The organism is Dactylosporangium salmoneum, from assembly GCF_039532525.1.
Lineage (GTDB): Bacteria > Actinomycetota > Actinomycetes > Mycobacteriales > Micromonosporaceae > Dactylosporangium > Dactylosporangium salmoneum.
On the sequence record NZ_BAAARV010000096.1, the window covers coordinates 50,401 to 106,407 of the forward strand.

Annotated in this window: 56 protein-coding genes and 1 pseudogene (1 of these 57 only partly in view); 32 read left to right on the plus strand and 25 right to left on the minus strand. The window is 73.0% G+C overall.

Going from position 1 to position 56,007, the window contains the following annotated elements; translation table 11 throughout:
* Positions 1–365, plus strand: a pseudogene (locus ABD352_RS47310) (hypothetical protein); the annotation flags it as partial.
* 160 nt (positions 366–525) lie between these two features.
* Here ABD352_RS47310 and ABD352_RS47315 read toward each other — a convergent pair.
* Both ABD352_RS47315 and ABD352_RS47320 read right to left on the minus strand, forming a co-directional pair.
* Positions 526–882 (minus strand): hypothetical protein, encoded by a 357-nt coding sequence (locus ABD352_RS47315; RefSeq protein ID WP_344619195.1) that lies wholly within the window; start codon positions 880–882, stop codon positions 526–528.
* Between the two features lie 21 nt (positions 883–903).
* A complete protein-coding gene (locus ABD352_RS47320; RefSeq protein WP_344619196.1) occupies positions 904–1,767 on the minus strand; it encodes an NAD-dependent epimerase/dehydratase family protein in 864 nt (287 codons plus the stop codon).
* Positions 1,768–1,833: 66 nt separating this feature from the next.
* Here ABD352_RS47320 and ABD352_RS47325 point away from each other — a divergent pair, with 66 nt between their 5' ends.
* A complete protein-coding gene (locus ABD352_RS47325; protein ID WP_344619197.1) occupies positions 1,834–2,259 on the plus strand; it encodes a MarR family winged helix-turn-helix transcriptional regulator in 426 nt (141 codons plus the stop codon).
* 5 nt (positions 2,260–2,264) lie between these two features.
* Here ABD352_RS47325 and ABD352_RS47330 read toward each other — a convergent pair whose 3' ends face one another.
* On the minus strand, positions 2,265–2,795 hold the full coding sequence (locus ABD352_RS47330; RefSeq protein WP_344619198.1) for a YflT domain-containing protein: 531 nt from the start codon (positions 2,793–2,795) through the stop codon (positions 2,265–2,267).
* A 118-nt stretch (positions 2,796–2,913) separates the two neighbouring features.
* Here ABD352_RS47330 and ABD352_RS47335 point away from each other — a divergent pair, with 118 nt between their 5' ends.
* The 4 genes from ABD352_RS47335 (at position 2,914) to ABD352_RS47350 (ending at position 5,280) form a co-directional block, all read left to right on the plus strand.
* Entirely contained in the window at positions 2,914–3,156 is a 243-nt protein-coding gene (locus ABD352_RS47335; RefSeq protein WP_344619199.1) for a PspC domain-containing protein, read from the plus strand.
* Positions 3,157–3,750, plus strand: coding sequence for an alpha/beta hydrolase (locus ABD352_RS47340; protein ID WP_344619200.1), 594 nt, complete (start codon positions 3,157–3,159; stop codon positions 3,748–3,750).
* The gene (locus ABD352_RS47345; RefSeq protein ID WP_344619201.1) at positions 3,743–4,975 is read left to right on the plus strand and encodes an ATP-grasp domain-containing protein; all 1,233 of its coding nucleotides are present in this window, start codon (positions 3,743–3,745) and stop codon (positions 4,973–4,975) included. Before ABD352_RS47340 ends, ABD352_RS47345 begins: the two co-directional genes overlap by 8 nt.
* Positions 4,976–5,076: 101 nt before the next feature.
* Positions 5,077–5,280, plus strand: a complete 204-nt coding sequence (locus tag ABD352_RS47350) for a hypothetical protein (RefSeq protein ID WP_344619202.1) — start codon at positions 5,077–5,079, stop codon at positions 5,278–5,280.
* A gap of 403 nt (positions 5,281–5,683) precedes the next feature.
* Here the strand turns inward: ABD352_RS47350 and ABD352_RS47355 are convergent, their stop codons facing one another.
* The 3 genes from ABD352_RS47355 to ABD352_RS47365 form a co-directional block, all read right to left on the minus strand.
* Complete coding sequence (locus tag ABD352_RS47355; RefSeq protein ID WP_344619203.1) at positions 5,684–6,322, minus strand: nucleotidyl transferase AbiEii/AbiGii toxin family protein; 639 nt, start codon at positions 6,320–6,322, stop codon at positions 5,684–5,686.
* Positions 6,319–6,657, minus strand: a complete 339-nt coding sequence (locus ABD352_RS47360) for a hypothetical protein (protein WP_344619204.1) — start codon at positions 6,655–6,657, stop codon at positions 6,319–6,321. Before ABD352_RS47360 ends, ABD352_RS47355 begins: the two co-directional genes overlap by 4 nt.
* 129 nt (positions 6,658–6,786) lie before the next feature.
* On the minus strand, positions 6,787–7,866 hold the full coding sequence (locus ABD352_RS47365) for an AI-2E family transporter (protein WP_344619335.1): 1,080 nt from the start codon (positions 7,864–7,866) through the stop codon (positions 6,787–6,789).
* 164 nt (positions 7,867–8,030) lie between these two features.
* Between ABD352_RS47365 and ABD352_RS47370 the strand changes: the two genes are divergently transcribed.
* From ABD352_RS47370 to ABD352_RS47380, 3 genes are all read left to right on the plus strand, one after another.
* A complete protein-coding gene (locus ABD352_RS47370; RefSeq protein WP_344619205.1) occupies positions 8,031–8,750 on the plus strand; it encodes a lysophospholipid acyltransferase family protein in 720 nt (239 codons plus the stop codon).
* A complete protein-coding gene (locus ABD352_RS47375; protein ID WP_344619206.1) occupies positions 8,747–9,676 on the plus strand; it encodes an acyl-ACP desaturase in 930 nt (309 codons plus the stop codon). The genes ABD352_RS47370 and ABD352_RS47375 overlap by 4 nt, the downstream gene beginning before the upstream one ends.
* A 196-nt stretch (positions 9,677–9,872) precedes the next feature.
* The gene (locus ABD352_RS47380) at positions 9,873–10,232 is read left to right on the plus strand and encodes a histone-like nucleoid-structuring protein Lsr2 (protein ID WP_344619207.1); all 360 of its coding nucleotides are present in this window, start codon (positions 9,873–9,875) and stop codon (positions 10,230–10,232) included.
* A gap of 455 nt (positions 10,233–10,687) precedes the next feature.
* Here ABD352_RS47380 and ABD352_RS47385 read toward each other — a convergent pair whose 3' ends face one another.
* From ABD352_RS47385 to ABD352_RS47420, 8 genes are all read right to left on the minus strand, one after another.
* Positions 10,688–11,974: a hypothetical protein gene (locus ABD352_RS47385; RefSeq protein WP_344619208.1), complete on the minus strand. Its 1,287-nt coding sequence runs from the start codon at positions 11,972–11,974 to the stop codon at positions 10,688–10,690.
* On the minus strand, positions 11,974–13,308 hold the full coding sequence (locus tag ABD352_RS47390) for a type III PLP-dependent enzyme (protein ID WP_344619209.1): 1,335 nt from the start codon (positions 13,306–13,308) through the stop codon (positions 11,974–11,976). The genes ABD352_RS47385 and ABD352_RS47390 overlap by 1 nt, the downstream gene beginning before the upstream one ends.
* 108 nt (positions 13,309–13,416) lie before the next feature.
* Positions 13,417–16,134, minus strand: coding sequence for a putative bifunctional diguanylate cyclase/phosphodiesterase (locus tag ABD352_RS47395; protein ID WP_344619210.1), 2,718 nt, complete (start codon positions 16,132–16,134; stop codon positions 13,417–13,419).
* Between the two features lie 275 nt (positions 16,135–16,409).
* A complete protein-coding gene (locus ABD352_RS47400) occupies positions 16,410–17,597 on the minus strand; it encodes an ROK family protein (RefSeq protein ID WP_344619211.1) in 1,188 nt (395 codons plus the stop codon).
* Positions 17,598–17,643: 46 nt separating this feature from the next.
* Positions 17,644–18,903 carry a sugar ABC transporter permease gene (locus ABD352_RS47405; protein WP_425553935.1) on the minus strand — a complete coding sequence of 420 codons (1,260 nt, stop codon included), beginning with the start codon at positions 18,901–18,903 and terminating at the stop codon, positions 17,644–17,646.
* A gap of 46 nt (positions 18,904–18,949) precedes the next feature.
* Complete coding sequence (locus ABD352_RS47410; RefSeq protein WP_344619212.1) at positions 18,950–19,723, minus strand: ATP-binding cassette domain-containing protein; 774 nt, start codon at positions 19,721–19,723, stop codon at positions 18,950–18,952.
* 53 nt (positions 19,724–19,776) lie between these two features.
* Positions 19,777–20,862, minus strand: a complete 1,086-nt coding sequence (locus tag ABD352_RS47415) for a sugar ABC transporter substrate-binding protein (protein ID WP_344619213.1) — start codon at positions 20,860–20,862, stop codon at positions 19,777–19,779.
* A 135-nt stretch (positions 20,863–20,997) separates the two neighbouring features.
* Positions 20,998–21,684 (minus strand): L,D-transpeptidase family protein, encoded by a 687-nt coding sequence (locus ABD352_RS47420; RefSeq protein WP_344619214.1) that lies wholly within the window; start codon positions 21,682–21,684, stop codon positions 20,998–21,000.
* A 67-nt stretch (positions 21,685–21,751) separates the two neighbouring features.
* On the opposite strand from ABD352_RS47420, the gene ABD352_RS47425 reads away from it, so the two are divergent.
* The 3 genes from ABD352_RS47425 (at position 21,752) to ABD352_RS47435 (ending at position 24,683) form a co-directional block, all read left to right on the plus strand.
* Entirely contained in the window at positions 21,752–22,447 is a 696-nt protein-coding gene (locus ABD352_RS47425) for a M15 family metallopeptidase (protein WP_344619215.1), read from the plus strand.
* A 32-nt stretch (positions 22,448–22,479) separates the two neighbouring features.
* Positions 22,480–24,006: an outer membrane protein assembly factor BamB family protein gene (locus ABD352_RS47430; RefSeq protein WP_344619216.1), complete on the plus strand. Its 1,527-nt coding sequence runs from the start codon at positions 22,480–22,482 to the stop codon at positions 24,004–24,006.
* 350 nt (positions 24,007–24,356) lie between these two features.
* Positions 24,357–24,683, plus strand: a complete 327-nt coding sequence (locus ABD352_RS47435) for a hypothetical protein (RefSeq protein ID WP_344619217.1) — start codon at positions 24,357–24,359, stop codon at positions 24,681–24,683.
* Between the two features lie 100 nt (positions 24,684–24,783).
* Here ABD352_RS47435 and ABD352_RS47440 read toward each other — a convergent pair whose 3' ends face one another.
* The 3 genes from ABD352_RS47440 to ABD352_RS47450 all read right to left on the minus strand — a co-directional run bounded on the left by ABD352_RS47440 (position 24,784) and on the right by ABD352_RS47450 (position 27,219).
* Positions 24,784–25,077 (minus strand): hypothetical protein, encoded by a 294-nt coding sequence (locus ABD352_RS47440; RefSeq protein WP_344619218.1) that lies wholly within the window; start codon positions 25,075–25,077, stop codon positions 24,784–24,786.
* Between the two features lie 405 nt (positions 25,078–25,482).
* Positions 25,483–25,884, minus strand: a complete 402-nt coding sequence (locus ABD352_RS47445) for a hypothetical protein (RefSeq protein WP_344619219.1) — start codon at positions 25,882–25,884, stop codon at positions 25,483–25,485.
* On the minus strand, positions 25,885–27,219 hold the full coding sequence (locus ABD352_RS47450) for a KamA family radical SAM protein (RefSeq protein ID WP_344619220.1): 1,335 nt from the start codon (positions 27,217–27,219) through the stop codon (positions 25,885–25,887). It lies immediately after the preceding gene.
* A 236-nt stretch (positions 27,220–27,455) separates the two neighbouring features.
* Here ABD352_RS47450 and ABD352_RS47455 point away from each other — a divergent pair, with 236 nt between their 5' ends.
* From ABD352_RS47455 to ABD352_RS47535, 17 genes are all read left to right on the plus strand, one after another.
* On the plus strand, positions 27,456–29,771 hold the full coding sequence (locus tag ABD352_RS47455; protein ID WP_344619221.1) for a nitrate- and nitrite sensing domain-containing protein: 2,316 nt from the start codon (positions 27,456–27,458) through the stop codon (positions 29,769–29,771).
* On the plus strand, positions 29,768–30,181 hold the full coding sequence (locus ABD352_RS47460; protein WP_344619222.1) for a roadblock/LC7 domain-containing protein: 414 nt from the start codon (positions 29,768–29,770) through the stop codon (positions 30,179–30,181). The genes ABD352_RS47455 and ABD352_RS47460 overlap by 4 nt, the downstream gene beginning before the upstream one ends.
* A 128-nt stretch (positions 30,182–30,309) precedes the next feature.
* Positions 30,310–30,696: a DUF742 domain-containing protein gene (locus tag ABD352_RS47465; protein WP_344619337.1), complete on the plus strand. Its 387-nt coding sequence runs from the start codon at positions 30,310–30,312 to the stop codon at positions 30,694–30,696.
* The gene (locus ABD352_RS47470) at positions 30,677–31,258 is read left to right on the plus strand and encodes a GTP-binding protein (RefSeq protein ID WP_344619223.1); all 582 of its coding nucleotides are present in this window, start codon (positions 30,677–30,679) and stop codon (positions 31,256–31,258) included. The genes ABD352_RS47465 and ABD352_RS47470 overlap by 20 nt, the downstream gene beginning before the upstream one ends.
* 75 nt (positions 31,259–31,333) lie before the next feature.
* The gene (kdd, locus tag ABD352_RS47475; RefSeq protein WP_344619224.1) at positions 31,334–32,371 is read left to right on the plus strand and encodes an L-erythro-3,5-diaminohexanoate dehydrogenase; all 1,038 of its coding nucleotides are present in this window, start codon (positions 31,334–31,336) and stop codon (positions 32,369–32,371) included.
* The gene (locus tag ABD352_RS47480) at positions 32,368–33,873 is read left to right on the plus strand and encodes an amidohydrolase (RefSeq protein ID WP_344619225.1); all 1,506 of its coding nucleotides are present in this window, start codon (positions 32,368–32,370) and stop codon (positions 33,871–33,873) included. The genes kdd and ABD352_RS47480 overlap by 4 nt, the downstream gene beginning before the upstream one ends.
* 136 nt (positions 33,874–34,009) lie before the next feature.
* Positions 34,010–35,566: a lysine 5,6-aminomutase subunit alpha gene (gene kamD, locus ABD352_RS47485; RefSeq protein ID WP_344619226.1), complete on the plus strand. Its 1,557-nt coding sequence runs from the start codon at positions 34,010–34,012 to the stop codon at positions 35,564–35,566.
* Positions 35,563–36,303 (plus strand): lysine 5,6-aminomutase subunit beta, encoded by a 741-nt coding sequence (gene kamE, locus ABD352_RS47490; RefSeq protein ID WP_344619227.1) that lies wholly within the window; start codon positions 35,563–35,565, stop codon positions 36,301–36,303. Before kamD ends, kamE begins: the two co-directional genes overlap by 4 nt.
* Positions 36,300–36,677, plus strand: a complete 378-nt coding sequence (gene kal / locus ABD352_RS47495; RefSeq protein WP_486303856.1) for a 3-aminobutyryl-CoA ammonia lyase — start codon at positions 36,300–36,302, stop codon at positions 36,675–36,677. The genes kamE and kal overlap by 4 nt, the downstream gene beginning before the upstream one ends.
* Before the next feature lie 124 nt (positions 36,678–36,801).
* On the plus strand, positions 36,802–38,061 hold the full coding sequence (locus tag ABD352_RS47500; RefSeq protein ID WP_344619228.1) for a glutamate mutase L: 1,260 nt from the start codon (positions 36,802–36,804) through the stop codon (positions 38,059–38,061).
* 517 nt (positions 38,062–38,578) lie between these two features.
* Positions 38,579–40,216: an apolipoprotein N-acyltransferase gene (gene lnt / locus ABD352_RS47505; RefSeq protein ID WP_425553937.1), complete on the plus strand. Its 1,638-nt coding sequence runs from the start codon at positions 38,579–38,581 to the stop codon at positions 40,214–40,216.
* Positions 40,171–40,980 carry a polyprenol monophosphomannose synthase gene (locus ABD352_RS47510; RefSeq protein ID WP_425553941.1) on the plus strand — a complete coding sequence of 270 codons (810 nt, stop codon included), beginning with the start codon at positions 40,171–40,173 and terminating at the stop codon, positions 40,978–40,980. The genes lnt and ABD352_RS47510 overlap by 46 nt, the downstream gene beginning before the upstream one ends.
* Before the next feature lie 13 nt (positions 40,981–40,993).
* Entirely contained in the window at positions 40,994–41,500 is a 507-nt protein-coding gene (locus ABD352_RS47515) for an FxsA family protein (protein WP_344619230.1), read from the plus strand.
* Entirely contained in the window at positions 41,497–42,129 is a 633-nt protein-coding gene (locus tag ABD352_RS47520) for a nucleoside/nucleotide kinase family protein (protein ID WP_344619231.1), read from the plus strand. Before ABD352_RS47515 ends, ABD352_RS47520 begins: the two co-directional genes overlap by 4 nt.
* Before the next feature lie 123 nt (positions 42,130–42,252).
* Positions 42,253–42,810 (plus strand): hypothetical protein, encoded by a 558-nt coding sequence (locus ABD352_RS47525; protein ID WP_344619232.1) that lies wholly within the window; start codon positions 42,253–42,255, stop codon positions 42,808–42,810.
* A gap of 100 nt (positions 42,811–42,910) precedes the next feature.
* Entirely contained in the window at positions 42,911–43,375 is a 465-nt protein-coding gene (locus tag ABD352_RS47530; protein ID WP_344619233.1) for a GNAT family N-acetyltransferase, read from the plus strand.
* A 164-nt stretch (positions 43,376–43,539) separates the two neighbouring features.
* A complete protein-coding gene (locus tag ABD352_RS47535; RefSeq protein ID WP_344619234.1) occupies positions 43,540–43,935 on the plus strand; it encodes a hypothetical protein in 396 nt (131 codons plus the stop codon).
* A gap of 268 nt (positions 43,936–44,203) precedes the next feature.
* Here the strand turns inward: ABD352_RS47535 and ABD352_RS47540 are convergent, their stop codons facing one another.
* Positions 44,204–45,898: an MFS transporter gene (locus tag ABD352_RS47540; RefSeq protein ID WP_344619235.1), complete on the minus strand. Its 1,695-nt coding sequence runs from the start codon at positions 45,896–45,898 to the stop codon at positions 44,204–44,206.
* A gap of 78 nt (positions 45,899–45,976) precedes the next feature.
* Here ABD352_RS47540 and ABD352_RS47545 point away from each other — a divergent pair, with 78 nt between their 5' ends.
* Complete coding sequence (locus ABD352_RS47545; RefSeq protein ID WP_344619236.1) at positions 45,977–46,312, plus strand: STAS domain-containing protein; 336 nt, start codon at positions 45,977–45,979, stop codon at positions 46,310–46,312.
* Between the two features lie 20 nt (positions 46,313–46,332).
* Here ABD352_RS47545 and ABD352_RS47550 read toward each other — a convergent pair whose 3' ends face one another.
* The 3 genes from ABD352_RS47550 to ABD352_RS47560 form a co-directional block, all read right to left on the minus strand.
* Entirely contained in the window at positions 46,333–47,385 is a 1,053-nt protein-coding gene (locus ABD352_RS47550; protein WP_344619237.1) for a pentapeptide repeat-containing protein, read from the minus strand.
* 247 nt (positions 47,386–47,632) lie between these two features.
* Entirely contained in the window at positions 47,633–47,977 is a 345-nt protein-coding gene (locus tag ABD352_RS47555) for an RNA polymerase-binding protein RbpA (protein WP_344619238.1), read from the minus strand.
* Between the two features lie 240 nt (positions 47,978–48,217).
* Positions 48,218–49,621 (minus strand): coiled-coil domain-containing protein, encoded by a 1,404-nt coding sequence (locus tag ABD352_RS47560; RefSeq protein WP_344619239.1) that lies wholly within the window; start codon positions 49,619–49,621, stop codon positions 48,218–48,220.
* Between the two features lie 195 nt (positions 49,622–49,816).
* Between ABD352_RS47560 and ABD352_RS47565 the strand changes: the two genes are divergently transcribed.
* Positions 49,817–50,299: an NUDIX hydrolase gene (locus tag ABD352_RS47565; protein ID WP_344619240.1), complete on the plus strand. Its 483-nt coding sequence runs from the start codon at positions 49,817–49,819 to the stop codon at positions 50,297–50,299.
* A gap of 367 nt (positions 50,300–50,666) precedes the next feature.
* Here ABD352_RS47565 and ABD352_RS47570 read toward each other — a convergent pair whose 3' ends face one another.
* From ABD352_RS47570 to ABD352_RS47580, 3 genes are all read right to left on the minus strand, one after another.
* Positions 50,667–51,227: a DUF1062 domain-containing protein gene (locus ABD352_RS47570; protein ID WP_344619241.1), complete on the minus strand. Its 561-nt coding sequence runs from the start codon at positions 51,225–51,227 to the stop codon at positions 50,667–50,669.
* A 309-nt stretch (positions 51,228–51,536) separates the two neighbouring features.
* The gene (locus ABD352_RS47575) at positions 51,537–52,277 is read right to left on the minus strand and encodes a VOC family protein (protein ID WP_344619242.1); all 741 of its coding nucleotides are present in this window, start codon (positions 52,275–52,277) and stop codon (positions 51,537–51,539) included.
* Positions 52,278–52,287: 10 nt separating this feature from the next.
* Complete coding sequence (locus ABD352_RS47580) at positions 52,288–53,724, minus strand: MFS transporter (RefSeq protein WP_344619243.1); 1,437 nt, start codon at positions 53,722–53,724, stop codon at positions 52,288–52,290.
* A gap of 94 nt (positions 53,725–53,818) precedes the next feature.
* Here ABD352_RS47580 and ABD352_RS47585 point away from each other — a divergent pair, with 94 nt between their 5' ends.
* A complete protein-coding gene (locus ABD352_RS47585; protein ID WP_344619244.1) occupies positions 53,819–54,700 on the plus strand; it encodes a LysR family transcriptional regulator in 882 nt (293 codons plus the stop codon).
* 12 nt (positions 54,701–54,712) lie between these two features.
* Here the strand turns inward: ABD352_RS47585 and ABD352_RS47590 are convergent, their stop codons facing one another.
* Positions 54,713–56,007 carry the 3' portion of an acyltransferase family protein gene (locus tag ABD352_RS47590; RefSeq protein WP_344619245.1) on the minus strand. The gene runs 67 nt beyond the window's last position, so the window shows 1,295 of its 1,362 coding nt (coding positions 68–1,362); the start codon falls outside the window, past its right edge; the stop codon is at positions 54,713–54,715.

Sequence of the window (56,007 nt, forward strand, 5' to 3'; positions counted from 1 at the left end):
CGGCCACCCCGGCAGCGGCGCCCGCCGCCACCGCACCCCACGCGGCGGCTTCCGCCGCGCCGACCTCAGCCGCGCCGTCGTCGGCCTCCGCCGCGCCGGCCTCGTCGGCTCCCGCCGGCGATTCCCCGGACGGTGGCCTGTCCCCGAACGGCGGCTCGTCCCCGGACGGCGGGCTGTCCCCGAGCGGCGGGAACACGTCGTCCGCGTTCATCGACCCCGCCCCGGCGGGCGGTGCCCACGAGGCCGACGACGTGGCCGGCCCGCGCGGCAACGGTCACAACCCGGCTCACGCCCTGCAGGGCGGCGCCCACGAGGCGGACGGCGAGGCCCCGGCCACGGACACCGAGCCCCGCCACGCCCGCTGACCCTCCGTACCGACGCCACGTTCCAACCCTCGGCCCAGGCCCGGCGCTCACCCGTCCGGACCTGGGCCGTGCCGTCTCCGCGCCGTGCCGTCTCCGCGCCGCGAGCCCATGCCACTCACGCGACCTCCCCACGGCGACACTCTGGCATCAGTGCGACCACCTAGTTTCCTAGGATGCTGTAGACGGTGTGGCGTGGCGGAGGGCGGCGGTTGAGCATCGACCGCATGGCGAAGGGGGCGGCGGTGGCGCACCACGGCGTCGTCGCGGGCCTCCGGGTGTTGATAGCGGAGCGTACGCGGGCCTGACGATGCTCGCGTTCGTCGTGGGCCGGCTCCTCGCAGGACCCGAGAATGCCGCCGTGCTCGACGGACAGGTGTTGCACGGAGGTGGCTCTCGTGTACACGGCGGCGTCGACGTACCCGTTCGACCAGCTCCTGTTGGGATTCCGCGATTCCCGGGCGACCGGTGGCGGTACGCCCGGGAGCGGCAGGGCGCCGTCGCGGCGCTGCTGGGTCATGACCTAGTGTCCTAGGATGCCCTAGCGGGTGTGGCCGGCGGCGAGCCAGGACATGTAATCGGCGGCGGCGGACTCTACGGTCCAGGCGGGCGCCCAGCCCGAGGCGCGCAGGCGGGCGGCGTCCATGTGCGGGATGGGGTCGGTCGGAGCGTCGGCGGCCGCACCCAGGGCGGCGGCGAGGGCAGCGTTGGGGGTCGGGCGGCCGCTCGCGATGTTGTAGACGGTGTGGTCCAGGGCCGGGGCGGTGGCCAGGTGGGCGAGGGCGGCGCCGCAGTCCGGGGCGTACAGCAGGTCGGCGCCGCCGGCCGGGGCCTCGACGGGCAGGCCGCGGGCGGCGGCGTGGACCATCGCGGGGGCGGCGATGAAGAGGCTGGTCGGGCGGCCGAGCGGGCCCCACGTGGCGCCGATGCGGGCGATGACGACGGGCAGCCCGCTGGCGAGGGCGAGCACCTCGCCGGCCTTCTTGGCGGCCGGGATCGGGTGCGGGGAGGCGACCGGGAGCGGGGCGTCCTCCCGCCACGGGACGGCGTCCACGCCGGCGTAGACGCCGATGGTGCTCGCGACGATCACGCGCTGTACGTGCCAGGTGGCGGCGGCGTGCAGTACCGCGGCAATCGCTTGAAGGTTTGTCGCCATCTCCGCCAGGGGGCTCGCGCCGCCGAGGGGGGCCGCGGCCAGGTGCACGATGGTGTCGATCCTCGTGGTGCGGCCGAGGGCGGACAGGGACTCGGGGTCGGTGCAGTCCAGGGCGGCGGCGGTCACGCCGGGCAGCAGCGGGGACGGGCGCGGGGTGCGGGAGGCGGGCAGGGTGTCATGGCCGCGGTCGAGCAGGGCGCGGGTGGTGTGGGTGCCGATGAAGCCGAGGCCGCCGGTTACCAGGATCATGGGATACTCCCCGTAGTCGATAGCGTGCTAGCGAAAACGTAGCGGAGAAATCGTTAGCATGCAAGCGTGACCGATGTGATCCGGCTGCTGACGCGCGTGCACAAATTGCTGCGGGCGGCGGCCGACGAGGCGATGAGCGAGCACGGGGTGCGCATCGGGCAGAACCTGGTGCTCGAGGTGTTGTGGGACGGCGACGGACTGTCACCGGGGGAGCTGGCGGCGCGGCTGCAGGTGGCGACGCCGACGGTCGTCAACACGGCGACCCGGATGGAGAAGGACGGGCTGGTCGAGCGGCGGCCCGACCCGGCCGACCGGCGGGTGGTGCGGCTGTACCTCACCGAGAAGGGCCGGGCGGCGCAGGAGCCGATCGCGCGGGCGCGGCGGCGGCTGGCCGAGCACGCCCTGGCGACGCTGGACGAGGGGGAGCGGGCGGCGCTGGCGGCGAGCCTGCAGAAGATCGTCGACCGGATGCAGGCGCCGCCAGTGCCGTGAGTGGCTCAGTGCGCGCTGCGCCAGGTCATGCGGGTGATGAGGACGCGGGCCTCCTCGGCGACCTCGGCCTCGGCGGTGACGGCGTACTCGCCGGCCTGCAGGGAGCTACGCGAGGTGAAGTCGCGGCGACCGCCGGTCATGGCGTGGGCGATGGCGCCGAAGACGGCGCCCCAGAGGGCGCCGATCAGGATGGTGGTGATCAGGATGCCGATCCAGCTGGCGCTGCTGAACAGCGTGAAGAGGATGCCGATGAACAGGCCGAACCAGGCGCCGCTGGCCAGGCCGGCGACGGCGGCGCGGCCGATGGTGAGGCGGCCCAGGACGTTCTCGACCAGGCGCAGGTCGGTGCCGATGATCGCGGTGCGCTCGACCGGGAAGCCGTTGTCGGAGAGGTAGTCGACGGCCTGCTGGGCGCCGGCGTAGTCGGCGAAGCGGGCCACGGTGACGGTGCTGCGGGGCAGGGCCGCTTCGGCCGCCGGGCCGGTGGCGGGTGCGGGCTTGGGCGCCGGGGGCTCGTCCGGCGTTGGGGTCGTCATGCCGGTCAGGGTAGGGGCGTACGGGGTGTCCCGCCCGCTGCGGCGGGGGAATATCTCAGGGGAGGTTCAGGGCGTCACCCGAGGTCGCCGGGGAGCTGCGGCGGGCAACCTTGCCGGCATGAGCGAAATCAAGCGGCTGCTCCGCTCGCGCGAGGACCGCAACGTGGCCGGTGTGCTCGGGGGCATCGGGGAGTACCTCGGCACCGACCCGACCATGGTCCGGGCCGTGTTCCTGCTGGCGATCCTGCTCACCGGCGGCGTGGCGGTCCTGGCGTATCCGGTGCTGTGGCTGGTCATGCCGGAGGCGCCGCCCGCGCCTGTGAGCCCTGCGCCGAACGATCACCTGACCTATGGTGCGTGAGTGATCGAGGCGCGGGTCGTGCCGCCGTCGGCGCGGCCCGCGGGGCGGGCGGTGCTCGTGGCCCACGACGGGCCGGAGTACGAGCGGGTCGCCGGGCTGACGCGGCTGTTTGCGCGCCATTATGTGGTGCTGCTCTCGCCCGGCAAGCGCGCCGAGTGGTACTCCGCTAACCCTGCGTACGCGGCGGCGCTCGTCGGTGCGGTGCTGCCGGGGCTGCCGCCCGGGCCGGTGGTGGGGCTCGGGGCGAGCCTCGGCGGGCTGGCGCTGCTGCACGCGGAGGTCAGCTATCCGGGCCGGTTCGCGGGGCTGTTCCTGCAGTCGGGGAGCTTCTTCACCGCCGAGCTGGACCCGCAGGAGTCGGGGTTCCCGTGGTTCTCCCGGATCGCCGGGTTCGTCGCCGGGGTGGGGCCGGTAGCGGCGCGGGTGGTCTTGACGTGCGGGCGGGACGAGGAGAACCTGGCCAACAACCGGGCGATGGCGGACCGGCTGGGAGCCCCGCTGCTGGAGGTGCCCGGCGGTCACGCGATGACCACCTGGCGTGACGCGCTCGACCCGCACCTGCACCGCCTATTGCAGGAGGTCACGGATGACTGAGCACCTGGTCGGGCTCCTGCTCGGGACCGAGGAGGACTGGCCCCGCGCCTTCGAGGCGCTCGTGTCGAGACTGGGGCCGATATCGTACGGCGGGCAGCAGCACACCCTCCGTACAGCGCGCGTCACGATCGAGCCGTTCGGATTGCGGGACTCGCCGGCGCACGAGCTGGTCATCGACCGGCTCGCGTACTGGTACTACCACCCGCGCGAGTGGCTGAAGAAGATCGCGCTGATGGACGACGTGTACCTGCTCAACAGCCCGTTCACGTTCCAGTCGATGGAGAAGCACGCGGCGTACTGCGCGATGATGCGCCTCGGCCTGCAGGTGCCCGAGACGGTGCTGGTGCCCTTCAAGAACCCGGTCGATCACGCCAAGTGGGCGTACACCGCGCAGCGCTACAACCGGCCGTTCGACCTCGACGCCGTGGCGGAGTGGCTCGGCTACCCGCTGTTCATGAAGCCGTTCGACGGCGGGGCGTGGGTCGGGGTGTCCCGGATCGCCGACAGCGAGCAGTTGCACGCCGCCTACGACCGGTCGGGGGAGCGGCTGATGCACCTGCAGCAGGCGGTGGAGGGCTACGACGTGTTCACCCGGTCGCTGTCGGTGGGGCCGGAGACGATGGTGATGAAGTTCCGGCCGGCGCTGCCGATGCACGAGCGGTACGAGGTCGCGCACGGCTTCCTCTCCGACACCGTCGGCGACGAGGTGGTGACGATCTCGCGGCTGGTGAACGCGTTCTTCCGGTGGGAGTTCAACTCCTGCGAGTGCCTGGTCCGCGACGGCGTGGTGTATCCGATCGACTACGCGAACGCGTGCCCGGACGTGGCGTTGACCAGCCTGCACTACTACTTCCCGTGGGCGATGACGGCGCTGCTGCGCTGGAGCGCGTTCTGTGTGGCGACGGGGCGCCGGCCGCGGCTGGACATGGACAGCGCGCGGTACTTCGCCGTCGGCGACGACCCCTCGCTGGACTACGCGGCGAAGCTGCGCGGCTACCGGGCGCTCGCCGACGAGTACTTCGACACCGACCGGTACCGCGAGTTCTGCGACACGACGCTGCGTCACGTGCCGGCGATGGTGGCCGAGTGGGTCGGGTCGGCGGATTTCGACGACCTGCTGGTGGCGACGGTGCGGGCGACGTACCCGGCGCACGAGCACGAGCGGTTCGTGGCGCACTTCCGCGGGCTGGTGGATCTGTGGCGGCGCGAGAATTCCGTCACCTGATCCGGTGACGCTGCGGTAGTGCGCGTCACAGTCCGCAGTTGCGGCTGGTAGCGCTGCGTACGGTCGAAGGCGTCAATCCCGTGAATAAAGGCGGTACTTGCATGCGTCCGTACGACCATCCCGAATGGTGCGCCAAGGGTCACCGGTGCAACCTCGGTGAGCACCGAGCCCACCCGGTCGTGATGGAGGTCGGCGGCGTCGGCAGGGTCCTCGTCACCCGGGTGCTGGGGCGCGACGGCCGGGAGCGGATGGAGGTGACCGGGTCGGCGTACCTGGCGTCGACCGGGTCGGCGGCGTCGCGGTAGGTGGATCGGACGCTGCGCGGCTTCGCGCACGTCATGGCCAAGGCCGCCGCCTAGCGCTGAGGCTGTGTGCCACCGAGGCTGCCGTCCAGCGCGGCGGTTTAGCGGCCAGTCGCGCAGGCGTTCGGGCAGCGCGGTGATCCGTTTGGCGTCCAGGCGGCTGCCTAGCGCCGAGGTTGCCGCCCAGCGCCGACGCCGCCCCGCCGTCCAGCGCGGTGGTTTAGCGGCCAGTCGCGCAGGCGTTCGGGCAGCGCGGTGATCCGTTTGGCGTCCAGGCGGCCGCCTAGCGCCGAGGGCCGGGGCTGCCGCCCAGCGCGGACAGCCGCGGAGGCGTTCGCGCAGCGCGGCGATCCGCTCGGCGTCGAGGCCGCCGCCTAGCGCTGAGGCCGCCGTCCAGCGCGGCGGTTTAGCGCGGCCAGTCGCGCAGGCGTTCGCGCAGCGCGGCGATCCGCTCGGCGTCGAGGCCGTAGAAGGCGAAGCGGCCGTCGTCGAGGCGGTCGAGGTACCGGCCGGCGGCCACGACGTCGTCGTGCTCCAGGGCCGGGTCCTGCCGGCGGGCCAGCTCCAGCAGCTCCTCGACGCGGTAGCGGTCCAGGGCGGCGGCGACGTCGATGTAGTCGCGGACCTCTCGCCGGTTGACCAGTGCCGCGACCTTCGTGGCGATGAGGTCCTCGAGGTGCATGACGGGGCCGACGTCCATCATGACGGGGCTGTGGCGCCGGTCGAGGCGGGAGAGGGTCAGGCGTACCGTGCGGACCCCGTCACCGACCGTGAACTCTCGCTGGTCGAAGCCGGCGAACAGCTCGAGCAGGTCGTCGGCCTCCTCCTCGTGGACCGTGTACCCGGCCTCGCGCAGGGCCGCGACCACCGCGTCGGCGGCGAGGCCCGCCGCGCCGTCGGTGTCGGTGAACAGGTCCACGTCCTCGGTGGGCCGCTCGACGAGGCCGTTCATCAGCCAGGCGAACCCGCCGCCGAGGACGAAGCCGTGCCGTTCGGCGACGGTGAGGGCCACCCGGGCGACGTCGGTGTAGAAGGACGAGATCACCGGGCGCGCAGGGCCGGGTGCCGGGCCTCCCAGGCGCGGCGCACCCCGTGCGGCAGGTTCAGCTCCGGCCACACCTGCAGCAGCAGCTTCTTGTTGAGGAAGCGGCGCAGCTCGTCGTGGCGGATCGCCTCGCGCAGCACGTTCTCGTACATCCACAGCAGCAGGTCGTGGTTGTCGAGGTCGAAGCGGCGCTGCGGGTTCCACATGAGCCGCTGTGGCAGCTCCACGACGCCGCGCACCGGTCCGCGCAGCTCCTCGAGGGTCCGCGCGACCAGGGCGGGCCGGTGCGGCCGGGCGAGATACGCCAACGGCCCGCGTGCCGACTCGTCCTGCATGGCCCGAAGTGTACCCGGGCGCCGCATTGCGCGGGCCATACGGCCCGCGGTGTCCACAGCGACAGTCCTGGCGGGGGAGGGCCAGCGGCTGTCCTGGCAGGGACGTCAGCAGCTGTCCTGGCAGGGACGTCAGCGGCTGTCCTGGCGGGGGATGACGACCTCGCGGACGAGCAGCTGGAGGGCCGCCACCACCGGGATGGCGACGAGCGCGCCGACCACGCCCATGAGAGCGACGCCGACGAGCACGGACAGGATCGCGGCCAGGTCGGAGACCTTCACCGCGCGGCGCATCACCGTCGGGTAGATGGCGTAGTTCTCCACCTGCTGGTAGATGACGAAGAACACCACGCAGGCGATGCCGGCCGGGATCGACGTGGCGAACCCGACGATGCTCACGACCACCGCGCCCAGCGTGGCGCCGATCTGCGGGATCAGGTCGGTGATGGCGACGAGGACCGCCAGGGCGTACGGGTAGGCGACGCCGATGATGAGCAGGAACACGAACGACGACAGGCCCGCGACCACGGCGATGGCGAGGGCGCCGCCGAGGTAGGCGCCGACCTTCGTCAGGATCTCGTCGCCGAGCAGCCGGACGCGCTCGCGGCGGCTGGCCGGGACGAGCCGGTAGCCGCCGTCCTTCAGCCGGTCGAACGCGGCCATGAAGTACACGGTCAGGATGATCACGGTCAGGATGTTGAACAGCGCCGAGAAGGCGACCTGCACGCCGCCCCACACGCCACCGAGGGCCTTCGTCACGTTGCCCGGGGTGGCGACGTTCTTGAGCTGGTCCAGCAGCTGGTACTGCTCGTTGAGGCCGTTGAGCTGGTCGTTGCGGCGCAGGTTGTCGATGTACGTCGGCAGGTTGTCGACGAGCTCGTTGCTCTGCTGCACCAGCGGCGGGATGAGGGCCACGACGCCGCCGCACAGCAGCAGCATGGCCCCGATGCCGACCACGGCGACGGACAGCCCGCGGGGCACGCCCCACTTGGTCAGCCGTACCACGGCGGGGTTCAGGCCGATCGCGAGGAACATCGCGATGAAGATGAGGATCAGGATCGAGTGGACATTCTGCACCGCCAGGTAGGCGCTGTACGCCAGCAGCAGCCCGAGGCCGGCGGTGAACCCGATGATCAGCGGCGAGCGGCGCATCGGCGGTCCGGGCCGGCCGAACCGCGGCGGCGTCTCCACGACCACCACGTCGACCTCGATCTCGACCGGGGGCGATTCGACAGGTGGTGGCTCGTCCCGTGGCGGCTCGACCTGGGGCGAGGGGGCCCGCTGCACCTCGTCCTGCACTGTGAACTCCCTGGGAAGCAGATGGTCTTGAGGCAGGGTACCGGGTGCGCTCCATGGCGGGCGGCTAGCGTATGGATATGGCAGATCTCGTCTACCCGCCGGTCATCGCGTTCGCGAGGACCATGTTCCGGCTCCTCGACATGAAGATCACGATCGAGGGAGAGGAACACGTGCCGGCCGACGGGGGTGCCGTCATCGCCTGCAACCACATCTCGTACCTCGACTTCATCTTCTGCGGCCTCGGCGCCCGCCCCTCCAAACGCCTGGTCCGGTTCATGGCCAAGGAGGAGATCTTCCGCCACCGTATCGGCGGGCCGCTCATGCGCGGCATGCACCACATCCCCGTCGACCGCGACGCCGGCATGGCCTCCTACAAGGCGGCCCTCACCGCGCTCAAGGGCGGCGAGGTCGTCGGCGTGTTCCCGGAGGCGACGATCAGCCCGTCGTTCACGGTCAAGGAGCTCAAGAGCGGCGCCGCCCGGATGGCCGCGGCGACCGGGGTGCCGCTCGTGCCGATGGTGCTGTGGGGCACCCAGCGGTTCTGGACGAAGGGCCGGCCGAAGGACCTCACCCAGCGAGGTGTGGCGATCACCATCCTCATGGGCGAGCCGTTGCGGCCACAGCGCCGCGACAATCAAGATGCGGTCAGCGTAGAGTTGCGCACCCGCATGACGGCCCTGTTGGACCGGGCCCAGCGGGAGTATCCGCAGGCGCCGGCGGGGCCCGAGGACACCTGGTGGCTGCCGGCCCACCTGGGCGGTACCGCGCCGGCTCCCGAAGTAGTGGAGGCCAAGTGACCAAGGAGCCGACGGACCTGCTCGTGCTGCTGCGCGAGCTCGAACCCGTTGTGGAGGAGAACCTCAACCGCCATCTGGCCACGGCCAGGGAGTGGTTCCCGCACGAGTACGTGCCGTGGAGCGAGGGGCGCGACTTCGACGGCGTTCTCGGCGGCACCGCGTGGGAGCCCGGCCAGTCGAAGCTGTCCGAAGTGGCCCGGGTGTCGCTGGTGGTGAACCTGCTCACCGAGGACAACCTGCCCAGCTACCACCACGAGATCGCCACCGTGTTCGGCCGGGACGGCGCGTGGGGCACGTGGGTGCACCGGTGGACGGCCGAGGAGGGCCGGCACGGCATCGCCATCCGCGACTACCTGCTCGCCAGCCGCGCCGTGGACCCCGTGGCCCTGGAACGGGCCCGGATGGCGCACATGGAGAGCGGCTTCCGCAACAGCTACGAGGGGCTCATCGAGTCCATCGCGTACGTGTCGTTCCAGGAGCTGGCCACCCGGGTGTCGCACCGCAACACCGGCACGATGTCCGGCGACGCGCTGTGCGAGCAGCTCCTGGCCCGCGTCGCGGCCGACGAGAACCTGCACATGATCTTCTACCGGAACCTGCTCGGCGCCGCGTTCGACCTCGCCCCGAACACCGTGATGCGGGCCGTGACCAAGGTCGCGACCAGCTTCCAGATGCCCGGGCACTCCATCGAGGGCTTCGGCCGCAAGTCGGTGCAGATCGCCAAGGCCGGCATCTACGACCTGCGGCTGCACCACGACGACGTGCTCGTGCCCGTGCTGCGGCAGGTGCGCGCGTTCGACCGGGAACTGAGCGGTGACGGCGACGCCGCCCGCGACGAGCTGGCCGCGTTCATGAGCGACCTGGACACCCAGGCGTCGCGGTTCGTCGAGCGCCGCGACGCCCAGCGGGCCCGCGCCCTGGCCTGACAACCCCGCACCACTCGTACGTCCCGGAGCCCGCGACCCGCCAAGGGTCGGGGGCCCGGTTGCCTTCCGTGAGCGTTGCAGTAGGCTGCGACGACCGTTCCGTGCCCGTCACTGCCCGTCTGACCGTTTTCGACGTGTCTTGCGGGCCGCGTCGCGGCTCGGGATTTCACTCCCCGTATCGGAAGGCAGCATCGCCATGGCCAGACGCGTCATCCATGAGCTGATCGACGACCTCGACGGCGGGCTCGCCGACGAGTCCCTCAGCTTCGGCCTCGACGGCGTGCAGTACACCATCGACCTTTCCGCGAAGAACGCCGCCGACCTGCGCGATGTCCTCGCGCCGTTCGTCGCGGCGGCCACGAAGCTCGGCCGGACCCCGGTCGCGGCCCCGCCGTCACGCGGCGGCCGGCCGCGGCCGGTTCTGTCGGCCCGGGCGGAGCGGGAGCAGAACAGGGCGATCCGCGAGTGGGCGCAGAGCAAGGGGCTCGAGGTGTCCGACCGCGGCCGGATCCGCGCCGACATCGTCGAACGGTTCCACGCCGAGGCGGGAAGCTGAAACGCGGGGGCGCCCGCCAACAGGGCGCCCCCAATCGGAAAGACGAATGCGTGCGCGTGATGCGAAACACAGGATGGCTATGGCGCCGGTCGCGGGGAGCGGCGCCCACGGCGAATCCGGCGTTACCCGAAAAGTCGGGCACTGCGTGCCACGACTTTTCGGACATTTACCCTGCCAGGGTATAAATCTGATAAGTCGCAGCGCGGAGCGCCCGACTTATCGCGTTCGAGGCTTACACCCGATTCGCCGCCGCCCGGCATTCGTGACGGCCGCGCTTTCGCCGGCCCGCCGCCCATCGCCGCCGTGAGCGGACACAGCGGCCGTGAAGGCGCCGCGGCTGAAGTCACCGGCCGGCGCCGGTCGGGCCAGGAGTTCGGAGCGGCCGGCGTGACCAACGCCGGTGCGGCCGCCGCGATGCCGGCCATCGTGCCCGGCGGGTCCGGTCAGGCCGGGAGTCAGGCCGGGAGTTCGGAGCGGCCGGAGCGCAGCCGGGTCCGGACCATCGCGCCCAGCGAGACCAGCGCCAGCGCCGCCGCGGCGGTGCCCGCCACCGTCCCCACGGCGGGCGCGGCGACCAGCGCCGGCAGCGTGCGGACCGCGACGGCACTGCCGAGGGCCCGCGTCGAGGCGCTCCAGGCCAGGACGGTGGTGACGGTCCCGGGCCGGGCCCGCTGGGCCAGCCGGGCGTCCATCCCGCCCTCAAACGCCGTCATGCTCAGCCCCGACAGGAACTGGGCGAGGAACAACCCGGCGACGTGGGCCGGCGCGAGCAGCCAGCCGAGGAGCATCCCGACGCCCCACAGCGGCCACAGCACCGCGGCCGGCAGCCGCAGCCGGCCGGCGCGGTCGACCGCCCACGACGAGAGCAGGCAGCCGGCGCTGAACGCGGCGGCCGCGCCCGCCACCGCGTGCCGGCCGTGCAGCTCGGTGGCCAGGGCGACGGACAGCAGGGTCGGGCCGGCGGCCAGGAGCATGACGCCGCCGCCCGCGGCGAGGACGGCGAAGGGGAGGCGTACCGCGGTGGCCGCCCTCGCCGCCGCCTCCGCCCGGCGCCGTTCGACCCGGGTCGGCCGCTCGACGCCGTCGCGGCGGTCGACTGGCAGGGCCCGGGGCGCGTTGCGCGGGGAGGACAGCACCCGGGAGCGGCGCGCGGCGAGGATCGTCGGCAGCAGGCTCAGGCCGTAGACGACGAAGACGGCGGCGAGGGCGGCGCGGTGCAGGGGCAGCAGCGCGGCGACGCTCGCCCCGGCGGCCTCGACGGCGGCGATCGACAGGGCGTAGCGGGTCATGGCGCGGGGGCGGGCGTCGACGGCGGCGACCTCGGCGCGCATCGCGGCGAAGCCGGCGTACGCGGCGACGTGCATGACGGTGACGCCGGCGGCGACGAGCCGGCCGTCGATTCCGGCCAGCAGGGCGGCCAGGGTCGCGACCCGCAGCGTGGCCTCGGTGGCGCCGGCCAGGTACAGCAGGGTCCGCCCGTGCAGGTGCCGCGCCAGCCAGCCGGTGACCGGCGCGGAGAGCACGACGCCGAGGAGCATGGCCGCGTTGAACAGGGCGGCCATGGCCAGGCCGCCGCGCTGGGTGGCGACGAGGTTGAACAGCGTCCAGCCCAGCGCCAGGCCGAACGAGTCCTCCTGGCCGGCCACCAGCAGCTCGCGCTTGTCGCCGGTGCGTCGGCGGCCGCCGGCCAGCGCGGTGCGGTGGCGCGACCGGTGCGGCGCGGCCGCATCGGTCGCGGCCATCAGGAGCGGCCCGCCACGCGGGTCAGCGAAGCCGGCAACTGGGCGGGCACGCCCGGAGCGGGCACGCCGGCGCCGGTCAGCGACGCCGGGACGGCCGGGGCGGGCACGAGCGACGCCGGGACGGCCGGGGCGGGCACGCCGGCGCCGATGGGGCCGCCGACGAAGACCGGCTCGGGCGGGGCGAAGCCGTTGAAATGCGAGGCGTAGCTCAGCGTGTACGCGCCGGCGGAGCCGATGTACAGGCGGTCGCCGACCTCGATGGTGGCGGGCAGGTTGACGCCGTAGAACATGGTGTCGGAGCTGTCGCAGGACGGGCCGGTGACGGTGAACGGCAGGTGCGGCACCAGGGCGTGGTCGGTGCGCGAGGTCCACAGCGGGAACCGCCACTGCTGCACGGTCTGCTGGGTCTCCATCATGCCGTTGTAGGCGCCGACGTCGACGTACAGCCAGTTCTCGCCGGCCCGCACCTCCCGGCCCAGCACGGTGGTGACCATGACGGCACTCTCGGCGACGAGGTGCCGGCCCGGCTCGGCCGCCAGCAGCGCCGGACGGTACGGCAGCAGCTCCGCCAGCGCCGCGTTGACGGTGGCGGCGATCTGGTCCAGGGAGGGGACCCGTTCGACGTACCGTGCCGGAAAGCCGCCGCCGAGGTCGAGCATCTCCAACTGGACGCCGTCCTCGGCCAGGGCCGTCATGAGCCGGCCGGCGGCGGCGATGGCCTGGCGCCAGGCGCTGGTGGTGGCGCACTGCGAGCCGACGTGGAAGGTGACGCCGTAGGGGCGCAGGCCGAGCTCGCGGGCCAGCAGCAGCAGCGCCCGGGCCTCGTGGGCCTCGGCGCCGAACTTGCGCGACAGCGGGAACAGGCTGGTCGAGTCGTCGACCCGCAGCCGGATGTAGACGGCGGCGCCCGGGGCGTACTGGGCGAGCTTGTGCAGTTCGCCCTCGGAGTCGAAGCTGAAGCGCCACAGGCCGGCCCGGCGGGCCTCGGCGATCGCCGCGGGCGGCTTGATCGGGTTGCTGTACAGGACCTCGGACGCCTCGACGCCGAGCTCCCGCAGCATGCGCAGCTCGCCGGCGGAGGCGACCTCGAAGCCGGAGCCCAGCGCCGCGAGGGTGCCCAGGACGGCGTCGGCGGAGTTGCACTTCATCGCGTAGAACGTCGACACGCCGGGGATGGCGGCGGTGAAGGCGGTGTAGCGCTCGGCGACCGTCGCGAGGTCCACGGCCAGGAACGGCGTCGTCGCGTCGAGGCCTGCCAGGGCCCGCGGGCCGAGGGCGGCGGGCCAGTGCGCGGGCAGGTCGAGGCGGGCCTGGTCGGCGAGGGCGGCCGTCATCGAAGCGGTCTCCTAACTGCGCGTTGCTCGGTCCCGTCCAGGCTGGAGGGGGCCGGGAGCGGACCCGGGTCGCGCGCGGTTGCCAGCTGGTTCGGGCGGCCGGAGCGTTCAGGCGGCCAGTGCGGCGGGGTCGCGCAGCAGCAGGCCCGCCTCGGCGGCCGGCAGCGGCTTGGCGAAGTAGTAGCCCTGGGCCAGGTCGCAGCCCATCCGGCGCAGGGCCAGGAACTGGGCGTACTGCTCGATGCCCTCGGCCACGGTGCCCATCCCGAGGCTCTGCCCCAGCTGCACGATCGTGCGCGCGAGGGCCGCGTCCGGGGCCGCGCCGCTGAGCCGCTCCACGAACGAGCGGTCGATCTTGAGCGTGTCGACCGGGAAGCGGCGCAGGTAGGCCAGCGACGAGTACCCGGTGCCGAAGTCGTCGATGGCCAGCTTCACGCCGATGCCCTTGAGGCTGACCAGCACGGCGAGGTTCTCCTCGGTGTCGGTCATGAGCACGCTCTCGGTCATCTCCAGGCACAGCCGCTCGGCCGGCAGCCCGGTCGTGGCCAGCACGGAGGCGACGACCGCCGGCAGGTCCGGCTGGTCGAACTGGCGGCCGGAGACGTTCACCGCCATGGTCAGCGGCCGCTCGGACGCGCCCATGCCCCACTCGACCGCCTGCCGGCACGACTCGGCGAGGACCCACTGGCCCAGCGGCCGGATGAGGCCGGTCGACTCGGCGAGGGGGATGAAGTCGGCCGGGCTGATCATGCCGCGGGCCGGGTGGTTCCACCGCACGAGGGCCTCGAAGCCGACGATGTCGCCGCTGCGCAGCTCGACGGTCGGCTGGTAGTACATCTCCAGCTCGCCGCCGCCGTCCAGGGCCCGGCGCAGGTCCGCGGCCAGCTGCAGGCGCTCGACCAGGCCGGAGTGCATCTGCGGGTCGTAGCGGGCGAACTGCCCCGAGCCGGCGGACTTCGCGCGGTACATCGCCAGGTCCGCGTTGCGCATCAGCTGGTCGGCGTCGCGGGCGTCGGGCCCGGTCAGGGCGATGCCGACGCTGCCCTGCACGTGGATCTCCTGGTTCTCGAGCACGAAGTGCTCGTCGAGCGCGGCGATGATGCGGGTGGCCAGCTCGTCGGCGTCGTGCGGCCCGGCGACGCTGTCGATGAGCACCGCGAACTCGTCGCCGCCGAAGCGGGCCACCGTGTCGCCGTCGCGCACGGCCGCGCCGAGCCGGTCGGCGACCTGGATGAGCAGGTGGTCGCCGGCGGCGTGGCCGAGGCTGTCGTTGACCTCCTTGAACCCGTCGAGGTCCAGGAACAGGATCGCCACCTCGTCGCGGCGGCGCAGCGCCACCTCCAGCCGGTCCTTGAACAGCGCCCGGTTGGCGAGCTTGGTCAGCGCGTCGTGGAACGCCTCGTGGACGAGCTGGTCCTCGAGCTCCTTGCGCTCGGAGATGTCGCGGGAGTTGAGCACGATGCCGCGCACGCTGGCGTCCTCGAGGAGGTTGGTCAGGGTGACCTCGGCCAGGCAGCGGTGCCCGTCGGCGTGCAGCATCGGCACCTCGACGACCCGGGTGGCGTACGCGGTGCCGGAGATCGTCTCGACCGCCGCGATCAGCACGGGCGCGGACTCGGGGAGCATGTGGTCGGTGAGACGGATGCCCGCGAAGCGGATCGGGTCGTGGCCGAAGACCCTTTGGACGGACTCGCTCTGGTACGTCACGAAGCCCGCCGCGTCGATCACCGTCACGACGTCGGAGCTGTGCTGGACCAGCGCCTGGAAGCGCTGCTCGGAGGCGCGCAGCTCGGCGGTGCGGCCCTCCACGCGGGCCTCCAGGTCGCGGGTCAGCGACCGATTCTCCAGCAGCGTGAGCAGCTGCCGCCCGACGATGAGCAGGATGATCGACGAGCGCGACCAGGACACGAGCGGTTCGTGCATGCCGTGACGCAGGACCTCGAGCGTGCTGGTGACGAGGGCGGCGAGCACGGCGAGGTACGGCAGCATGACCCCGAGCGGCCGGGTGAGCGCGTGCGCGTCCTCCTCGGCGTGCGAGGTCTCGGGCCGCCGCGCGGCGAGCAGGATCAGCGCGAACCCGGTGAACCAGCCCAGGTCGAGCACGTTGCCCGAGCCGTAGGAGTCCAGCAGCGTCAGGTAGGCGTAGCCGGAGTCGGACACGGTGAACGCGGCCAGCCCGGCCCCGACCAGCGGCAGCGACATCGGCCGCCGCCCGCCGCGCCGCAGCCGGGCCACCATGAACAGCACCACGGTGAGCACCACGACGTCCCCGCCCGGGTACCACAGCGTGACCAGCAGCCCGAGCGAGCTGTCGGCCCCCTGCCGCACCAGCGGCCCGAGGATGAGCACCCACGTGATGAGCAGCAGCGACGCCGCGATCATGAGCCCGTCGAGGATGCTGCGCACCTGCTGCGCGACCGTCTGGCGGCTCAGCGGGAGCAGCAGCAGCCCGGCCGCGGTGAACGGCATCATCCAGAAGTACCCGGCGTCGGCCAGGGACGGGAACGGCACCTCCCGGTCCAGCACGGTCTCGTACCAGATGCAGAACACCTGCCCGACGCCCCACGAGAAGGCCCCCAGCCCGGTGAGCGCCCACGCCCACCGCACCCGGCCGCCGCGCTCGCGCAGCGCCTTGGCGAAGCAGCTGCAGGCGGCCGCCCAGGCGGCCACGAAAAGCGCGACGTTGGACACGTTCTGCGACACGAGCGGCCCGCCGGCCCCGGAGACGAACACGACGCACAGCCCGGCCGTGACCGCGGCGACGGCGGCGCACAGCACGGCGTACCCGCGCGTGGGCGCGGCGGCCCTGAGCAGCCTGCCCGCCATCGTGCCCCCTCTCGTCGCGTGACGCCCTGATCGGGCGGGGGCCGGTCGAACTGAGCCCGCGCTGCGGCAGGCAACCGATCCGCTCCCGAGCCTGCAACCGGCATGGTGGATCACGGGCCGGACGGCCAACGGGATGAAAGCCCTGAAACCGATAAGTCGGGCGCTCCGCGCCACGACTTATCGGACTTATCCGGCGTCAGGCGATAAGTCCGAAAAATCCTGATGCCGCCGGGCATCGGGATTTTTCGGGTAGATCCGCCGTGGGGGCGTCGAGGTCAGGCCGGGTCGAGCGGGTCGGCGAAGAGGGGCTCGAAGGCGAGCTCCGCCGCGCCCAGCAGTGCCGCGTCCTGGCCGAGCTGCGGGGTGCGCAGCCGGACGTGCTCGCGGCAGGCCGGCAGCCCGTTGCGGTTCAGGCGGCTGCGGACCTGGGCGGCGGAGGCGAGGTACACCTCGCGGAGGGTGCCGCCGAAGATGACCATCTCCGGGTTGAAGATGTTCACCAGGTTGGCCACGCCGAAGCCGAGCCAGTCGCCGACCTGGCGCATGGCGGCCTGGGCGGTGTTGTCGCCGCGGGCGGCGGCGTCGACGACGGTGAGGATGCCGTCGCGGCCGGCGGTCGGGTTGCGGCCGGCGGCGGAGAGCAGGGCGTGCTCGCCGATCTCGGTCTCCCAGCAGCCGTGGGAGCCGCACGAGCACGGGCGGCCGTTGGGGTTGACGACCATGTGGCCGACCTCGCCGCCGTAGCCGCCGTGGCCGGTGACCGGGCGGCCGGCGGCGATGATGCCGCCGCCCACGCCGGCGTCGCCGTAGAGGTACACGAGGTTGTCGCAGCCGGCGGCGGCGCCCCGGGTGTGTTCGGCCAGGGCGGCCAGGTCGGCGTTGTTGCGCACGGCGACGGGGGTGCCGGGGCCGATGAGGTCGCGCAGGGCCTCGCCGAGGGGTTGGTCGGCCCAGCCGAGCTGGGGGCCGAGCCGGACGAATCCGTCGTCGCGGCGCACCATGGCGGAAACGGCGGCGCCGCTGCCGATGAGACGGGCGCCGGCGGGGGCGGTGGCCTGCATCTTGCGCACGAAGTCGGCGATCGGGTTGAGCACGTGGGCGGCGTCGTGCTCGCCGCGGGGGCGGGCGGCCTCGAAGCGGTCCAGCAGGACGCCGCCGAGGCCGACGCGGGCGGCGACGATGCGGTCCACCTCGACGGCGAAGGCGTAGACGTACACCTTCTCGGACTCCGGGCGCACGACCAGCGACGGGCGGCCGGCCCGGCCCCGCTGCTCGCGCGGGACCCCCTCGCTCACCAGGCCGGCGGCGGACAGGTCGGCGGTCAGCGCGCCGATCGTGCTGCGGTTGAGTCCCAGGCTCGTCGTGAGGTCGGCGCGGGACATGGCGCCGTGGAGGTGCACGGAACGCAGGAGCGCTCCGAGGTTGCTCCGGCGGATCTCCTCCTGGCTGGGGCCAACGCGCATGCTCGGCTTTCTTGTGGGGGTGCGGTATGAGCCTAGTCGTTGCGCTTCATCGCAGCCCGGCGCGGGCCGCTCGCCGCCGGGTCACCGCGTCGATGCCGGCGGCGAGCAGCAGGACGACGCCGGTGACGATGTACTTGGTGCCGGGGCTGTAGTTCATGAGGCCCATGCCGTTCTCGATGACGGCGACGACGGCACCGCCGAGGACCGCGTTGAGGACCCGGCCCTTGCCGCCGAAGAGGCTGGTGCCGCCGATGACCGCGGCGCCCATCGCGTAGAGCAGCACGTTGCTGCCGCCGGTGTTGGGGTTGACGGAGGCGTCGCGGGAGGCGGCGACGATCCCGCCGACGGCGGCCATGGTGGAGCAGATGACGAAGACGGCGATGCGGATGGCGTCGACGTGGATGCCGGCCCGGCGGGCGGCCTCGCGGTTGCCGCCGACGGCGTAGATGTGCCGGCCGAACGCGGTGCGGTTGAGCACGAAGGTGCACAGGGCGAGCAGGACGCCGACGACGAGGACGATCATCGGCACGCCGCGCTGGGAGATGGCGGCGTTCGGGGAGCGCTCCAGGTTGAGCGTCCACACCGCGCCGCCGAGCAGTACGGCGGCGGTGACCACGCGCAGGGCGATGACGCTGCGGGGCTCGGCGGCCAGGCCGTGGCGGACCCGGCTGTAGCGCTTCCACAGGTGCAGGGCGAGCATCCCGGCGATGGTGACGCCGTAGAGCACCCAGCCCGGCAGTGGGGCGAGCCGGCCGTCGAAGTTGATCTTCTTGATGATGGGGTCGTCGACGGCGACGATCGTGCCGCCCTTCATGAGCAGCAGCACGGCGCCCTGGAAGGCCAGGAACGCGGCGAGCGTGACGACGAAGGACGGGATGCCGAGCTTGGCCACGAGCATGCCGATGATGAGCCCGATCGCGGCCCCGGTCGCCAGCGCGGCGAGGACGGCCACGTACCAGGGCACGCCGAAGTTCGTCAGCAGTACGGCGAGCACGCTGGCGCAGACGCCGCTGGCGAACCCGGCGGACAGGTCGATCTCGCCCAGCAGCAGCACGAAGACGAGGCCCATGGCGATGACGGTGACGGCGGCGCCCTGGTGCAGCAGGTTGGCGAGGTTGCCGGCGGTGACGAACTCGGGCCGGGCGACGGAGAACGCCACGACGAGGGCGAGCAGGCCCAGGACGGCGGGCAGGGCGCCCATGTTGCCGCTGCGGATGCGGGCCAGGTAGTCGCGGGCGTAGGCGCCGAACCCGGCAGACCGCCGCTCCTCGAGCGTCTCCCGGCTGGGCAAAGTCGTCAGGCTCACGCTGTTCCCCTTCGCGAAAGCCGGCGGACGACGCGGGCTGAGACGGTCACGCTGCGGCTCCCTGTCGGCGCAGTCCGAGGTCGCCGCTGCGCCCGGTGGTGATGAGCTCGACGACCTGGGAGTGGGTGACGTCGGTGGCGCGGACCTCGGCGGCCATCTGGCCGAGGTACAGCGCGGCGATGCGGTCGGCCACCGCGAACACGTCGTTCATGTTGTGCGAGATGAGCACGACCGCCAGGCCGTTGTCGGCCAGCCGCCGGACCAGCTCGAGGACCTGCGCGGTCTGGGCCACCCCGAGGGCGGCGTTGGGCTCGTCGAGGATGACGATCCGGTTGTTCCACAGCACGGCCTTGGCGATCGCCACCGTCTGCCGCTGCCCGCCGGACAGGCTCGACACCGGCTGGCGCACCGACGCCACCGTGCGCACCGACAGGCTGGCCAGCGTCTCCGCGGCCCGCTGCTCCATGGTGATGTCGTCCAGGACCAGCCCGCGGCGGATCTCCCGGCCGAGGAACATGTTCTGCACGATGTCGAGGTTGTCGCACAGCGCCAGGTCCTGGTACACGATCTCGACCCCGAGCGCGGCGGCGTCGCGCGGGGTGTGCACCGACACCGGCCGCCCGTCGAACAGGTACTCCCCGGAGTCCATCGAGTAGATCCCGCCGATGCACTTGACCAGGGTCGACTTGCCCGCGCCGTTGTCGCCGACCAGGGCGGTGACCTGCCCGGCGTGGACGGTGAAGTCCACGTCGCGCAACACCTGGACAGGCCCGAAGCTCTTGCTGAGCCCGCGGATCTCCAGCAGGGGTGTATCGGTCACGATGCTCCTCTATGCCGGCCGGCTGACGAGATCCCCAGGCGAGATCCGGTACCTTACTTGATACCTGCTGCGGCGCACTTGGCGGCGAACTCGCCGGTGCACACCGCGTCGGCCGCGACGTAGCCGTCGTCGATCACGTCCTTGACGTTCTGCCTGGTGATGGCCTTGGGATCGAGCAGGATCGAGTCGACGTCGCGCTTGCCGACCGGGTCGTGCACCTTGTGGTCGGTGACGCCCGTCTCACCCTTGGCCAGGCCGATGGCCAGCTTGGCGGCGGCCGCCGCCTCCCGGCGCACGTCCTTGTAGACGGTCATGCACTGGTCGCCGTTGAGGATGTTCTGCAGGCCCTGCGCGGTGGCGTCCTGCCCGGTGACCGGGATCCGGCCGTTGAGGCCCTGCTTCTTGAGCACGTTGATCACGGCGTTGGCCACCCCGTCGTTGGCCGCGATCACGCCGCCGATGCCCGGCTGGGCGGTCATCATCTGCTCGAACGTGGTCCCGGCCCGGGTGTTGTCCCACTCCTCGATCCACTGGTCCGGGCCCTTGACGTACGCGCCGGAGGCGAAGTGGGGCGCCAGGACCGCGTCGTAGCCCTCCTTGAACAGCGTGGAGTTGTTGTCCGTCTGCGCGCCGTTGAGCTCCGCGATGACCGGTTTGGTGATCTTCGCGGCGTTCAGGCAGTCGACCAGGCCCTGACCCTGCAGGGTGCCGACGGCGGTGTTGTCGAAGGACACGTAGTACCGCGCGGAACCGCCCAGCGTGAGCCGGTCGTAGTCGATCGTGGCCACGCCGGCGTTCTTCGCCTTGTCGAGGACCGCCTTGCCGGTGCCGGAGTCCAGGTTCACGATCATGAGCACGTCCACGCCCTGGGTGATCATCTGCTCGGCGAGGGTGGTGAAGGCGCTCTTGTCGTTCTGCGCGTTCTGGATCTCGTAGTCGACCCCGGCGGCCTTGAACGCGGCGGCGAGGTACTTGCGGTCGGCGGTCTCCCAGCGCGCCGAGGACTTGCTGTCGGGCAGGATGACCCCGATGCGCGGCCGGCCGTGCCCGCCCTTGCCCGCGACCTCGTTCGTGCAGGCCGTCAGCCCGCACGCGGCCAGCGCGCCGACCGCGAGCAGGCACAGGATCCCTCGGCGCATGTGCACGGGTCCTTTCCGCGTCGTGACAAGCGGTGATTGTGTCGGGCAACGTATGGCGTGCCGATCGCCGAGCACAAGGGCGGCGCCGCCCGGTGCACGGTAGCGGCCCGTAACGATTCCGCAAAGCACAGGCGATCAGTACCGGTCGAGCCATTGTGCCGGGCTCAGCACGATTCGCGGGAATGCTGCCGGTTCCAGCCAGCGCAGCACCGTCACGAGGTCGGCGGCCGGCAGGCTCACGCAGCCCGCGGTCGCGCCGGCGCCGGCCTGGTGCAGGAAGATGCCGCTGCCCCGGCCCGGCACGGCGGGCACGTTGTACTGGACGACCGCGAAGTGGGTGTACTGCGGGCTGATCCGCCACAGCGCCTCGCTCGGCCCGCCCGGGTCGGTACCGTGGGCGAACGTGTTGTACCCGGGCGAGGCGCTGTTCTCGTTCCACCAGTCCCCGGCGACGAGGTGGTGGTAGGTGTACCGCACGCCGGGGTCGGCCCCGATGCCGTACACGGTCGGGCCGAACCCGAACACCCCCGCCGGCGTCGTGCGGTCGCCCTCGCGCTTGGTGGCGCTGAGCCCGCGGGACCCGAGGCGGGTGGTCATCGGCGGCAGCGCGCGCTGCCAGCCGTAGCCGTCGCGGGCGTAGGCCTGCAGCGCCGCCGTGGTGGCCGCCGGCCCGTCCGACACCACCATGAGCACCTGCGCCGTGGCCGGCGGCAGCGTGCGCAGCACACCCGGATCCGGTGCCGGCGCGGCGCGGCGGGGCGCGGCCAGCGGCAGCAGCAGCCCGGCCAGCACCGTGCGCCGTCGGAGCCGATCACCCGCCACGAGCCTTAGTATCAACCGCGTGGTGGGGTGGTTTCGTACAAATCCGGCAAAAAGCCTCGCGCTCCTGATGGCGGCGGCCGTGCTGACCGGCTGCGGGGGGACGGCGAACGCCCCGGCCGCGTCCCCGCCGGTGACGTCGCCGAGTGCCGTGGCGAGCAGCGCGGGCACAGGACGTACACCCGAGGCGTCGAAGGCACCCGAGGACTTCGTCGAACCGCTGCCAGGCGAGCTGCGCACCCGGATGAACGGGGTCTCGTGGCGGCCCGGGTGCCCGGTCGGCCTCGACGACCTGCGCCTGGTCCACGTGTCCTATGTGGACTTCGACGGCGTGCTGCGCCCGGGCCGCCTCGTCGTGCACAAGGCCATCGCCGACGCCGCCCTGCGCGTGTTCCAGCGGCTGCGGGAGCAGCGGTTCCCGATCCGTGGCATGAACCTCATCGAGGCGTACGGCGGCAGCGACGACGACAGCATGGCGGCCGACAACACGTCGGGCTTCAACTGCCGCAACGTGCCCGGGACGAGCCACTGGTCCAACCATGCGTACGGGCGGGCGATCGACGTCAACACGGTCGAGAACCCGTACCTGCCCGGCGGGAAGGTCATGCCGCCGGCCGGGCGGTCCTATCTGGACCGCCGCGACGTGCGCCCCGGCATGATCGTCGCGGGCGACGCGACGGTGCGGGCGTTCGCCGCCGAGGGCTTCGCGTGGGGCGGGTCCTGGCGCTCCGGCACCGACTACCAACACTTCGAGAAGCCCGCCTGACGGGCCTGGTGCGCCGCGCCCATACTGTGCGCATGCCTCGTCCGGTCCTGTTCCGGCTGTTCGTCGCCGGCATGCTGGTGCTCATCGTCGGCGGCGTCGCGACGACCGCATACGCGCTGCGCAACGCCGGGACGAGGGGCCCGTCGGCGGCCCCGTCCGGCCCGGCCCCGTCCGGCCCGCCGCCGGCGTCGGCCTCGCCGGAGCCGCCGCCGTTCACCGGCTGGTCCGACCCGAAGCTGGTGGGTAAGCCGTACGGCACGAAGGTCCAGGGCCTGCTGACGTTCCGCGGCAACCCGACCCGCACGTACTACGGCCAGGGCCCGGTGCCCAGGACGATGCCGGTGGAGAAGTGGCAGTTCCCGCGCTCGGGCGGGCTGTGCGCGATGTCCAGCGACAAGGGCGAGACCCGCGAGTGGTGCGGCAGCGGCTGGACCGGGCAGCCGGCCGTCTTCGAGCGAGACGGGCGCACCTGGGTGGTGTTCGGCGCCTACGACCGCAGCATCCACTTCCTGGACGCGGTGACCGGCGAGCGGATCCTTCCCGACTTCAAGACCGGCGACATCATCAAGGGCAGCGTCACGGTCGACCCGGACGGGTTCCCGCTGCTGTACTCCGGCTCCCGCGACAACTACTACCGGGTCATCGCCCTGGACCGCGGCGTGCCGACGGAGCTGTGGAAGCTCTCGGCGGACGCGGTGAAGCCGACGCTGTGGAACGACGACTGGGACGGCTCGGGCCTCATCATCGACGACTACCTGCTCGAGGGCGGGGAGAACAGCCAGTTCCACATCGTGAAGCTCAACCGCGGCTACGGCCCGGACGGCAAGGTGACCGTGAACCCGCAGCTGGTGTTCCACACGCCCGGCTGGGACGAGCAGCAGCTCAAGGACTTCGGCGACACCAACGTGTCGATCGAGAACTCGGTCGCGGTCTTCAAGGACACGGTGTACTTCGCCAACTCCGGCGGCCTGGTCCAGGGCTGGGACCTGTCGGGGCTGAAGGCGGGCCGGGCGCCGACGCGGACGTTCCGCTTCTGGACCGGCGACGACACCGACGCCTCCGTGGTCGTCGACGCCGACGGCTACCTGTACGTCGGCTCGGAGTTCGAGAAGGGCAACGCCCGCTCCCGCGAGGTCGGGCAGATGCTCAAGCTCGACCCGTCCAAGCCGGACAACCCGGTGGTGTGGTCGGTGAAGGACCAGGCAACGCGGCCGGCGGGCATCTGGGGGACCCCGGCGCTGTACCGCGACATCGCCATCTACGACACGACCGGCGGGGACGTGCTCGGCATCGACCGGGCCAGCGGCGAGGTGCGGTGGCGCTTCCACCTGCCCGGCGGGGAAACCTGGCAGTCGCCGGTCGTCGTCGACGACACCCTGTTCATCGGCGACTGCGCCGGCACGATGCACGCCTACGACGTGGCCGACACCCACACCGACCCGAAGCTGCTGTGGGAGATGAAGATCGGCGGCTGCATCGAGGCGACACCGGCGGTGTGGAAGGGCAGCCTGTACTTCGGCACCCGCGCGGGCGCCATCCACGCCCTGACGACGGCCTGACGCTGCCCGGTCGCCCGGTCGTGCCCGCCCAGGCTCGCGCGAAGCGCGGAAGCGGGCCGGCGATGCGCTGGCGGTGCCGGCGTGGATGACTGTTCCTAGTATCCTAGGATGGCTTAGGGGACGTGGCTCCGCCACGCCTGTAAAGACCAATAGGCCGCTGCGCGGCCGCTTTGCCTTTTTCGGGTTTCGCGCCGCCGGGCTGGGTTGCGGCCCGCGGGAGGCCGGACTTGCCGGCCGTGGTGCTGCCAGCCGCGTTGTTGCCGACCGACCGGTCGTGCCTGCCCAGGCTCGCGCGAAGCGCGGAAGCGGGCCGGCGATGGCTCCCCGCCGGGCGAGGGGGATGGGGTGGCATGCGCAGGCAGCTACTCGCCGCTGCGGCCGCCCTGGCCATGGGTTGCGGCCTGGTCCACGGGGGACCGCGCTGCTGCTCGGCGGGCTCGTGCTGCTGGCTGGTGCCGGGCAACCCTGGCCCCGGCATCGAGGCCCTCGCCGCCGCCGCGGAGAACCTCGCCGTGGCGGTGTACATACAGCGGGTGACGGAGCAGTGCCCGGCGGTGCTGCATTGGGCCCGCGAGCGCCACCGCGGCCGGGTGGCGGAGCAGGGCCCGCGAGCGCCACCGCGGCCCATGCCGACGCGTGGGGTGGGCACCTGGTTGCGGCCCGCATACCGTGGGTGACGACGGCGCCGCTGCGCGGGCGTACGGGCGGCGGCAATGGCTCACTGCGCTGCGCGGCCAGGAGGTGGCCAGGAGAAGGTGTTGGCCTGGGCCGTTGCCGTCAGGACAGGCTGGGGCGGACGGCGGGGCTGCCGCCGTCGGCGCCCTCGGTGCAGCTGAGCAGTTCGATGTCGGCGTAGTTGCTTGTCACCAGCCAGTAGTCGCCGGCCGGCAGCTCGGCCCGGCCCCAGTGTCCGTCGCGGGCATCCAGCTGCGCGCGGAACGGCTGCAGGGCGAAGGCGTCCGGGTTGTACGACGGCAGCGCGCCCGGGTCGCCGATCGACAGCTGCGTCTGCCGCGGCAGGTGCGGGTCGAGGATGCTGAGGCCCTGGAAGCCGGTGGCGCGCAGGTACACGGGGCCCCTCGGTGTGGAACATGGCCACGGCCGGTGCGCCCTGCCCCTCGGGGCCCCGAGTCGCACGGTCGTGCCGTGCCCCCCGGGGCACGGCGGGGCGTGCGGAGACGCCGCGGTCCGCGGTCCCCCGTGGACCAGGCCGCAACCCATGGTCAGGGCGGCCGCAGCGGCGAGTAGCTGCCTGCGCATGCCACCCCATCGGCTGGAGGTCAACGAAATCGTAGGGGGCGGCCAGTCACCGCGTGATGACCGATCGGGATCGGGCCGGCCGGGCCCCCAATTAGTGCCCAATGGTCATGTCCTAGCATCCTAGGAAGCGATACGCGACGTGGCTTCGCCACGCCTGAAAAGAACATCAAGGCCGCTGCGCGGCCGACTTGCCTTTTTTGGGTTCGCGCCGCCGGGCTAGCTCGGGCCGGGGGTGGCGGATTGGCACGCCACGACCGCGGAGAGGTGCCAGCCGAGGGTCTTGTCGGCGCGGAAGGTGAGCACGGCGACGGTCTGGGCCTTGTGGTCGAAGCCGATGTCGACGCGGTCGGTGCTGTCGAAGAGGTGGCGCTGCCCGGCGAGCAGGGCCGGTGACCGGGACCTGGCCCAGGTGGCGGCGATCTGGTCGGGGCTGCGCGTCTCGCGGGTGGTGGGCGGCGCGGTGGCGGCCGCGCCGGCGATCTCGGTGCCGTGGCCGCAGTGCAGCTGGGCGGCGGGGTCGAAGCGGGCGGCGTCGCGGCTGCCGGACCAGTTGACGTACGTGATGAGCGCCGCGGCGGCGAGGGCGATGCCGAGCAGGCGGAGGATGGTGCGGCGCACCTACTCAGCGTGCTCTTTTCGCCACCAGTCGGCGCCGGTTTTGGGCAGAGTGTCGATGGGGTCGTAGTAGGGGTAGGTGCGGTCGAGCTCGGTGGCGTCGTCTTCGATGCTGGTGCGGTAGTTCTTGGTCCAGTAGGAGATGCCGCGTTCGCGGTCGTACTCGGTGACCATGTGGACCCAGCGTTTGCCGACGTAGGGGACGTCGCAGACGATGCGGGGGGTGGCGTAGCCGGGCAGGTAGCCCATGATGTCGTGCTGGAGCTGCTGGGCCTGCCAGACGGCGACGCGCCAGTGTTCGGCGTTGGGGATCATGTCGCACATGTAGAAGTAGTACGGCAGGATGCCGGCCTCGCCTTGCAGGGCGAAGCAGAGGTCGAGTAGGTCGGCGGAGGTGGCGTTGACGCCGCGCAGGAGGACGCCCTGGTTGCGTACGTCGCGGACGCCGACTTCGAGGGCGGTGTGGGCGGCTTTGGCGACGAGTGGTGTGAGGGACTGGGCGTGGTTGACGTGGGTGTGGATGGCGAGGTTGACGCCGCGGCGGGCGGCGGTGCGGGCGACGCGTTCGAGGCCTTCGACGAGGCTGGGTTGCAGCCAGTGCTGGGGGAGCCCGGCGAGGGCTTTGGTGGCGAGGCGGATGTCGCGGATGGTGTCGATGGCGAGCAGCTGCATGAGGAATGACTCGAGCTGGTGCCAGGGGAGGTTGGCGACGTCTCCGCCGGAGACGACGACGTCGCGGACGCCGGGGTGGGTGCGCAGGTAGTCGAGGATGGCGGTGTGGCGGTCGGCGGGTTTGTGGGCGAGCTTGAGTTTGGTGACGGTGGGGGTGTTGTTGCCGACGAGGTCCATGCGGGTGCAGTGGCCGCAGTACTGGGGGCAGGTGGCGAGGAGTTCGGCGAGGACTTTGGTGGGGTAGCGGTGGGTGAGTCCTTCGGCGACCCACATGTCGTGTTCGTGGAGGGAGTCGCGGGTGGCGTAGGGGTGTGAGGGCCAGTCGGGGAGGCGGTCGCTGGCGATGGGGAGCATGTAGCGGCGGATGGGGTCGGTGCGGAGGGTGTCGTCGGTGGGGGGTGCGCCGGGGACCATGGTGTTGATCATCTGGGGTGGGATGAGCATGGACATGGTGGCGTGGTGGGCCTGGTCGGCGGCGAGGTCGTCGTAGAAGGCGTCGGTGACGGTGTCGCCGAGCACGGTGCGTAGCTGGGCGATGGTCTTGACGCAGTGGGCGCGTTGCCATTGTGCGTTTTCCCACTGGTCGCGGGTGACGCCGGTCCAGCCGGGGAAGCGGCGCCAGTCGGGTTCTTCGAGTGCGTGGCGCTGGTAGACGTATGGCTGCATGCGGGCGCTCCCCTAAAGTTTCCGTCTTAACGGGAGCTTAGCCGGAAATCTTCCTCCGCACGAGAGCAGGGACGGAAGATCTACTGTCTGTCGTCTGGTTGGGTCGAGATTGGCGGCTCGCGGGCGGACGTCGGGTGATCTTCGGCTGCATACGGTGATCGGGAACCTGCCCGCACCCTTTGCGCACCCGAGGTCCGATGAAGAATCGCTGGTCCGTCCGAGCCAAAATCACCGCGATGATGACCGTGCCGCTGGTCATGCTCGTGGCGCTGTGGCTGTTCGCGGTGAGTCTCACGCTGCCGTCCGCGCTCGACCTGCGGGGCGCGGCGACGATCGCCGACCGGGTCGGGGAGCCGGGCGAGGCGATGGTGGTGGCGCTGCAGTCCGAGCGGCAGCTGACGGGCGCCTACCTGTCGTCGGGGCGCAAGAGCGGGCAGCAGGTGATGCTGGACGCGCGGAAGAAGTCCGACGAGGCGATCGCGGCGTTCCGGCGGCTGTCGTCGAGCGGGCCGGCGAAGGACGTGGCGTCGGACGAGCTGGTCCTGGCACTGGACACGACGTACAAGGCGCTGGACGGGGTGGCGGGCATCCGGCAGGCGGCCGACGCCGGTGGTGAGCCGGACGGCGCCCGAAACGGGTTCAACCAGGTCATCATGACGACGTACGGGTTGTTCGAGGCGGCGGCGAACCACGCCGACTCCGAGGTGGCGCAGGAGGCGCGGGGCGCGTTCGTGCTGTCGATGGCCCGGGAGCTGCTGTCGGAGGAGGACACGCTCGTCGGTGACTTCACCACCGAGGGCGACTACACGGTCGAGGACTTCGCGCAGCTGGTGACGCTGGTCGGGCAGTCGCGGCTGATCCTGCCGTACGCGTCGACGCAGCTGCGGGCGGAGCAGCAGGTGCAGTACCGGCAGCTGGCGGCGGGGGCGCAGATGAAGGCGCTGCAGGATGTCGAGAACCGGCTGATGGCCGCGACGCCGGGTAAGTCGTCGGGGGTGGAGCTGGCGCAGTGGCGGGCCGCGTTCGACCCGGTGAACGCGCAGCTGGCGCAGTTCCGTTCCAGTGTGCAGAAGGTGAACGTGCGGCACGCGTCGGAGGCGTCGGACCGTATCGTGCTGCAGCTGGTCGTGGCCGGTGTGGTGGGTCTGCTGGCGGTGGTGGCGTCGGTGCTGCTGTCGGTGCGGACGGGCCGGTCGGTGGCGCGGCGCCTGGACGGGCTGCGGGTGGCGGCGCGGGAGCTGGCCGAGCAGCGGCTGCCGTCGGTGGTGTCGCGGCTGCGCAAGGGCACGGCGGTGGATGTGGCGGCGGAGGCGCCGCCGCTGCGGCTGGGGTCGGACGAGATCGGGCAGGTGGCGGAGGCGTTCAACTCGGTGCAGCGCACGGCGGTGGCCTCGGCGGTGGATGAGGCGTCGGTGCGGCAGGGGATGAACGAGGTGTTCCTGAACATCGCGCGGCGCAGCCAGACGCTGCTGCACCGGCAGCTGCAGCTGCTGGACGGGATGGAGCGGCGTACGAGTGAGCCGGACGACCTGGCGGATCTGTTCCGGGTCGACCATCTGGCGACGCGGATGCGCCGGCACGCGGAGGACCTGGTGATCCTGGCGGGGTCGACGCCGGGGCGGGGCTGGCGTAACCCGGTGCCGGTGATCGACGTGGTGCGGGGCGCGGTGTCGGAGGTGGAGGACTACGCGCGGGTGCAGGTGTTGCAGGTCGGTGAGGGTGCGGTGGTGGGCCGGGCGGTCGGTGACGTGATTCATCTGCTGGCGGAGCTGCTGGAGAACGCGACGGCGTACTCGCCGCCGCACACGCGGGTGCAGGTGACGGGGCAGTCGGTGCCGAACGGGTTCGTGGTGGAGATCGAGGACCGGGGTCTGGGGATGACGGTGGAGGCGGTCGAGGAGGCGAACCGGCGGCTGGCGGAGCCGCCGGACTTCGACCCGGCGAACAGTGCGCGGCTGGGGTTGTTCGTGGTGGCGCAGCTGGCGGCGCGGCACCGGGTGAAGGTGATGCTGCGGCCGTCGCCGTACGGGGGTGTGACGGCGGTGGCGTTGCTGCCGATGGATCTGGTGGTGGCGCAGTCGTCGGTGTTGCCGGCGGGGGCGGCGCAGGAGTTGCGGAGCACGCATGAGCTGCCGATGGTGGCGGCGGAGCCGTTCTCGTGGCTGCCGGGGTCGGTTTCGCGGGAAGTGCGGCCTGAGGCGCGGCAGGAGGTGCCGCAGGGGCGGCCGGCGTTGTCGGTGGTGCCGGAGGCGCAGCCGCGCCGGGAGGTGCCGCGGCCGCCGGTGGAGCGGTCGGAGATGGCCGAGCGGGAGGGGCCGGGGCCGGCGCGCGGCGGGTTGCCGAAGCGGGTGCGGCAGCAGAGCCTGGCGCCGCAGTTGCAGACGGAGCAGTCGACGGCGTCGGCCGGGGTGGATGAGGACGACGAGCCGACGACGACGCGGTCGCCGGAGCAGTTGCGGCGGATGATGTCGTCGTTCCAGGCGGGTACGGCGAGGGGCCGGCACGCGTCGCAGCCGGCTGACGGTGACGGTGTGGACGGGGGTCAGCGATGACGGCGCCGGCGCAGGGCAGTAACTCGGGCCTGAACTGGCTGCTGGATGACCTGGTGAACCGGGTGCCGTCGGTGCAGCGGTCGGTGGTGCTGTCGGTGGACGGGCTGATGATGGGCGCGTCGAGGGGCTTGTCGCAGGAGGATGCCGAGCATCTGTCGGCGGTCGCGGCGGGGTTCCAGAGTCTGGCGCGGGGGGCTGGGCGGCATTTCGGTGGCGGCGCGGTCCGGCAGACGATCATCGAGATGGAGTCGGCGTTTCTGTTCGTGACGGCGGCGGGGCGGGGTGCGTGCCTTGCGGTGCTGGCGGATGCGGATGCGGACATCGGGTTGATCGCGTATGAGATGGCGATGCTGGTGCAGCGGGTCGGGGAGAACCTGTCGACGTCGGCGCGTGGGGCGGGTGGGCAGTGACGGATCCGCCGGGCCGGCATGCGGCCGGGAGCTGGGACGGGTATGAGCCGGGCAACTACGAGTACGTGCCGGCCGGGTACGAGCCGGAGCCGCCGGTGCATGTGTGGCCGGAGCCGCCGCGGGAGGATCTGCGGGCGGAGCCGTGGACGGACTATGCGTGGGTGGACCGGGATGCGGGTCCGGTGGTGCGTCCGTATGCGATGACGGGCGGGCGGGTCGTGCCGGCGTCGGACAGGTTCGACGTGGTGGCGATGGTGGTGGCGAACCGGGCGGCCCTGTCGGGGGTCGGGTACGGGCTGCAGCCGGAGCATCGGGCGATCCTGGCGTATGCGCGGGAGCCTCTGGCGGTGGCGGAGCTGGCGTCGCATCTGGACCTGGCCCTCGGGGTGGTGCGGGTGCTGCTGGGTGATCTGCTGGGGCAGGGGTTGATCGAGTTGTACCAGCCGCAGGCGACGGGTGGGCTGCCGAGTGAGAGCGTGTTGAAGGCGGTGATCAATGGACTCCGGGCGCTCTGAGCGGCCTGTGCCGACCGCGATCAAGATTCTGGTCGCGGGTGGGTTCGGGGCGGGGAAGACGACGCTGGTGGGGGCGGTGAGCGAGATCCGGCCGTTGCAGACGGAGGAGTCGCTGACGGCGGCGGGGATCGGCACGGATGATCTGACCGGGGTGGAGCGGAAGTCGACCACGACGGTGGCGATGGACTTCGGGCGGATCACGATCGGGTCGGAGATCGTGTTGTACCTGTTCGGCACGCCGGGGCAGGACCGGTTCTGGTTCCTGTGGGACGAGCTGGCGCTGGGTGCGCTGGGTGCGGTGGTGCTGGCGGATACGCGGCGGCTGGCGGACTGCTTCCCGTCGATCGACTACTTCGAGCGGCGGGGTACGCCGTTCGTGGTGGCGGTGAACTGTTTCGACGATGCGGTGACGTATTCGGAGGGGGAGGTGCGGGAGGCGCTGGATCTGGATGGGCATGTGCCGTTGTTGTTGTGTGACGCGCGGGACCGGGAGTCGTCGAAGGCGGTGCTGATCGGTCTGGTGGAGCATGTGCTGACGTTGTCGGGTTCGGGGTCCCGCTAGCCGACGCTTGAAAGATATCCTGTACTAGCGTTACTCTGCCGGAAAATCTTCGGCATAGTTGGGCGGGTGCGGGAAATGAGTTCGCCGATCGGGTTGCACCGGGTGGTGGCGCCGGCCGGGGTGCTGCCACAGGCGGCGCTGCGCCTCGACCCGTCCCCGGCGATCCGTCCCGACGAGGTCCGGGTCGCCGTGCAGCGGCTCAACCTGGACGCGGCCAGCTACCGGCAGCTGGCCGAGGAGCACGGCGGCGACGGCGAGCGGATCCGGGCCGCGGTCCTGGAGATCGTGCGCAGCCGCGGGAAGATGCACAACCCGGTCACCGGCTCCGGCGGGATGCTCATCGGCACCGTCGAGGAGGCCGGGCCCGCCTCGCCGCTGGGGCTGCGGGCCGGGGACCGGGTCGCGACCCTCGTCTCCCTCACCCTGACGCCGCTGCACATCAGCGACGGGCTGCAGGACTGGGACGGGCGCAGCGAACAGGTGCCGTGCGCCGGGCACGCGATCCTGTTCGCCCGGTCGGTCGCCGCGGTCCTGCCCGCCGACCTCGACCCGCAGCTGGCGCTCGCGGTGCTGGACGTGTGCGGGGCGCCGGCCCTCGTCGCGCGGTGCCTGCGGCAGCGGCCCGCCGGCCGGGTCGTGGTCCTCGGCGCGGCCGGGAAGTCCGGGAGCCTCGCCCTGGCCGCGGCGCGGGGCACGACCCGGGTCGGGGTCGTGCGCGACGACGCCGAACGGGCCCGCCTGGAGGGCACCGGCCTGGCCGAGCACGTGGTCGTCGCCGACGCCCGCGACGCCGTCGGGCTCGCCGCCGCCCTCGACGCCGCCGGCGGGCCGGGCGACCTGACCGTGGTGTGTGTCGACGTGCCCGGCTGCGAGCACGCCGCGATCCTGGCCACCGCCGCGGGCGGTACGGTCGTGTTCTTCTCCATGGCCACGTCGTTCCCGGCCGCCGCGCTCGGGGCGGAGGGCCTCGCCGCGGACGTGACGATGCTCATCGGCAACGGCTACGTGCCGGGACACGCCGACTACGCACTGTCGCTGCTGCGATCCGACACGGCGCTGCGGGACCTGTTCACAGCACGGCTCGGGCACCGGTTGGCAGACTGGGCGCCATGAAGACCCTCTACCGCGGTGGCCGCGTCCACACCCCGGCCGACCCCTCCGCCACCGCGCTGCTCACCGACGGCGACCGCATCACCTGGGTCGGGCCCGACGCCGACGCCCCCACCGGCGCCGACCGGACCGTCGAGCTCGGCGGGGCCCTGGTCACGCCGGCGTTCGTCGACGCGCACGTGCACACCACCGCGACCGGGCTGACCCTGCAGGGCCTCGACCTCGCCGCCGCCCGCGGCGCCCGGGACGTCCTGGACGCCGTCGCCGCCCACGCCGCGGGGCTGCCCGCCGACGCGGTCGTCATCGGCCACGGCTGGGACGAGTCCGCGTGGGCCGACCCGGCCACGCCGAGCGCGGCGGAGCTGGACCGGGCCGGCGGCGGCCGGGCCGTGTACCTGTCCCGGACGTGTGTGCACGCCGCGCTCGTCTCCACCGCGCTGCTGACCGCGGAGGCGAAGGCCGCGCCCGGCTACGACGACGGCGGCTGGCTGCGCCGCGACGCCCACCACGTCGTGCGGGAGGCCGCGTACGCGTCGATCACCGCCGCGCAGGTCCACGCCGCGCAGCGGGCCGCCCTGCGCCACGCCGCGGCGCTCGGGATCGCCTGCGTCCACGAGTGCGGCGGGCCCGGCACGTCCGGCGAGGCCGACTTCACCGCCGCCCTCGGCCACGGCCCCGACCATCCCCTCGTCATCGGCCTGTGGGGCGAGGCCGGCGCCGCGGCGAAGGCCCGGGAGCTCGGCGCCGCCGGCGCCGCCGGGGACCTGTACGCCGACGGGGCCCTCGGCGCCCGCACCGCCCACCTCGGCGACGCCTACCGCGACGAGCCCGGCTCCTGCGGCCACGGCTACCTCACCGCGCGGCAGGTCACCGACCACCTCGTCGGCTGCGCCCGGCACGGCGTGCAGGGCGGCTTCCACGCCATCGGCGACCACGCCATCGGCACCGTCCTGCAGGGCTTCGCCGGCGCCGCCGAGATCGTCGGTGTCGACGCGATCCGCGACGGCCGGCACCGCGTCGAACACGCCGAGCTGCTCGACAAGGCCGCCATCGCCAGGTTCGTCGAGTACGGCATCGTCGCGTCCGTCCAGCCCGCGTTCGACCGGCTGTGGGGCGGCGAGCACGGCATGTACGCCACCCGTCTCGGCCCGGCCCGGGCCCTCGCCGCGAACCCGTTCGCGGCCCTCGCCGGGGTCGGGGTGACGCTGGCGTTCGGGTCCGACAGCCCGGTGACGCCGCTGGACCCGTGGGGCAGCTGCCGGGCCGCGATGCGCCACCACAACCCGGCGCAGCGCATCGGCGGCAAGGCCGCGTTCGCCGCGCACACCCGCGGCGGGTGGCGCGCCGCCCGCCTCGACGACGAAGGCGTCCTCAACCCGGGCGGCTCCGCGACGTTCACCGTCTGGGACACCACCGGCCCCGTCGCCGCGGTCCTCGACGGCGACGACAGCCCCGCCGCCCGCCGGACCGTCCTGCGCGGGCGGACCATCCACACCACGACATGAACTCCGGAGGCGGCGCTGTGAGCGGTCCGGAGCGGAGCGGAGGCGACGACGTGAGCGGTCCGAAGCGGAGCGGAGGGGCCGCTCACCATGGGCACAGTTGTGCACGTCGTCGCCGCAGCGGAGCGGAGGCGACGACGTGAGCGGGAAACTCGGACTCGACCGGCGCACGGTCGCCAAGGCCAGGCGGCTCGCCGAGGCCGCCGGCCGGCCCGTCGTCGAGCTGGCCAGGACGCACACCACCGCCTCCGTGGAGCGGGCCACGCTGCGCCTGGCCGGGATCGGCGGCGCCGACCCGGACGGGATCCCGTGGGTGAACCGGCTCGTCGACGCCGTCGCCGCCGACGTCGGTCTCGGCCACGGGGTGCTGCTGCCCGTCTACGACGCGCTGATCCGTGACGGGCACGCCGACCTGACGCTGCTGGCGCAGAAGGCGGCGGCCGGCAGCGTGCATTTCGACGTGCCGCGCCCGGGCCGGGACGGGCGGGTGCGCCGGTCGGCGACGGCGGCCGTGGCCCGGGGGGTCGCCCGGATCGACCGGCGGCGCCGGGAACGGGAACGGCTCGTCGCCCGGCACGGCGACCCGGCGCAGCGGCCGTGGATCTACCTGATCGTCGCGACCGGCGACATCTACGAGGACATCCCGCAGGCCCAGGCGGCGGCGCGGGCCGGGGCGGACGTGATCGCGGTCATCCGGTCCACGGGGCAGTCGCTGCTGGACTACGTGCCGGAGGGCGCGACCCGGGAGGGGTTCGCGGGGACGTACGCGACGCAGGAGAACTTCCGGCTGATGCGGGCCGCGCTCGACGCGACGTCGAAGGAGGTCGGGCGGTACATCCGGCTCACGAACTACGCGTCGGGGCTGTGCATGCCGGAGATCGCGGCGCTGGCCGGGCTCGAACGGCTCGACATGATGCTCAACGACTCGATGTACGGCATCCTGTTCCGCGACATCAACCCGATCCGCACGTTCGTCGACCAGCGGTTCTCCCGGCAGATCCACGCCCGGGCCGGGATCATCATCAACACCGGCGAGGACAACTACCTCACGACCGCCGACGCCGTCGACGCCGCGCACACCGTCACCGTGTCGCAGCTGCTCAACGAGTACTTCGCCACGGAGGCGGGGCTGCAGACGTGGCAGCTGGGGCTCGGCCACGCGTTCGAGATCAACCCTGACCTGCCGGAGTCGTTCCGGCTGGAGCTCTCCCACGCCCTGCTGGCCCGGGAACTGTTCCCCGGCGCCCCGCTGAAGTGGATGCCGCCGACGCGGCACATGACCGGCGACGTGTTCCGCGGCAACCTCCTGGACGGGTTCTTCAACCTCGCCGGGGCGCTGACCGGGCAGGGCATCCTGCTCGTCGGCATGATGACCGAGGCGGTCGTCACCCCGTGGCTGTCCGACCGGGACATCGCCCTGCAGAACGTCCACTACGTGCTGCGGGCCGCGGGCAACCTGCACGAAGACTTCACCCCGGGCCCGTTCATCAAGGACCGGGCCGCACTCGTACTGCGTGAAGCGGTCGGCCTGCTCGAGCGGATCGCCGCCGAGGGGCTGTTCGAGGCGATCGCCGACGGCACGTTCGGGATCATGCGGCGGCCCGCCGACCGCGGCCGCGGCCTCGACGGTGTCGCCCGCCGCGAACCCGGCTACTTCAACCCCGCCGAGCAGCTGCTGACGAAGGAGGAACGATGACCAGCGCACCGGTGATCCGGCCCTACGGGGACACGACCGGCGACGGGATGGTCCAGGTGTCGTTCACGCTGCCGCTGCCGGCCGGGAAACGCGGCGAGGGCGCCGCGCTGCAGCTGGCCGGGAAGATGGGCATCGACCCGGCGATGGTCGTGCACGCCCGGGGAATCGGCGAGCAGCACACGTTCTACGTGGTGTACGGGCGGGTCAACCACCTCGTCGAACCGGGCAAGGTCGTCGTCGCCGAGCGGGACTACCCGCTGCTGTCGCCGAAGGACGTCAACGCCGCCGTCCGGGCCCGGCTGCGGCGCAAGCTCGTCGTCGTCGGGGCCTGCATCGGCACCGACGCCCACACCGTCGGGATCGACGCGATCCTCAACGTCAAGGGCATCGCCGGGGAGAAGGGCCTCGAGTACTACCGGGAGATCCGGGTCGTGAACCTCGGCGCCCAGGTCGGTGTCGCCGATCTCGTCGCCGCCGCCACCACCGAGAAGGCCGACGCCGTGCTCGTGTCCCAGGTCGTCACGCAGAAGGACGCCCACCTGCACAACACCCGCGCCATGTCGGCCGCGTTCCGGGAGGCGTTCCCGCCGGCCCGCCGGCCGCTGCTGGTCGTCGGCGGGCCGCGGTTCGACGAGCTCATGGCCGCCGAGCTCGGCGTCGACCGGATCTTCGGCCGGGGCACCACCCCGCGGGAGGTCGCCTCGTACCTGGCGCACGCCCTGGCCGGTGCCCGGTGAGCCACGTCGGGGTGACGGTCGTGCACCGCAGGTACGTGCCGTACGCGCACGCCCACTACGGCGGGAACCTCGTCGACGGCGCCTACAGCCTCGCCCTGTTCGGCGACGCCGCGACCGAGCTGTGCATCCGCACCGACGGCGACGAGGGGCTGTTCGCCGGGTACGGCACGGTCACGTTCCACGCCCCGGTCCACGCCGGTGACGTCGTCGAGGTCACCGCGACCGTGACCCGGCAGGGCAACCGCAGCCGCACCGTCGACTTCACCTGCCACGTCACCTGCCGCGCCGAGCCCGGCCGGGGGCCGTCCGCCGCCGCCGTCCTCGACCCGCCGCTGCTCGCGGTGTCCGCCACCGGCACCGTCGTCGTCCCATGATCGGCCCCGGCGGGTCTGTTCTTGGCACCGCGGAGCCGGCAGGGAGGCCCCCCGGGGCCGACCGGTGTCTGACGGGAGCTACGGGGCCCTGGTCGCACGGACCGGAGCCATCTGGGGTGGTCCCGTGACGCTCGCCGCGTGTCTGGACGTCGGGTCGACCGACACCAAGCTCGCCGTCGTCGACACCGGCACCGGCGAGCTGGTCGCGACCGCGGCCACGCCCACCACCCTCGGCGGGGACGTCCTCGACGGCGTCGACGCGCTGCTGGCCGCGGCCGGGCCCGTCGAGCACGTCTACTGCTGCTCCTCCGCCGGTGGCGGGCTGCGGCTCGCCGTCATCGGCTACGAGCCCCTCGTCTCCGCCGACGCCGGGCACCGGGTCGCCCTGTCCGCCGGCGCCCGCGTCGTGCACGTCGCCGCCGGGCATCTCACCGCCGGGCAGGTGCGGGACGTGCGCGCCGACCGGCCCGACGTCGTGCTCCTCGTCGGCGGCACCGACGGCGGCGACGGCGACACCATCGTGCACAACGCCCGCCGGCTCGCCGCGGCCCGGTGGCGGGTCCCCGTCGTCGTCGCCGGCAACGCCGACGCCCGTGACGACGTCCTCGCCGCCCTCGCCCGGCACGACCTGCCGGTCGTGGCCACCGGCAACGTGCTGCCCCGCATCGGCGTCGTCGACGCCGGGCCGGCCCGGGCCGCGATCCGGGACCTGTTCATCCGGCACGTCATCGGCGGGAAACGGCTGTCGAAGGGGCCGCGGTTCGCGCGGATGGTGTCGGCGGCCACCCCGGACGCGGTCCTGACCGGTGTCGGGGTCCTCGCCGCGCGGACCGGCGGGGACCTGCTCGTCGTCGACGTCGGCGGGGCCACCACCGACGTGTACAGCGCGCTGCAGCCGCGGGAGGCGCCGCCCCACGCGGTCGCCGGGGTGCTGTGGCACGCCCGGACCGTCGAGGGTGACCTCGGCGTGCGGTGGAACGTCGCCGGGATCGAGGCCGCCGCCGCCCGGGAACGCGTCCCGGTCGCCGGTGGGCCGCTGGGCCTCGCCGGGGCCGCGGCCACGATCGCCGTGCGCCGTCACACCAGGGCGGGACGGGACCTGCGACACGTCGTGTCGGTCGTGGCGTCCGGGGGTGTGTTCCGGCATGCTGAACGCCACGCCGCAGCGGCCGCCGTCGAGGCGATCCTGCGCGACCACGCCGGTGGGTGGGCGTTGCCCCGCGGGCCCCGCGTCGCCGTTGACGCCGCGTACGTCCTCGCCGCCGCGGGCCTGCTCGCCGCCGACCATCCGCAGGCCGCGGCCCGGCTGTGTGAACAGCTGGGCGAACGGGTGACGTCCGGGGGTGAAACGGCGGCGGAACCAGGCCGCCAACACGGACCGTGACCGTACGGCCTGTAGTCGGATCATCGCTGATCGTGAGCGTGCGGGTGAACCGGGACCGACACGCCCGGCCGACACGCCGCCCCGGCGAATTACATCCCGCGAGGCGGTTGACATCGACCCGTCGGCTGCGCGTACCGTCTTTGCGTCCTACTTCGGGAAGGGTGACCGCGGTCCGCTACTCCCCAACGCCGGCTGGCCGGACGCTCATCGTCAACCGACGGGGCGGCCCCGTGCGAGGCGGCGGGGGTCGGCGGGGGCCGTGGACGCGGCATCCACCGGTGTCAGGGCAGGGGGGATCACGCGACCAGTAGACAACGGCACGCCCCGGGCAGCCAGCCCGCGCCGCGCCGGAACGAAGGCCGCGCATGAACGTCACTGCCGCACCGGCCGGACATGGGCCTGGGAGCGCGGGGCGCGACCTCGGTCGCGCCCCCATTTCAGCGTTTCGGAGGTTCGGGCCGCATAATTGGCGCCGCACCCCCCACGGAAACGTCTGACACCCCCCGGGACGGCGAAGGTGACGTTGGTCGACACGCAGACCCCGGCCGCTCCCGCGGCCCCCAGCGCACAACCCGGCCAGCCGCGGCCACTGCCGCTGTGGGCGGCGCTGCTCACCGCCGCCGCGGCCGGCGGCGCGATGCTCGCCGCGTTCCCGCCGTACGGGCTGTGGTGGGCCGCCCCGATCGCCGTCGCGCTGCTCGCCCTCGCCGTGCACCGCCGCCGCCTGCGCGCCGGCCTCGGCCTCGGGTTCGTCACCGGGCTGCTGTTCTTCACCCCGCTGCTGTCCTGGACCAACCTGCACACCGGCGCCGTGCCGTGGCTGCTGCTGTCGGTCATGGAAGCGCTGTACCTGGGTCTGCTCGGCGCCGCCGGCGCGTGGCTCAGCCCCCTGCTCGACCGGCGGGACCTGCGCTGCAACGCCGGCGGGTGGGCGTGGCCGGTCGCCGTCGCCGCCCTGTGGACCGGGCAGGAATGGCTGCGCTCCCGCACCCCGTTCGGCGGGTTCCCGTGGGGCCGGGTCGCGTTCAGCCAGGACACGTCGCCGCTGCTGCGCCTCGCCGCGGCCGGCGGGGCACCGCTCGTCACGTTCGCCGTCACCCTCATCGGGGCGCTGCTCGGGTACGCGGTGCTGCGCGGCGCCGGCGTGGGCCCCGACCCGCGGCGGGCCGTGCCACCGCTCACCGCGGTCGTCGCCGCCCTCGCCGTCGCCGGGCTCGCGCAGCTCGTGCCCCTCGCCAAACCCGCCGGCAAGGCCGTGTACATCGCCGTCGTGCAGGGCAACGTGCCCCGCCTCGGCCTCGACTTCAACGCCCAGCGCCGCGCCGTGCTCGACAACCACGTCAACGCCACCATCGCCCTCGGCGACCGGGTCAAGGCCGGCACCGCCCGCCGCCCCGACCTCGTCGTGTGGCCCGAGAACGCCAGCGACATCGACCCGCTGCGCAACCCCGACGCCGGGCAGCTCATCGACCGCGCCGCCGACGCCGTCGGCGCCCCGATCCTCGTCGGCGCCGTGCTGTACAGCCCCGAGACGGGCGTCGAGAACGCCGGGCTCGTGTTCAACCCGGGCCGCGAGCTCGGCGACCCGGTCCAGAAGTACGTCAAGCGCCACCCGGTGCCGTTCGCCGAGACGATGCCGCTGCGCTCCATCGCCCGGCTGGTGTCTAAGGAGGTCGACCGGGTCACCGACATGACCGCCGGCTCCCGCCCCGGCGTCCTGAGCGTCGGCCCCGCCACCGTCGGCGACGTCATCTGCTTCGAGGTCGCCTACGACGACATCGTCCGCGACACCGTCGACGGCGGCGGGCAGCTGATCGCCGTGCAGACGAACAACGCCACCTTCGACGAGGCCGAGGCCCGCCAGCAGCTGGCCATGGTGCGGCTGCGCGCCGTCGAACACGGCCGGGACGCGTTGATGGCCTCCACCGTCGGCATCTCCGCGTTCGCGTACCCCACCGGCGCGACCTCCGGCGAGACGCAGTTCAACACCCCCGCCGTCGTCCTGGCCGAGCTCCACCTGTCGAACCGACGTACGCTTGCCACGAGGCTCGGCGCGGTCCCCGAGTACGTGCTCACCGGCCTGGCCGTCGCCGGGCTCGCCGCCGCCACCTGGGTGCGGCGCCGCCGCCGTCCCGTCGTCGAGGAGGAGTCGTGAGCGGTTATCCCGGGGTCGGCACGGTGCTCGTGATCATCCCGACGTACAACGAGGCCGACAACATCCGGATCATCGTCGAACGGGTCCGCACCGCCACGCCGGACGTGGACATCCTCGTCGCCGACGACAACAGCCCCGACGGCACCGGCGCCATCGCCGACGAGCTCGCCGCGGGAGATCCTGCCGTACACGTGCTGCACCGGCCCGGCAAGCAGGGCCTCGGCGCCGCCTACATCGCCGGGTTCGGGTGGGGCACCGAGCAGGGCTACGACGCCGTCGTCGAGATGGACGCCGACGGCTCCCACGCCCCCGAGGAACTGCCGAAGCTGCTCGACGCCCTCGCCGGCGCCGACGTGGTCCTCGGCTCCCGCTACGTCAAGGGCGGCCGGACCGTCAACTGGCCCGCGCACCGGCAGGCGATCTCCCGCATCGGCAACCTGTACGTGCGCCTCGCCCTCGGCATGCCACTGCGCGACGCGACCGGCGGCTACCGGGCGTACCGCACCCCGGTGCTCGGCAAGCTCGAGCTCGACACGATCGCGTCGCACGGCTACTGCTTCCAGGTCGACCTCGCCTGGCGCGCCCACCGGGAAGGCTTCCGGGTCGCTGAGGTGCCGATCACGTTCACCGAACGCGAACGGGGCCAGTCGAAGATGAGCTCCAGCATCGTTCGCGAGGCACTGTGGAAGGTGACGCTGTGGGGGACCTCCGCCCGGTGGGTCGCGCTGAAACGCGCGGTCGCCGGGAACGGTCCGGCTCGATAAAGGGGAGTTAGGCATGCGTGGGGTCGGCTGGGCCGCGGTCGGCGGGTTCGTCCTGGTGATCGCCGAGGTCGTGGTGTTCGTGCTCGTCGCGCACGCCATCGGCTGGGGCTGGGCGGTCCTGCTCGGCCTCGCCACCATGTTCATCGGGGCGATGCTGCTCAAGCGGGAGGGCGTGCGGGCCTGGCGGCGCTTCCGCGACGCCGTGAACCAGGGCCGGCCCGCCGGCGGCGAGGTGTCCGACGGCCTCACCGGCCTGCTCGGCGCACTGCTGCTCGTCGTCCCCGGGTTCCTCACCGCCGCCGCCGGGCTGCTGCTGCTCGTCCCGCCCGTGCGGACCCTCGCCGGCCGGCAGGTCCGCGGCGTCGCCGAGCGGCGCATCTCCCCGGCCGCCGCCGGGGACCTCTTCGGCCCGCGGGTCGTGCGCGCCGACCGGGCCGCCCCCGCCCCCGACTCCGGTTCCGCGGACGGCGAGGTCGTCGAGGGTGAGATCGTCGAGGGAGAGGTCATCGACCCCCGGTGAGGGCCGAGCCCGTCACCGTCGACGCCCTCGCCCGCGACCTCGCCGACCGGGCCGCCACCCTCGCGCTGGGCCACCCGGCGCGGGTCGCCGTGGACGGCGCACCCACCGCCGGGACCGCCGACCTTGCCGAGGCCACTGTGGCGGTACTGCGCGATGCCGGCCTGTTCGTGCTGCACGTGCCCGCCGACGGGTTCCTGCGCGCCGCGTCCCTGCGGCTGGAGCGGGGCCGGACCAACCCCGACGCGTACTACGAGGACTGGCTCGACCTGCGTGGCCTCACCCGGGAGGTGCTCGGCCCGGCCGGGCCCGGCGGCGGCGGGCGGGTGCTGCCATCGCTGTGGGACCCGCGGACCGACCGGGCCACCCGGGCCGGCTACGTGCAGGTGCCGGCGCACGGGGTGGTCGTGGTGTCCGGGGTGTTCCTGCTCGGGGCGGGACTCAAGTTCGACCTCGCCGTGCACCTCATGCAGAGCGACGCCGCCCTGGCCCGGCGGGTCGATCCAACGCTTGCGTGGACGCTGCCGGCGTTCGAGCGGTACCGGTCCGAGGTCATGCCCGAGTACCAGGCCGACGTCGTCGTGCGGGCCGACGACCCCCGCCACCCGGCGCGCGTGGTCGAGGTCGGCTGACCGCCCGGGGTTCGTCGCGGCCTCCGGCGGGGGCCGGCGGGCGGTTCGCGGGCCGTGAGCTGCTGGTTCGGCTGTGCGCGGACGAGGCGGGCGGCGGGCGGTTCCCGGGCTATCGTCGCAGTGGTGAAGACGTTCTGGCTGGACCGGGACCGTGAGCGGTACCACGAGCTCGCCCTCGCCTCGCGGCCCGCGTTCGCCGACAGCCTCGGCGACATCGCCCCCGTCGCCTTCGCCGCGGCCGCCTGGACGCTCGCCACCCCGCCCGCCCTCGACCCCGGCTACGTGCGCTGGCACCGCCGCGTCCTGACCGCCGAATGCGCCCGCAACCCGTTCGACGGCGGCCTCACCGCCGCCGTCGAGCTCGTCTCCGCCCTGCCGGCCGAGCTCACCGCCTCCCGGGCCTGGTGGCGCGACCGCGGCTGGCGTGGCTGGCCCGAGCTCTTCGGCCAGTTCGTCCGGCCCACCGACCGGGACCTGAGCCGGAACCCGCACCTGCGTGCCACCCTGCTCGTCGAAGCGCCGCTGCCCCTGGACGACCTGCCCGCCGCCCCCGACCTGGACGCCACCGACGACGACATCGCCGCGTCGGCGGAACGCGCCGTCACCGTCCTCGTCCGCGACCTGACCGACCTGGTCGGCCCCCTGCTGCAGCAGCTGGACACCTCCCGCGCCGCCACCTGACCCTCCAGCCGCCTCGCGTCCCGCCTGCGGCCGATTCGCGGGTGACTCGTCGGGTGGTATCCCACTTGCCCCGTGGCGGGTGAATTGAGAAGGTCCTCCCGTGGACGTGCGCCCTCTCCGTGCCGACGAGTGGCAACTCAAGCGCGACCTGCGCCTCGCCGCCCTCCGCGACAGTCCCGCCGCCTTCGCCAGCACGTACGCGCGGGAGAGCCACCGCAGCGAGGCCGACTGGCGTACCTGGCCCGCCGGTGGGGCGTTCTTCACCGCGTTCGCCGCCCTCGACGAGCCCGTCGGGATCGCCGGGGCCTGGGTCGCCGCCGCCGACCCCGGCACCGCGCACCTCATCGGCATGTGGGTCGTCCCCGCCGCCCGCGGCTGCGGCGTCGCCGCCGGTCTCGTCGACGCCGCCGCCGGCTGGGCCCGTGACCGCGGCCACGCCGCCGTTGAACTCGAGGTCGCCCCCGGTAATACCGCCGCCATGTCGGCCTACGTCCGCTGCGGCTTCGAAGTCACGCAGCGCGAGCCTTTCACCACGGGCGGTACCGTCCTCGTGCTGCCTGTTTGACCGATAAAGCCGGAAATTCCGGCTATCACGAGTCGGCTCGCTCGGCGATAGCGCCTGTCCACATGTCGTGCAGTCTCTGGCTGAAAGGATGAGGCGTTTTGCGGCATTTATGACTTTTCGCTACGTAGTGTGATCGCGTCATCACGACACGAGGGGGAGTCAAGATGCGAAACGCACAACGAGTGCTGGCGCTGGGCGCCATGACCCTGACCGCCGGCGCGGTCTTCGGCATGACGGCCACGGCCGCGTCGGCCGCCACCACCCAGGCCGACAAGACCACGGTCGCCCAGCCCGGCCCGCACGGCGGTCCTCAGGGCGGCCCGCACGGCGGTCCGCACGGCGGCCCGAACGGCGGGCCGCAGGGTGGCCAGCACGGCCGGCCCGGCGACCACGACCGCTCCTGGATCGCCGGCTGGTACAAGAACAAGAAGACCTGCCAGTTCTTCGCCTGGACCGGTGAACACTCGGGCCGGTTCGACTACGGCGTCTGCGTCCCGGCCTTCGGGAAGAAGGGCTGGATCCTGGTCGCGCACGACAACGGCCGGCGCCACCACCGCTAGGTGACAGCACGGTACGGGCGGCAGTCCTCGGACTGCCGCCCGTACGCGTTTGCGGCGCACTTCCATCCGCCCCATGCGCCGTACGGCCTGCCGTAGGCTTCGCGCTTCTCGTGCGACTTCCACGTGGGGTTCTCGTGCGACTTTCACGCGGGCAGCGACCCGTCGCGTTGCCGGTCGCCGGCTCCTATTGCCGCCGGGCTCTATCCCCGCCCGGGACCCTTCCGCCGCCGGGCCCGCTCGCCGCCGGGCTCCTTCCGCCGCTGGGTCCCTATCGCCGCCGGGCGCGGCCGAGCAGCAGGGCGCCGACCACGGCCCCGAGCAGCTGGGTACCGGCGACGCCAACCACCAGCGCCTCCACCGGCCACGCCGCCACGCTCGCGAACACCGCCGCGCCGACCGCCGCCATGCTCACCTTCAGACCGGCGCCGATGGTGAATACCTGCGTCCGCACCCGGCCGGGGGCCTCCGTGGAACGCACCTGCAGTACCGCCGCGAGCATCGGCCCGTCACACAGCCCCACGACCCCGAATAGCGCCACCAGCGCCACCCACGAGTCGACCACCGCGGACACCGTGAGTGCCGCCGCCATCACCATCAGGCACCACAGCACGAACCGGTGCGCCGCCATGCCGATCGGCCACCGGGCCACCACCAGCGAACCGGCCAGCGCACCCACCCCGACCGCCGTCATCAGCACCCCGCCACCGGTGGGACGGCCGTGCGCAACACCCAGCAGCACCGCGACCGCCGGCATCATCCCGAGCCCGAACGCCGCCACACACGCCGCCGTCGTCACCGCCCGCAGCGGCCGCGACACGCCGATCGCCCGCAGCCCAGCCAGGAGGTCCGACCCCAGCCTGCCCCGGGCACCCTCCGCGTCCGCTCGCGCCTGGCCCGAGTCCGCAGCTGGGCGGCGCGCGTCCGCAGCTGGGCCGCGCGTGTCCGCAGCTACGGCGCCTGCGTCCGCGGGTGCATGGCGCGTGTCTTCCACCACGGGGTCCGCGCTCGCCGCCGCACCGTCCGCACTGTCCGCATGCGGGGCGGAACGGGGCGTGCTCGTCACTGCGGTGTCTGCGTCCGCGGGTGCATGACGCGCGTCATTGATTACGGGGTCCGCGCTTGCCGCCGCACCGATCACATGGGTCGTACCGTCCGTATGGAGGGCCGAGCGGGGCGTGTCCGCAACGACGAGGTCCGCGCTCGCGGGCGCATGGTGCGCGTCCGCCACCGTGCGCTCCGCATGCAGAGCCGCACGGTCCGAATCCGGCGCGACCAGATCCGTGCCGATTGCCGCGGCCGGTGTTCGCGCCGCGGTTGCTGCCGTTGGGTCGGTCTCCATTCCGCCGACTGTGGACGTCGCCGCCGCAACCGGTTCGGTCACGGGGACCTCACGTTCGGTGGCCGGCTGGGGCGCGCCGATGGTCCGCACGGTCAGGAGAAGGACGGCCGCGGCGAGACACGACGCCGCCAGGGCCGTCGCGGCCGCCGGGACGCCCACCGACACGACCAGGGCGGCGCAGACCGCCGGGCCGGCGATCTCCGCGACGTTGTACGTGGCCGCGTCCAGTCCCCGGAACCGTCGCCGCCGCTCCTCGGCCACCACGTCGTCGAGGCGGCTGGACAGCCCACCGAAGATCATCGGGGCGCAGCAGCCGGCGATGGCCGCCAGTGCGAGCACGGCCGGCTGCGGCGCGTGACCGAGCAGCGACAGCACGCCACCGAGCGCGGCACCGAAGCCGCCGACAAAACAGGCGTGCAGCACCCGCGGGTGTTTGGCCCGGTCGGTGAGCACACCGAGGAATGGGCCCGCTACGACGTTCGGAACCAGCAGCACCGCGAGCACCAGCGAACCCTGTACCGGGCCGCCGAACTCCCGCACCGACGCCAGGACGATCACGACACCCGAGCCTGCGTCGGCGGTACGGGCGAGGGTCGCCGCCGCCAGCCAACGCACCGCACTCACGCAGCGTCACCCGATCGGGGGTACGCGAACGCTGCGAAACCCTGCCGAAGCGAGCAGGATCTGGCTATGCATGTTGCAGTGACAAACCGTGGCGACGACATCGTTCTCGTGTCGGTGCACGGGCCGATCGACCTGTCCACCGCGCCGCAGCTGCGCGACGCGATGCACACACTCTTCGACGCCGGCCGGAACCGGATCGTGATCGACCTGGCCGGCGTCGACTTCTGCGACTCGGTCGGGCTCGGCACCTTCGCGTACGGTCACAATCACTGCGTCGCCAACGGCGGCTTCCTCCGCCTCGCCGCGCCCTCGCGGTTCCTGGCCGGCCTGCTGCACACGGTGGGCATCGCCGGCCCGGTCCCCGTCCACGACACCGTCGGCTCCGCCCTGAACGCCGACCCGACCACGGTCTGAGCGTCGGGCGGGACGCAGCGTCACTGCGATCGCCAGTGGGCCGGGTGGCGCAGGCGTTGCGGCAGCCTCGTCGCCGCGTCGCCGGCGGCGGCGTCGAGCTGCGACTGGATCAGGAACAGCGTCGTGCTCAGGTCCGCGCCGCGAAGATCGGCGCCGCGCAAATCCGCGCCGATGACGTCCGCCCCGCGCAGGTCGGCGCCACGCAGGTCCGCGCCGATCAGCAGGGCGCCGCGCAGGTCGGCATTGCGCAGGTCGGCGCGGCGCAGCTTCGCGCCGAGAAGGTGCCGGCCCGGGGACTTCGCGCGGGCGCCGCGGGCGGCCGCGCTGACCTCGCGCAGCAGCGGCGCGATCCGGTCGCGGTGCGCCTCGGCGGCCGCCGGCGTGAGGGTGTCGGCGTCGTCACGCAGCGCTCGCGTTGCCGAGAGGGCGTCGTCGACCGCCGCCGCCAGCGACGAGATAGCCACGGCCCGCCCGGGGCCGGATTCGGTGAGTGCTGTCGCCTGGGACCGCCGCCGGCCGGCCCGACCGCGCTTGCCGGTTGCCGCCGGCAACGCATCGCCATCGCGGATCGTTCCGCCACCCGGAGGCAGCGGCAACTGCGCGCCAGGCCCTGCCGCGGCCGCCGCGCTGGCGGCGGCCGGGCCGCCGCCCGATGGCAGCGTTGACTCGGTGCCGGGCTTGGTCGGGTACGTCGCGCCGCTGCGGGACGGCGCCAGGGACTCGGCGAGGTGCCGGGCTTCGGTGAGGTACCACATCAGTTCGTGCAGGATGCGGACCGCGGCGAACACGTCGAACATCCGCGGCGCGGACGCCGGGTCGCGGCGCCAGTCTCGGCCCTCGTAGATGACCTGGGCGACGTGCTGGCCGGCGCCGAAACAGTCGTAGACCGTGCAGCCTGGAAAGCCGCGCTCGCGTAGGCGGGTGTGAATGCCGCAGCCGAACGTGTCGCCGAGGTTCGGGCAGGGCTGGCCGGCCGGCTTGTCGATCGCGAAGTCCGAGGAGCGGGCGAACGCGGGTGCGACGCAGCAAATCCCGAAGCACCGTGAGCAATCGGCGCGTAGCTCTGCGTCCATCGTGCCTTCCCGTCGGTCCATCCCGGCCACGGCTGTAACCGCTTGCCGATCCAAGCATCACACCCGGCGCCGTTCCACAGGTTTCCGCACGGCGCGCCACGCTTCGCCTCGGCGAGGTGGCGCCGCCGGCCGCTGGCGGCGGGAAGGTTGGGCGTGCTGGGCGGGACGGACGGGGGTCGCGGATCGTGGTGCGGGCGCCGAAAAGCCCCGGTCGGGGAAGACCGGGGCTTCAGCGACGTTGCTGCAGCTACGCGATGCGACCGCGGCGCCGGCGCACCTCTTCGAGACGCTCGTTGAGAATGTCCTCGAGCTCGGCGATCGTGCGCCGCTCGAGCAGCATGTCCCAGTGGGTGCGCGGCGGCTTCGCCTTCTTCTGCTCAGGCTCGCTGCCATCGACCAACCGCGCCACACTGCCGTCGAACTTGCACTCCCAGGTCATCGGGACCTCGGCGTCAACGGCGAACGGAACCTCGAACTGGTGCCCCTTGGCGCACAGGTATTCTCGGGTCTGACGCGGAGCCAGCTCGGTGTTGCGGTCGGACTCGTAGCTGACGGCTCCGAGACGGCTGCCGCGCAGCATGCGCTCGCCCATGGTCGGTCTTCCCCTTCGAATCGTGGTGCGTTCGTTCCGTTGTTTCCAACGACGCCATGCGGTCTTACGATTCCCACCGCGGGCGGGCAGATTACACGACCTACCCGGGCTGGCGGTAGGTCAGTCGCCGGGTCGGTACCCTGATTTTACGTTGGGTTTCAATGATCGACCAGTTGTGCCGCGCCGTGTCGCGCCTCACCGGAGGTAGTTTCGGCAGGTCACCCGCTAGGTTGACCGTTCTCACCCGCCGAGCGCGCCGCCCGCAGGTGAGGTGAGCCGGGTCAGGGCCGCGGTGAGCTGGGTCACCTGGACGCGCAGGTCGTCCGCCCAGCCGTGCGCCCGGTCCGCCTCGTTGCGCAGCCGGGCCACGTCCTCGCGGGCCGCGATCAGCGCCGCCTCCGCCGACGCGGCGCGCGCGCCCTCGGCGTCGAGGCGCCGGTGCAGGCGGCTCTCCACCTCGGCGGACTCCCGCAGCGCCCGCTCCACGGCGGTGTGCGCGACGTCGCGCTCCCGCAGCGCGCTGCCGGCCTCGTCGCGGGCGGCGTCACGCTCGCGGTACGCCTCGGCCCGCAGCACCGCCGCCGTCTGCGCCTCCCGCCGGGCCGCGTCGCGCTCCGCAGTGGCGGCGTCGACAGTTTCGCGGTACTGCGCGATCACCCGCTTGGCGTCCTCCCGCGCGGCGGAGACCGCCTCGTCCGCCGCGGCCCGCGCCTCGGTGATGCTCTGCTCACACTCCGCGCCTGCCGCAGCGACGGCCCGTTCGGCGGCCGCGCGGGTCTCGGCGATCATGCGGTCCGTCGCGGCGCGCGCCTCGGCGACCGTCGCGTCCGCGGCCGCCTTGCCCTCCGCCACCCGCCGCTCGGCCTGCGCGCCGGCGGCGGCGATGTCCCGGTCCGCCTCGGCGCGGGCGGCCGCGACACGCCGGTCCGCCTCCGCCTCGATCTGCCGGCCGAACTCCTCGGCGCGCGTCTCGGCCCGCCGGACCCGCTCCTCGGCCGCCGCGAGCTCGGCGGCGTGTACGACGCGCTCCTGCTCCATGGCGTCCTGCGCCTGCTGCAGCAGCGCCGTCGTCTCCGACTGCCTGGCCTCGGCCTCCCGCAGCTGGTCGACCACGTCGTTGCGCTCGTCGAGCGAGCGCTCGGCGTGGGCCTGCCACTGGTCGGCCTGGGCCTGCGCGTCCCGCTGGGCCTGCCCCGCCCGGCGGACCTGTTCACGCGCCGCGTCGCGCTCGGCCTTAGCGCGGCGGGTCTCCTCGCGGGCGTCGTCGCGCTCGGCGTGCGCGGCGACCAGCCCCGCCGCCGCTTCTGCCCGCGCCTCCGCGACCTGCCGCTCGATCCCGGCTGGGGACACCTCGGCGTGCAGGGCGTCGACGAGGTCGCTCAGCGCGTGGTCGAGCCGTTCGGCGATCTCGAACGCGCGGGCGACCTGCCCGCTCAGGCCCGGCGACGTGCGTTGGCGCATCCGCGAGTTGCGGGCGTTGCGCTGACATTCGCCGTCGTTGTCGCGGCAGTACCGGAACGGCCGTCCGGCCGCGTTGCGCTGTGGGACCGGCCGTCCGCAGTAGGCGCACGGGCGGTCCTCGCCGACCCGGTCGTCGGCAATGTCGCGGTCGTCGATCCGCACGTCGATTCGAGACTCCGTCACGCGCGTCAGCGTAGCCAGCGAACGTTCCCAGGGCATCTCGCCGCGCCGATTACTGAATTACCAATATTGGTTATTCGTTAATCGGCGCAAACGGACCTCCGGACACGCGTGGAACGGCCGCGCGGGCGATACACCATAATGACTGTTATGGTGTGCTGCGCCGTTTCCAGGCGCGACGCCGGGAAGGGGTGTGGCGTGGTAGCGCAACGACTACGGGTTGCCGCGTACGGGGTTTGCCTGCGCGACGGACACGTGCTGCTGGCCCGGTACGTCTCGCCCGACGGGGCGCGGCGGCACTGGACACTGCCCGGCGGGAAGGTCGAGCACGGCGAGGACCCGTTCGACGCGGTGATCCGTGAGGTGGCCGAGGAGACGGGGTACCAGGCCGAGGTCGAGCGGCTACTCGGCGTGGACTCGCGAGCGAGGTTCGTCGAGTGGGGCGACCCCGGCGGCGCCGAGCTGCACAGCCTGGGCGTGTACTACCGGGTCCGGGTCGTCGGCGGCGAGCTTCGGCATGAGACGGGCGGCTCGACCGACCTGACGCAATGGATACCGACGACAGAGGTCGCCGGCCTGGAACGCGCGGTCATCGTCGACATTGGTCTCGAACTGCATCACAGTGCGCCACCGAGCGGACACGTGACGCCGATCCAGGTCACCGGGCTCCTCCGGCACTGACACGGTTGAGGGGCGCTCTGGATGGCCGGGTCATGGCCGTAACTGCCACGTCACTCTCGCAGGCGAGCCGGCCAACTACGCGTCGTCGCTCATGATGCTCGACGCCATCGGCGCCGTGCTGCGCGGATGGGCAACGACCGGGGAAGCGGACGGGGGGCCGGTTCTTCCGGACCACGGACCTTGTCATCACGCCCCGGCCGGGCCCCACCGCCGTGATCGAGGCAAGCGACGGGCTCGTTCTCGAGGAAGCGATCGATTCCGATTGCCAGGTCATCCGCGGCCCGGCGGCAGGAGAAGATACCGCAGCGTGATTGCCGACGACTGTCGCCGCAGCGGGCCGGGTGGTCCGCCGCGGCGACAATCCCCGTCAGCCGCCGGCCATCACGGTGAAGGTGAAGCCGGTGCTGGTCGGGCGGCGCAGCGCACTGTCGCACTTGACCCGGCGCAGGACCTCGCCGCGGCTGAGGCCGAGCCCGTGCGCGATGAGACGGTCCGGGCGTAGCGGTACCGGATCCTCGAACACGACCGCGACGTGGACCGGCCACGCGCAGTCAGGCACCGCCGGCGGAGTGTGCAGGCGCCAGGCCCCCGTCCAGTCGAGGGTGAACCGGTTGTGCCGGGCGAGCAGCGGGTCCAGGAGCCTCGACGCCACCAGCCGCGGATCGTTGACGTGGTAGCCGTGCAGCTCGGCCGGGTCGAGGGAGCCGACAGGGGCCCGCTCGTGCACGGTGAGCTTGCTGGTCCGGTCGCAGGAGACGCAGCGGACCAGCAGCCACACGTCGAGGAGCTTGCCGTTGGCGTTGACCCGGAACCGGCCGTCGCCGGTCGTGGCCGAGTCCGAGCGGCAGTCCAGGCAGCGCAACGACAGCAGGGGGAGCCTGGTGCGGCGGACGAACCAGGACAGCACGGTATGCGGTTGTGAAGACATGATCGTTCCCGACCTGATCTGTGAAGACCTGACACGAGGCCGAAGACGCGGCCTCGGACGCTGGATGACCGGGCGCGCGAGGGCAGCCCGGCAGAGCCGGCAGGAGCGCCGGCTACAGGTGAGCGCGAGAAGGTGTCAGGTCTACAGGGCAGGCGGGGTCACGCGATGTCGTCCCTTGTCCGCACGGTGTGATGGGCCGCTGGCACCGTACGGGACCGCGGACGCGCCGCTCAACCGGTTTCAGCCCGGGGCGAGGACCGTGGTGTCAGCCAGGGTGAGGACACGTTCACCCTGGGCAAGGACGCGGATTCAGCCCGGGGCGAGGACGCAGAACTCGTTGCCCTCCGGGTCGGCCAGGCACGTCCACGACACGTTGCCCTGGCCGACGTCGGCGAGCGTCGCGCCAAGCGACAGCAGCCGAGCCACCTCCGAGGCTTGATCATCGCCGCGGTACGGCACCACGTCCAGATGCACGCGGTGTCGCGCGGTCCGCACGCCCGGTGAGCGCAGCAGCTCGAGAAACGGCCCGCCACCCCGGGCGGAGCGCAGTGTCGCGAAGTCGTCGGTGACCTCGTGCACGGTCCAGCCCGTCGCCTCGCCCCAGAACTCGGCCAGCGCCCGCGGGTCCGCGCAGTCGACGACCACCGCGGCGATCGGGCCGGTGTCCCGGTAGATCTCCCGCGGCTCCAGCACGCAGAACACGTTGCCCTCCGGGTCGGCCAGCACCGTCCACGGCACGTCGCCCTGGCCGATGTCGGCGGGCGTGGCACCGAGCTCCAGCAGGCGCGCGACGAGGTCCGCCTGATGGGCCGCCGACGTGGTGGCCAGGTCGAGGTGCGCGCGGTACCGCACCGTCTCGGGGTCCGGTACGGCGATGCAGTCGATGCAGACCGGGGCGTCGGGGTCCGTCCAGACGAAACCCGTGGGGACCACGGCGGTCGCACCGGCACCCGAGCTGGACGTGCCCCAGCCGAGCGCCTGCGCCCAGAACCGGCCGAGCGCCGAGTCGTCGCGAGCCTTGATGTTTGCCTGAACCAGCCGCAGCGCCATGCCGACGACCCTACGCGGCGGACTCGACCGGCACGCTCGCGCGGCGGGGAGCCCCGCGGCCGGTCAGGGCGAACACGGCCGTGGCCAGGGCACACACGGCGGCGGAGAGCAGCAGGGCGGTGCCGGTGCCGGTGGCCACCGCCGCGCCCATCACGGCCACCCCGATCGTGGCGCCGGTCTGGCGTACCGCGTTGAGCACACCTCCCGCCGCGCCGGTCGCTCCGGCGGGGGCCGCGCTCACCATGGCCGCCGTCAGCGCCGGTAATGCGAATGACACGCCGAACCCGGTCAGCAGCAGGCCGATCGCCAGCCACGGATAGGCGGCGCTCACGTGCAGTACCACCGCCAGCACCGACCCGCCGGTGGCCATCAGCGCGAGGCCGGCCACGATCGGCCGGAACGGGCCGACCCGCGCCACGATCCTGCCCGTCACCGGCGGGTTGACGGCGAACGGCACCGTCAGCGGCAGGAACGCCAGGCCCGTGTGCAGCGCGTCGAGGTGCCGCTGGAGCAGCAGCGGCAGCACGAACAGGGCCCCCGACAGCGCGAAGTTCACCGCCGCGCCCGCGAGCAGGGCCGCGCGCACCCGGCCGACCCGGATCAGCTCGCGGTGCAGGACCGGAGCGTGACTGCGTCGCTCCAACCGGACGAACACGAAAAGTGACAGCACGGTTACCGTCAAGGCCGTCATTGCGTGCGGCCATTGCCGGGCACCGGCGGCGATCAGCGTGTCGGTCGCCAGGGCCAGCAGCGCGGCGGCCGCGATCTGGGCCGGCCAGTCGATCCGCCGCAGCGGCTGGGCACGTTCCGGCTGCGGGCCGGTGCGGGCCGCGGTCAGGGCCGGCCAGTCGATCCGCCGCAGCGGCTGGGCACGTTCCGGGTGCGGGCCGGTGCGGGCCGCGGTCAGGACCAGGACGAGCAGGCCGATCGGGACGTTGATCAGGAACACCGCCCGCCACCCTGCCACGCCGACCAGGGCGCCACCGGCGATCGGCCCGGCGGCGACGGCCAGCCCGCTGGTGGCGGCCCACGCCGCGATCGCACGGGCGCGGGCGCCCGGCTCCGGGTACAGGCGGGCGATCATCGCCATCGACGCCGGCACGCACGCCGCGGCCGCCACGCCCATCACCGCCCGCAAGGCGACGAGCACCCATAGGTTCGGGGCGAGGGCGGTCAGCAGCGAGGCGGCCGCGAACACGGCGGTGCCGCCACGGAACAGGCGAGCCGCGCCGTAACGGTCGGTGGCGGCGCCCGCCGACAGCAGTAGAGCGGCGAACGTGACCGTGTACCCCGTCGTCGCCCACTGCAGGCCCGCCATCGACGTGGACAGCGATGCCGCCAGGTCCGGCTCGGCGACGGAGAGGACGGTCATGTCGAGCAGCACCATGAAATATCCGAGCGCTATGCCTGACAGCATCCGGCGTGCGGCCGGTCGCAGAACGTTCATGGGAGCACCGTGCGGCGGACGGCGCCGAGGCTCCACCGGCGGTACCGCATGCAGCATTCGGAATTTCCGAACGCCCGGCGGGCTTGATGCCGGCGTGGAACTGCGCCAGCTGCGGACCTTCGAAGCGGTCATCCGGCACCGGACCGTCACCGACGCCGCGATCGCCCTCGACCTCGCGCCCTCGTCCGTCTCCCAGCAGATCAGGACCCTCGAGGACACGCTCGGTGTCGCCCTGTTCACGCGCGGCCCGCGCGGCATGGAGCTCACCGCCGCCGGGAAACGCCTGCAGGGCTGGGCCAGGGTGCTGCTGCAGCAGGCCGAGCAGGCCGTCCGCGACGTCCGCGACGAGCGCCGGCCGCTGCGGCTCGGCGCGCTGGAGACCCTCGCCGGCGTGTACGTGCCGCAGGTCCTGGCCCGCTTCGCGCAGCGCTGGCCCGACATCGACGTCGAGGTGCACGCCGACCGCGTCCGTGACGGGCTGCTCAACGGGGTCCTCGACGGCCAACTCGACGCCGCGCTGCTGCTCGACGCCGGCGACGCGATCGGCGGCCTCGGGTTCGCCGCGCCGGCCGGGCCGCTCACGTACGTCGACCTGGAATCCGTCCCGCTCGCCCTCGTCGCCGCGCCGACGCATCCACTCGCGGAGCGTGACCGGCTCGTCGCCGCCGACCTCGCCGGCGAGCGGCTGCTCGTCAACGTGCCCGAATGCTCGTTCCGGCTCGCCGGCGACCGGCTCTTCGGCGCCGGCCCGCGGCGGGTGCCGGCCGGCGGGGTCTCCGTCATGGTGGCCTGGGCCGAGCACGGCCTCGGCATCTCGCTGCTGCCGGACTTCGCGGTCACCGACCGCATCCGGTCCGGGACGCTGGTCCGGCTCGGCCTGCCCGTCCCCGACCTGAGCCTGCGCCTGGTGTGGCGCGAGGACCACGAGCAGTTCCCAGGCATGCGCGAGATCCTGTACGCCGCCGCGCGTCCCTGAACACTCGAGGCGTCACGCCGACCGGACGGACTCCCGGGCGTCACCGTTGGTGTCGGCCTTGGCGAGGAGGGCGGCCGGGGAGAGGTCGCGGGCGTCGGCATCGGCGGGAAGGGCGGCTGGGGAGGGGCCGCGGTGGCCGTCGTCGGCGAAGAGGGCCGCCACGGGGAGGCCGCAGGCGTCGCGGTCGGCGCACGCGGCCTGACCGGCGACGATGCCGTCGCCGGTGTTGGATGTGGCGCTGAGGCTGAGCCGGTGGTCGGCGTCGGCGAGGAGGGCCGCTGCGGGGAGGCCGCGGGCGTCGGTGCCGGCGAGGAGGGCTGCTGGGGAGAGGCCGCGGTGCTCGAAGCGGTGGAACAGCAGCCAGGACACGGCCAGTACCGCCGCGAACACCGGCAGCCACAACAGCCGCGCGAACAGCCACGACACGCCCGCCGGAGCCGTGTGCAGGCCGTCGAGCGGACCGGGCACCAGCAGGGTCACGACGAGCAGCGACGTCTGGTGCCACAGGAAGATCGTCATGGCGCTGAGGTTGATCAGGGCCACGGCCAGCCAGGGGCGGCGGTGGCGCATGGCGCGGCGCAGGGCCGGCATCAGCAGCAGCGCTGCGCCGCACTGGGCGATACCGAATGCGACCGCGGCGAGGCTGGGCGGATTGAGGTTCGACATGCCTTCGCCGGGGACGCCGACCATCGACACCGGGTAGCCGAACCAGCCGGTCAGCGTGACCGCGCCCGCGGCGCCGGCGACGAGCAGCAGCCAGCCGGCCCGCCGGGAACGGAACCGGCCGCGGGTCCAGGCGGCGCCCAGGCAGAACGGCACCAGCCAGCCCGCGGCCAGGTTGAGCCAGCCCAGCCACGCCGGGGCGCCCAGGCCGAGGCGGGCCAGGTCGACGGCGGCCACCACGGCGAACGGCCACGCAGGGTGCAGGCGGCGCACGAGCGGGGTCGCGGCGGTGAGGGCTGCGAAGACGAGCAGAAACCACAGCGGGGACGCGACCAGCTTCAGCACGGTGTGCGAGCCGACGACCGGCAACAGGCCGGGGGCGCACACGGTGGCCACGATCAGCGCGCCGCTCCAGACGGCGACGAGGATGAGGACCGGGCGGAAGAGGCGGTCCAGGCGGGCGCGCAGCCACGGGCCGTACCGGTCGATCGAGGAACGGGCGGCGACCATGCCGCCGACGAAGAAGAACAACGCCAGGGTCTGGAACAGCCACGAGGCCGGGGCCAGCCAGGGAATCGCCCGCAGCGGGCTGGCCACCCGCACCGTGTCGCTGTCCAGGACGACGGCGGTGACGAGCCAGTGGC

Bases quoted from the DNA above. Each gene is read 5' to 3' on its own strand.
- ABD352_RS47470 (WP_344619223.1), top strand. From the start codon at position 30,677: ATGGACTCCGGGCGCTCTGAGCGGCCTGTGCCGACCGCGATCAAGATT.
- ABD352_RS47555 (WP_344619238.1), bottom strand. From the start codon at position 47,977: ATGGGCGAGCGCATGCTGCGCGGCAGCCGTCTCGGAGCCGTCAGCTAC.
- ABD352_RS47320 (WP_344619196.1), bottom strand. From the start codon at position 1,767: ATGATCCTGGTAACCGGCGGCCTCGGCTTCATCGGCACCCACACCACC.
- ABD352_RS47350 (WP_344619202.1), top strand. From the start codon at position 5,077: ATGCGTCCGTACGACCATCCCGAATGGTGCGCCAAGGGTCACCGGTGC.
- ABD352_RS47450 (WP_344619220.1), bottom strand. From the start codon at position 27,219: ATGCAGCCATACGTCTACCAGCGCCACGCACTCGAAGAACCCGACTGG.
- ABD352_RS47315 (WP_344619195.1), bottom strand. From the start codon at position 882: ATGACCCAGCAGCGCCGCGACGGCGCCCTGCCGCTCCCGGGCGTACCG.
- ABD352_RS47570 (WP_344619241.1), bottom strand. From the start codon at position 51,227: ATGTCTTCACAACCGCATACCGTGCTGTCCTGGTTCGTCCGCCGCACC.
- ABD352_RS47390 (WP_344619209.1), bottom strand. From the start codon at position 13,308: ATGACGGCCGCCCTCGCCGACCAGGCCCGCCTCGACCTGCCCGCGCAC.
- ABD352_RS47385 (WP_344619208.1), bottom strand. From the start codon at position 11,974: ATGGCCGCGACCGATGCGGCCGCGCCGCACCGGTCGCGCCACCGCACC.
- ABD352_RS47400 (WP_344619211.1), bottom strand. From the start codon at position 17,597: ATGCGCGTTGGCCCCAGCCAGGAGGAGATCCGCCGGAGCAACCTCGGA.
- ABD352_RS47415 (WP_344619213.1), bottom strand. From the start codon at position 20,862: ATGCGCCGAGGGATCCTGTGCCTGCTCGCGGTCGGCGCGCTGGCCGCG.
- kdd (WP_344619224.1), top strand. From the start codon at position 31,334: ATGAGTTCGCCGATCGGGTTGCACCGGGTGGTGGCGCCGGCCGGGGTG.
- ABD352_RS47360 (WP_344619204.1), bottom strand. From the start codon at position 6,657: ATGCAGGACGAGTCGGCACGCGGGCCGTTGGCGTATCTCGCCCGGCCG.
- ABD352_RS47580 (WP_344619243.1), bottom strand. From the start codon at position 53,724: ATGAACGTTCTGCGACCGGCCGCACGCCGGATGCTGTCAGGCATAGCG.
- ABD352_RS47460 (WP_344619222.1), top strand. From the start codon at position 29,768: ATGACGGCGCCGGCGCAGGGCAGTAACTCGGGCCTGAACTGGCTGCTG.
- ABD352_RS47550 (WP_344619237.1), bottom strand. From the start codon at position 47,385: ATGGACGCAGAGCTACGCGCCGATTGCTCACGGTGCTTCGGGATTTGC.
- ABD352_RS47535 (WP_344619234.1), top strand. From the start codon at position 43,540: ATGCGAAACGCACAACGAGTGCTGGCGCTGGGCGCCATGACCCTGACC.
- ABD352_RS47395 (WP_344619210.1), bottom strand. From the start codon at position 16,134: ATGGCGGGCAGGCTGCTCAGGGCCGCCGCGCCCACGCGCGGGTACGCC.
- ABD352_RS47330 (WP_344619198.1), bottom strand. From the start codon at position 2,795: ATGACGACCCCAACGCCGGACGAGCCCCCGGCGCCCAAGCCCGCACCC.
- ABD352_RS47380 (WP_344619207.1), top strand. From the start codon at position 9,873: ATGGCCAGACGCGTCATCCATGAGCTGATCGACGACCTCGACGGCGGG.
- ABD352_RS47430 (WP_344619216.1), top strand. From the start codon at position 22,480: ATGCCTCGTCCGGTCCTGTTCCGGCTGTTCGTCGCCGGCATGCTGGTG.
- ABD352_RS47515 (WP_344619230.1), top strand. From the start codon at position 40,994: ATGCGTGGGGTCGGCTGGGCCGCGGTCGGCGGGTTCGTCCTGGTGATC.
- ABD352_RS47370 (WP_344619205.1), top strand. From the start codon at position 8,031: ATGGCAGATCTCGTCTACCCGCCGGTCATCGCGTTCGCGAGGACCATG.
- kamE (WP_344619227.1), top strand. From the start codon at position 35,563: ATGACCAGCGCACCGGTGATCCGGCCCTACGGGGACACGACCGGCGAC.
- ABD352_RS47435 (WP_344619217.1), top strand. From the start codon at position 24,357: ATGCGCAGGCAGCTACTCGCCGCTGCGGCCGCCCTGGCCATGGGTTGC.
- ABD352_RS47455 (WP_344619221.1), top strand. From the start codon at position 27,456: ATGATGACCGTGCCGCTGGTCATGCTCGTGGCGCTGTGGCTGTTCGCG.
- ABD352_RS47335 (WP_344619199.1), top strand. From the start codon at position 2,914: ATGAGCGAAATCAAGCGGCTGCTCCGCTCGCGCGAGGACCGCAACGTG.
- ABD352_RS47575 (WP_344619242.1), bottom strand. From the start codon at position 52,277: ATGGCGCTGCGGCTGGTTCAGGCAAACATCAAGGCTCGCGACGACTCG.
- ABD352_RS47345 (WP_344619201.1), top strand. From the start codon at position 3,743: ATGACTGAGCACCTGGTCGGGCTCCTGCTCGGGACCGAGGAGGACTGG.
- ABD352_RS47425 (WP_344619215.1), top strand. From the start codon at position 21,752: ATGGCGGCGGCCGTGCTGACCGGCTGCGGGGGGACGGCGAACGCCCCG.
- ABD352_RS47480 (WP_344619225.1), top strand. From the start codon at position 32,368: ATGAAGACCCTCTACCGCGGTGGCCGCGTCCACACCCCGGCCGACCCC.